This window comes from Paraburkholderia sp. BR10936 (assembly GCF_040965735.1).
Classification (GTDB): domain Bacteria; phylum Pseudomonadota; class Gammaproteobacteria; order Burkholderiales; family Burkholderiaceae; genus Paraburkholderia; species Paraburkholderia nodosa_A.
In genome coordinates, this window is the sequence record NZ_JBFRCM010000031.1 from 1 (window position 1) to 57,671 (window position 57,671).

Here is a 57,671-nt window from a genome sequence, read left to right on the forward strand (position 1 = left end):
GTCGGCCCTTGCGGTTCGATGGTCGCGCATTCCGTGTGTCCAAAGTAGTCCCCACCACTTGAAGTAACGGACATCACTTTGGACACCGGCTTCAACTCTGTCCATGCGGCCACGAAATGACGCTTACCGCCCAGCAAGCCGCCTCCCTGACGCGCCTGGTTTCGTAGATGGCCTGGTAGCCACCGTACGCGTCGGCTTGCAGCGTACCGTTGAACGACTCGAGGTGCTGCTGTGGATGGATGCCCTTGCGATCCGGCGTATAGGCGAACCACACCGCCGGCGGCGTCACGTCGGCCGATGCACGATCATCGCGCACGTACACCCACAGGCGACCGGTCTTCGTCTTGCCGTTCCCCGGTGCAAGCACTGGAACCGGCGTGTCGTCGGCGTGCAGTTTCGTCGCTGACATCACGTGACGACGCAGTGTTTCAACGAGCGGCTGCAGCAACGTCGCCGCGTGACCGACCCACTTCGCAAGCAGCGAGCGATCAAGCTCGACGCCTTCTCTCGCGTACATGACCGACTGCCGGTAAAGCGGCACGTGGTCTGCGAACTTCGAGACGAGCACGTGTGCCAGCAGCCCTGGGCCGGCGAGACCGCGTTCGATGGGACGACTCGGTGCAGGCGCCTGAGCGATGTGGTCGCAACACACGCACGCAAACTTCGGGCGCACATGACGGATGACCCGGAAGCTGGCCGGCACGTACTCAAGCTGTTCGGCGACGTCTTCGCCCAGCGGCTTCATCTCGCCGCCACACTCCGCGCACCTCCCGGCAGATTCGGGCAAGTGCGTCCGGATCTCGCGCGGCAGATGTTCAGGCAGTGGCTTGCGCGGCGCCTGTTCCACAGCGGTGCGCGGCGTCTTCTGGATTTCGACCGGCGCCGCGCCTTCGTCGGCCTCAAGCTCTTCGAGGCGCAGCTCGAGTTGCTCGATCTGATGGTCCAGTTTCTCCGACTTGCGACCGAACTGCATACGGCGCAGCTTGGCAATGAGCAGCTTCAGGTGTTCGACTTCGGCGACGCGCGAAGCCAGCGCGGCTTGTTGCGAGTCGACCAGTTCTTGAAGCTTGAGCATTTGCGCGTCGCGCTCGCGCAGCGCCGCCTCCTGGCTGAGCAGCATGGCCTTCAGCGTTTCGACATCGTCGGGAAGTGGGCTCGCGCGCGTCATGCAGGCAGTTTACGCGCCGGCAGCGACGTTTACAACGCTGAGGTCGGTCGAGCCGTTCTCGCCGGTTGCCGCCAGTCGATGCCTTCCAGCAGCATTGATAGTTGTGCCGGGCTCAGGCAAATGACGCCACCATCGGCTTGAGGCCATACGAAGCGCCCCTTCTCGAGTCGCTTCATCAGCAGGCACATGCCATCGCCGCTCCACCACAGCACCTTGAGCAGGTCGCCACGTTTGCCGCGAAACACGAAGAGGTGTCCGCAGAATGGATCGCGTTCAAGCACCGTCTGCACCTTGGCGGCGAGACTGTTGAATCCGGCCCGCATGTCGGTCACGCCGGCAGCCAGCCACACACGCGTGCCGACTGGAAGACCAATCACGTCTCGGCCTCGGCAGCGGCACGCAACGTACGTAACACGACACGCAGCGTGGCTGCGTCGGGCGTGCCCTCGATACGCACGCGTGCGATGCCGACGCAAATCTCAATCACTCCCGCGACGACCGGCTGTGCCTTGTTCTGCGACTGAACGGGCAATGCAGCCGCCGCGCTCTCAATCGTGCGTTCCTCGTGAGTCACTTCAACCGGCAACAGTGTCGGCGGCTCATACTGCCCAGCCTGATAGGCTCGGCGCCATTTGAACAAAAGATTCGTATTGAGCCCGTGTTCCAGAGCGAGTCGTGCGACCGAGACACCCGGTTCACATGCCAGCTTTGCGAGTTCTCGCCGAAACCCAATGGGGTGGTTGGGGGTGCCTTTACGCGTCCGTCTTGCCGCTGTCGCTATCTCAGGTGACAAAGTAGTCTCCACCACTCGTTTGGTGGGGCCTACTTTGTCCACTTTGGCGCCATCGGTCTAGACGGTGCTCAAGCAACGCTTACGTCGCACCACGCCGTTCTCCGTGCGCTTTCTCGGCCGTCGCGTCTACGTTGCCGCAATCATGGTCGTCGTCAGTGCCACGCGCGCCAGTGCCGGCACTGCTGCCGCGATGCATCAGCTCGGCGAGCTGGGCGTGCCGCGCGCAACGATCGCGCAATGGCGGCGCTGGTGGCAGACCGACTTCGTCAGCACGCCGTTCTGAACGCTTGGGCGGGCGGCGTTCGTGCCGCCCGTCGAGACCGTGCAGGCGCCGGCGAGCCTGCTCGAGCGCTTCGCTGCGGCGTTACAGCCTGACCCGATGCTGTGCTGGCTCTCGCCGCTCACCCGCAGCAGCGCCATGAGCACCGTGCATGAGGGACGGTAGCCGCCCGCAGAACTTCTCGCTCGCCCTCTCCGAACAGCGCTTGTAGTCTCGCCTCTCCCCTGAATCGCGGCGCGGTGCGCCGCATCTTTGGAGAACGCATGACTGAACTTCACGATCTACCCGTGCGGGATCGTTGGGCGCGCTTGCGCTTTGCGATCGTCGGCCCCTTGCTTGCAGCACCGCCCGAGTCGGGGCAGTTGCGCGAACTCATCACCGCGCTGGCCGCCAGACGCTGGCGTCATCCCGTCACTGGCGACGATATCCAGTTCGGCCGCTCGACCATCGAACGGTGGTTCTATCAGGCCCGCAAGGCGCCACACGACCCGGTGGCGAAACTGCGCAAGCGCAAGCGCCCAAGTGGCGCCGGCGCAAACCTGTCGCCTCAGACGGTACAGGCGATCCGCACGCAGTACCGCGACCATCCCGGCTGGACCTGCCAGTTGCACTTCGACAACCTCAAGGTCATGCTCGGTGCGGCGAACCTGCCGTCGTACACGACCGTGCGCCGTTACATGCGTGCGCAGGGCCTGTTCCGGGAACGCCAGCCCCGGCACACGGGCGCCGGCGCGATGCTCGCGCGCGATCGCCTCGAGAAGCTCGAGGTCCGCAGCTTCGAGGTCGAGCACGTCAACGCGCTCTGGCATCTCGACTTCCATCACGGATCGCGCAAGCTGCTCATCCATGACGGCCAGTGGATCACGCCGATGCTGCTGTGCGTGATCGATGACCGCTCGCGCGTCGTCTGTCACGCGCAATGGTTTCTCGATGAGACTGCGCGCAGGCCTGATCCACGGACTCGCCCAGGCGTTCCAGCGCCGTGGGCTGCCGCGCGCTGATGACCGACAACGGTGCGGCAATGCTGCCGAGGAGACGACTGCCGGGCTGCTCGCGCTCGGCGTGCTGCATCAGACGACGCTGCCATATTCTCCGTATCAGAACGCGAAGCAGGAGACGTTCTGGGCGCGTATCGAGGGGCGCGTGATGGCCATGCTCGAAGGCGAGACCAATCTCACGCTCGAACTGCTCAACCAGGCCATCCACGCCTGGATCGAGCGCGAGTACCATCACGCGCATCATTCCGAGATCGGCGGCACGCCGCTCAAGCGCTACCTGGCCGGTCCCGACGTGCGGCGCGAGTGTCCCTCCAGCGATGCACTACGGGCCGCGTTTCGCATTGACGTGACACGAACCCAGCGGCGTTCGGACGGCACCGTGAGCCTGGCCGGCACGCGCTTTGAGATCCCCTTGGCTTACCGGCACCTGCAGCGCGTACGCCTGCGTTACGCGGGCTGGGACCTGAGTCGCGTCGATCTCATCGACGCCAACAGCGACGTCGTGCTGTGCCCGCTGTGACCATTGGACAAGGTCGCCAATGCCGACGGCCAGCGCCGTCGCATTGATGCCGTCATTGTCGAGCTGCCACCGGCCACTGCGCCCGGCATCGCACCGCTGCTGCGCCAGATGCTGGCCGAACATGCGGCAACCGGGCTGCCGCCGGCCTGGATTCCCGCTGACTGGCAGGAGGGCGCATGAGCCAACGCCTGCAAGCCCTCTACGGCCTGAAGTGGAACCCGTTCTCGCCGGAGCCGCCGCTCGAAGCGCTGTACGTGCCGCCCCGCGTCGAGAACTTCTGCTGGCGCATCGAGAACGCGCTCGTGCGCGAAGGCGGCTTCGCGATGATCCACGGCGAGCCCGGCACCGGTAAGAGCGTCATCATGCGCGTGCTGGCCGAGAAGCTCGAGCGGCTCACCGAGCTGATGGTCGTCTCGATCAATCACCCGCAAAGCAGTCTCGCCGACTTCTATCGCGAGATGGGCGACATCTTCAATCTGGAGTTCAAGGCACACAACCGCTGGGGCGGATTCCGGTCGCTGCGCGAGCGGTGGCTATCACATCTGCAGAGCACGCGCCGACGTCCGATCCTGTTGATTGACGAGGCCCAGGAGATGAGCGCGGGCGTACTCAACGAACTGAGGCTCATGGCCAGCGCTCGCTTCGATTCGCAGCCGCTGCTGTGCGTGGTGATCGCCGGCGATACGCGCTTGACCGACAAGCTGCGGCGCGACGAACTGCTGCCGCTGGGCAGCCGCATCCGATCTCGCCTGGCGACCGAGAAGGCCACGGTGGATGACCTGCTGGCCTGCCTCGATCATCTGCTCGCGAGCGCTGGCGCCCCACAGCTGATGACGCCGCCGCTGCGCCACACACTGTGCGAACACGCGCTGGGCAACTACCGCGTGCTCACCACGCCTGCCAACGATCTGCTCGCCACCGCCGCGCAGCGGGAATTGACCGAACTCGACGAGAAGCTGTACTTCGAGGTCTTTGCCCCGTCACCGCCATCCTCGCGCCGAACGCCCGCACGTCAACCCAATGGAGCAAGATGACATGTCCCGTAAAACATCACCTCACAAACCCGATGCGGCCCGACGCCTGCCGTTGCCCGAACTCTCCGACGAGGCCGCCTACATGATGCAGTTCTTCATCGAAGACTTCTATCTCTGGTTCAGCCGCGCCTACGCTACCCAGATCCGGCGCTACCGCAAGCCTTGGTACCGCGGTCCGACGCAACCGCCGCATCAGGTCGTCGACGAGCCGTTCTGAAACAACAACGGGGGCTTCATCGCCCCCGTTTTACTTCGTCCCTTGGACATCACATTTAGCTTGCCCATTGCCCCATCGATTTACGTGCTTACGCTCACTGGTTCTGCGCAGTTTGTTGTTCGTAGGCTGACACGGCGGCGGCTATGCCAGCAGGTCAGCCCTTGGCGTTGCAGGCTGCGCGACGTACGCGCTCCGCGCGCGCCGGCTGGCCCTGGGCACGCAACTGCCGCACGATACGAGGACGACGGCAGCTGCCGCGACTCGCCGGGTAGATGGTGGCGACCGCGGCGTCCAGCGCTGCATTGGCCTGAGCGCGCCTGCTCGATCCGCGGCGACGCCACTGGCAATAGCCGCTGCGCGATACATCAAGCATTCGGCACGGGCGGCTGACGCGGTACTGGTCGCGGTGGGAATCGATCCATGCGTACTTCACCGCGACCCTTTCGCGAAGTACGCCGTCGCTTTTGAGAGATTTCGATGTCCAGCTTCGCACTGGCCAATTCCTTGCGCAACCGGCTGTTCTCCGCTTCCAGCGCACTGATCGGGCGAGTTGTTCGTGCCGTGACCGCTTCGCGACCACTCGCCGGGCCAACGCCCTCGAATCGGCAGCCACGCCGCATCCAGTTCCCTAGCGTCGCCACTGGCACCCCAAGCCTTCGTGCAGCCTCGTGCTGCCCGACTGATTCGGCAAGCCTGACGGCCTCGATCATGAATTCGTCTGTGTGTTGTCGTTTCGGCACTGACCTTTCTGACATGCAACCCCTCCGTACAGTAGGAAATTAACAAAATTCCTGCTGTACGCGAAATCGAGGCACGGTCAAACCCGCAATCACTTGAATCAATTCACAAGGTCAGCTACCTCGATCACAGCCATTCCGCAGAGATCCTGGTTTGCATTTCCCACAGCGGCGGCACGGCTAGCCGCTTGCGGCGGTAGCCAGCGAGCGAGCGCCTCCTTGACTTGCATCAAAGTGCAAGCGAGCACTTGTTGGCGGAAGGCTCGGCGCATCTCCTTCGTCACACCGCGACGCTCCGAACGATCGGCTGCACTGGCGAGAGTATATGGTGCCAGAGGTTTGTCGAGTCGCTTGATGACTGAGATGATGGCTCCTTCGAGGGTCTGTTGGCTAAAGTATGCGTCCTGGATCTCGCGCACCGAGCCCGCGAAATCCGCGTAGGTGCCCGCTAGCCGGGGATCGCGAAACGAACTCATCGTAAAAAGGCCATCCTCCGCGCTATAGCTGGCCCAGCCGCCGTAGGCTCCCCCCTCTTCGCGCAGCTTGCGGTGCAGCGCAAGATGGGTCAGGAGCTCGGCGGCAACAGCGAGCGGCGCAGCATCGGGATGCTCGACACTAGGCGCGGCCCATGCAATGTGGCAATGGTTCACCTGGCTTGCCACACGCAAGGCCACGTTGGCGACTTCATGAGCACGCGAGATCGCGTCAGATGCACCCAGCCTGCCAGCCCGAGAGGGGCGCAGGTCCAATGCCTTCGAGGCCTCGAGCGACGATCCGTTCAGGCCAACCCAAATGACGCGATTGGGCACCTCCAGCAACAGCTGGTGAATGCGCTTCAGGTGGTCGGCGATAGCTTGAACGCCCTCCGGCGACTCCAGCATCTTGCCTAGCGCGGCGACGAATGGCAGAGAGGCTAGGCCGTGCACGCGGTGGGCAAATTGCCGACGAATCGAGTAGGCCGCGGCCGCGGCCAGAGAAGCGTACTGGCCGGCCGCCGCTGCTAAGCCGTTGACTTTACGCGCGACGCGCGCTTTGGTCAAAAACGAGATGCGGTCGAGTTCATCGAATCGCGGCACCAAGGTCCACGCCGCGATGGCGGAGGGGATTCCGGCTTCGTCCTCAGTCAGCGCGGAGGCATGAACGTTCAGTTGCGGCGTCAGGCTCGTGCGACCGGCCTCCACCAAGGTGTCCAGCGTCATTGAGAACGAGGACACCTGACGCTGGCGCCATCGGCCCGCTTCTTCAAATCCCAAACTACCAGTCCCGAGGTCCGGCACGATGTCGGCGTACAGGGATAGCCAGGGCCAATCGTCCTTCGGGGCCGTGCTCAGATCGAAAAGCGTGGTCGCATAGGTGATGCCGTTGGTGGCGCCACCGACGACGCTAATCGAGCTGTGCTGATGTTGAATCTCTGGCAACGCGATGGGCTCACGCCTGAGTTCGCTCGGCTGAACGCAAGGCAGTACATCGATGTTGCTTCGAGCCTTGCGGTGTTCGGCCAGAGCGGCCTCCTCGGCGCCGATCTGGCGACGCTCGTCGTCGTTCAGCTCGCGCTCCTTCAGCGCGAGCGCCTTGGCTTCCTGCGCCTCGCGCAGAGTCGCGAAGTCGGCATCTGCAATCACGTGCGTGGCCAGAAGATTCGGGTGATTGATCAGCTCACGGACGGCATGCTTGAAGAAGGCCGGGTCCTCAATCTCTTTCCCGAGTTGCTGAAGCACGGGTTCGATATCGAATGCCGTTGCGACATCGCCTCCGTTCATCAGCAAGGGTACGGCGTCAAGCAACCGGCGCAGTGCGTCTGGGATGGTGTCCCCCTGAATCTCGCGCTTTGCAAAACGCATGTCGCGCAGTGCGGTTTTGAGGACATCCACCGGAACGCCGTCAGTTGCGGCGTCCTCGAGGGCGTGCTCGATACAGCTCTTTGCTCGCTCCACCTGTGTCTCGGTCAATCCTTCCATGCCAATATGCAGCACAAGCTGGCGCAGGCCGCTGTCGACGAAATTCATCTGGCTTGGTCGGCCGAAGCCTGCCGACTGCATCGCCTTCATCACCGGCGCGGAGGCGTCGCCAAGCAAGCCGTGGCTCAGTAGCCGAAGTCGTGCAGTGGCTAGCGGGTCGGTGGATTCACCGAAGCGCCAGCTGAGCTGCAGGCCATGTTCGTCAGGGCGCGCTTGAGCCGACGGTACTCTGACCTGAGCGCGGCGCGGTGCTATCCAGTCAGCAGCCAGCTCTGGCCGACGCGCCGGGCACCGTCCCGTGCGGCGCGAGAGCACGCGCTCAACGAGCTTGGCCTGAATCTCCTTTGCCTCGATTCGACCAGCGCTCATGAACATCGCCTGCGAAGGGTGGTAGTGGCTGGCGTGGAACTCCAGCAGCATTTCGTGTGAAAGCTCCGGGATGACGAGCGGGTCGCCGCCGTAGTTCTCGGCGTAGGACGTTCCGGGGAACAGAGCCTTGTTGAGGCCGGAGTACAGGATGCTCAGCGGATCGCCAAACGCGCCCTTCATCTCGTTGAGCACTACACCTTGACGGACCAGGCGATCGTCCTTGAAGGAATGGCGCCAGCCCTCCTGACGGAAGCTAAGGTAATCCAGCTTGGGGAAGAAGGTCGCGTCAAGATAGACGTCGAGCAGATTGAAGAAGTCGGTGCGATCGGTACTCGCGAACGGATAGACCGTGCGGTCGGGGTACGTCATCGCATTCATGAAAGTCGCCGTTGAGCGCCGCAGCATTGCGAAAAACGGGTCCGCCACCGGGAAACGCTCCGAGCCGCACAGTGCAAGATGCTCGAGGATATGGGCACGCCCGTCGCTAGCTTGCGGAACCGTCGGAAAGCCCACCAGGAAAGCGAACTCGTCCTGGTCGCTGGCCAAATGTACATGACGTGCTCCGGATGCGGGGTCTAGGTATTGCTCGAGCTGCGCGCGCAGATCCGGGATGGGGTGACTGGAGATGTGTTCGAAGGAGGTCATTGTGATTCAGTGTCGGGTTGGCTGATCGATGAGGTACGGCTAAGCGCAGCGGCGCGTGGCCTGTCCTTACGTTCCACTTATGCAACGCCCCTCATTGGTCAAAGAGTTTCAAGCTGTCTAATGATCCCTACTTCGTAGAGAAGGTGCGCGATATTGTCGGGCTGTACCTGAGCCCACCGACCAATGCTTTGGTGCTGTGCGTCGACGAAAAGAGCCAGTGCCAGGCGGGCAGGGCGCTACCCGCTGTTCGCCGCCCTCAATACGGCAACGGGTGAAGTCATTGCGCAATGTAAGCCGCGCCACCGTCATCAGGAATTCCTCGCGTTTCTCAGGCATGCGGATCAGGCGGTGCCCGCACAATCTCGATGTGCATCTGATCGTCGACAACGATGCGACGCACAAGCATCCGAAGGTCAGGGTGTGGCTGGCCAAGCATACGCTACCACATGCACTTCACGCCGACGTATTTTCGCGACATTCGTTAATGTTTAGTTTCGCACACGCTCCAATTTCGTTGTTCATGGCCTCCTACCCGTGTTGACCAATGTTTGACCTACCTCAAGGTCGCCGTTACAGCCGTAGATGAATGGACTCAATTTTGCCTCTGTTGAATTTCCAGTGGGGGGTATCGTCCCGACTTCTGCATAAACACGACGAGGGCAGGTCGTGCACAGCAAGCTGTTCGAAGCCGCATTGGGCGTGAGCAATGAAATGAACGCGTCCGTGCGCCGGTCAAACCCGGCAAGGCGTTGTGAATGAAAGAGTCATACGTTGAAGGTCTAGCCAACCACAACGGCCTCGAGTCATGCGTGTGCGTCCGTAAGGGCGTAGGCGAAGCGTTGGCAGAGGTACGCATCGGCCAGGTATCGAGCTGCGAAATCCATTCCCCGTTCCGAAAGGTGCGGGCTGATCGGGGTGCCGAGGCGCTGGACGCTTGCCGAAAGCCACACCGGGATTGCCGTATTGGCAAGGCAATCCCGGACCCCGCGCGGTCGGAGACCCTGAGCACGTGCGGAAACACCTTGCATGGGAACCGGGAGATCCCGCGCCCTACTGCGTCGCGCTGGGAAGCGTTGAACGAGCATCAACATTGCGAAAACGACGAAATGAAGCCCTGCAAGCGTCTGCGGAAGTCGCTCGTAATCTCGTGCGAGCCGCCGGAAGCGATTCAACCAGCCAAAGCTGGCTCGACCACCCAGCGACGCGGCAGGAGGACAAAGCCTTTTTTCGCCTCCGGCAGCTTGATGGCCTGCCGTTCAATGCCTTCATCACGCGCGGCCTGCGTCGCGTCCTCACCTGTATGGTCTTGGTCCGCGAATGCCACCTTCACTGTTTGACCCGATACCTCCTGAACCTGGCGGGCAAGCTCGGCGACCTGCGCTCGCCCCTGCTCGTTGGCCGGCGTAATGTGCACAGCCAGCAGATTGCCCAGCGTATCGAGCGCCATGTGTACCTTGCTGCCACGCTTGCGGTTATAGCCATCGTAGCCCGCACGCGGGCCGCTTTCGCACGTGGACTGCAACGTGCGTCCATCCAGGATAACCGCGCTGGGTTGCCCCCGGCGCTCCTGGGCGATACGCAGCACCGAACGCAATTCGCTGACCATCCCATCGAAACAACCCGCGTTCAGCCAACGTTTGTGTTTGCTGATAGACCAGTTCCGACGGCGCGAAGTTGGTCGGCAGCATACGCCACGAGGCACCGGCTCGCGCCATCCATTTGCGTGCTCCTTCGGAGAAAACGATGTGTGCAAGCTCCGTTTTACTCCAGTCGGGCTTACTTCCGCGGCCCCCCCACATAGCATCTAATGCGACACACAACCGTCACGGATCCCAACATCATTGTTGGCATGCGGTCAGGCGCCTGAGCGCGTTGCACGAGGCAGCACCGTTGCGGCATGTAGAACCTCCACCGAGATCGACCGCAGCGGCGCCTCGTCAATGAAACGGTCCAGCAGTTCGCGCACGTCGTGGTCGATGAAATCGGCGCGGGTTGTGTCGACGATGAGAGTCGCCCGATCCGGGATATGCGCAAGCATCTCCTTGAGCGCCACCTTGCCGAGAAACGACACATCCTTGCGAAACGAGAGCAGGAAATGGTCGTCGTGTCGCGCGAGGGCAATAGGCCGATGCAGATTCGCCCACAACGCGAGCGCGGCGCTGCACAGCACGCCGAGGACAATTCCGGTGAGCAGATCGGTGGCGAGCACCCCGGCAATCGTTACAATGAATGGCGTGAACGCTGCCGCTCCCTGTTTCGCGAGCATAATGAACAGCGACGGTCTGGCGAGCTTGATGCCGGTATGAATGAGAATGGCGGCGAGACTCGCGAGCGGAATCAGGTTGATCGCATCCGTGAGCGCGAACACGCTGACGAGGAGTAGCACGCCGTGCACGATTGCGGAGAGCCTGCTTCGCGCGCCGGCGTGGACGTTGGCCGAACTGCGGACGATGACGGATGTGATGGGCAATCCCCCGATGGCGCCTGCCACCATATTGCCGACGCCTTGCGCTTTGAGTTCGCGATTCGGTGGTGCGGCGCGACGCTGCGGGTCGATCTGCTCGACGGCTTCGAGGCTCAGGAGCGTTTCTAGGCTGGCGACAACGGCAAGCGTCAGGGCGACGATCCAGATTTCTGGATCCACAAGGCGCGCGAAGCTCAACCCGAACTCAGCGAAATGCAAGGCGTCGTGGAGCGCCGCCAACGATTTGATGGCCGGCAACGCTACGCGGAGCTCAGGTGGCAACGCGAGCGTGGCGCCTAACGCGCCGCAAACCAGCGTCGCGCTTACGCCCGCAACTACGACGACAAGCGGCGCGGGCACGAACCGCACTAGGGCGAAGCGTCGCAATGTATGCGTGTCCCAGGCCGCAAGGATGGCCAGCGAGATGGCGGCTACAGTACAGACTATGGGCGAGATGGATACAAGCGCGCCTGCCAACGATTCGGTGTTGCCGCCCGACGTCAGACCGACTGCGAGTGGAACCTGCTTGATGATCAGCAGCAGGCCGATTGCGGCGAGCATTCCCTTGATGACGGGTGTGGGGACATACGACGCGAGCTGCCCGGCTCGAAGCGTGCCGAAGCCGAACTGGATGGCGCCCGAGAGCAGCAATGCAATAAGGAATGCAGAGAAACTACCGAGACGCGCGATGCCGTCGACGACGATCACGACGAGGCCCGCGGCGGGGCCGCTCACACTGAGGGACGATCCGCTGAGCAAGGCGACGACGATGCCACCAACGATGCCAGACACCAACCCGGCTAGCGGCTCTGCGCCGGAGGCTTTTGCAATGCCGAGACACAACGGCAGCGCGACGAGAAAGACTACAGCGCCGGCTGCGAGGTCACGTAGAAGCGCAGAAGGGAAAGCTTTCGAAGTCATGACGGAAACGAAAAATAGTGAAGGGTGAATACCGCGACGGCGAAACTTGTGCGACTGCCATGTTCCGGTGAACGAGGTAAGCGGAGCGATCTGGAGCGGGTCAGACGGGGGCGATTGCCTTCCTTGTTTCACGCCCGTAGCCCGACACGAGTTCGCGCATCTGGCCGTCGTTCAGTGAAAAGATCCAGCCGTGCACAAGGGGAGAGGGTGCACGCCCACGCACGAGCGGATGCTCGCGCAGCAGGCGTACCTGTTCGAGTACATTAAGTTCGACGAGCCGGTTGATGCGTGCCTCTTCCGATGGCAGGCGAGCGAGCGCCGCGTGATGCGTGTGTGCGAGTGCGCAAAGCGGCCTGATGTGGCGGTTGAAGTGCGGCGAGGCATCGGCTGGCGGAAGTAGCGAGGCGCGCACGCCCCCGCATCCGTAATGCCCGCAGACAATGATGTGCGCGACCCGCAGCTCACACACCGCATATTCGAGCACGCTCATGGTGTTGTCGTCATCAACATGAAAAAGGTTAGCGATGTTGCGATGAACGAATAGATCCCCCGGCGCGCACTGGGTGATGGTTTCGACGGGTACGCGGCTATCTGAGCAGCCAATCCAGAGCACTTGCGGTTTCTGCCCCATGGCTAGCGCGCGAAACAAGTTTGGTTCGCGCCGTCCGATTTCCTGGGCCCACGCGACATTGGCGACGAGCATGCGTTTTGGAAGATTCACGAGTCGAGACTCCAATCAGGTCGTTGGCTTCGATCAATGCTTGCGAATAGCCTTCTATCAAAAAAATGGGTCGTTCCAAAATGACGCTGGACGACGCCAATACGTGGCGCGGACTTCGCGGTCACCCGTCAATCAACCAACCCAGTGCACTCGGCCGCCGCCGGGATACCCTAGCAGGCCGCTGGAATACAGCCCAACGGAGACGGCCTTGTTCCGCTTACGCGGTTTCTGCCGAAAATTTTTCTGATTGCGCAATCTCAACGCGAATTCAACGTTGTTTTGGCGGTTTGAGGCTACTTTTTTGGCCTCATTGCCGCTTTCCCGCCACTATGGACGCACCCGTGCCAGCGATCGCATGCGCACAAGGTTGTACGCCGCCATATTCAACACGAACATCTGGTCCACCTTCTTCAAGCCATGCACCATCACCTGGCGCATGCGCCCCACGGTCTTGGCCCTGCCGAAACCCTGTTCAATCAACTTGCGCTTTTGCTCGAAATGGCGTAGCCCACGCTCGAGGCAATCGCATCGTGCACTGCCGAACGCCGCCCCGAGGTGTTTTGCGCAACGTGCGGCGTGACCTTCATCTGCTGGCGCGCCTCGACGAATTCCTGTGCGTCGTAGCCCTTGTCTGCACCCAGCGTGATTTCCTCGCGCGGATCCTCTGCCGCCTGCCGTACGTCGTGGATCATGATCTTGGCCGCTTCACGCTCGGCATGACCGTCGGCGCGTGTCACACGTGCGTTGACCACCAGGCCGTGCCGGTTGTCCGTTAGCGTATGGCCCATGTAACTCAATTCGCTGGCCGTTTTGCCTTTTCGATAGAGCTTCGCATCGGGGTCGGTCTTCGACTGATGTGTCTCGTTGCTGCGTTTCTCGCTTTTTGCAGTCGCCCGCGCCGCCACCATCGTTGTCCTGATCGTCGCCGTTCTTGCGTACAAAACTCTTGTGTCCGACCCACGCCTGGATTAGGGTGCCGTCCACGCTGAAATGCCCGCCCGAGAGCAGACACTTCTTCCCGGCGATGGACACCCCTTCGTTGAAGAATTCGATCACGGCGTCGTGCTCGATCAGACGCTCGCGGTTTCTCGTAAAGACCGTGGGCACCCACACCTCGTCGTCCATCGCCAGGCCAATGAACCAACGAAACAGCAGGTTGTACTGCACCTGCTCCATCAGCTGGCGCTCTGAGCGGATGCTGAAAAGCGCCTGAATCAGCGTGGCTCGCAGCAACTTCTCTGGCGCGATGCTCGGCCTCCCGCCCTTTATGTCCGCTTCGTACATCTGGGCGAACAGTCGATCCATCTTCGCCAGCGCTTCATTCGCCATCACGCGGATCGAACGCAACGGATGCGACTTGGGGACGAAGTCGTCCAGCTTGCACATGGAAAACAGACTCTCGGTGAATGTGTCGGCGCTGACGCCATGCCGACTGCCATTTGCCATCGTCCCGGCAGAAGATTCTTCCATGATGGCGATCTCATACAGTTTTTGCGCCGACAGATGGTGTTGAGCTTGATGAGAATTGCGATGCATTTCATTCCAGTCATTAAGGTTTGCATAACAGAATTCAGTCTACCCGGTATTTTAGATGAGTCATCGTGTCGCAATTGTGTCGTCAAATACGTTAGGCTACCCCGTCCATTGTTTGAACGGAACCATGCGTTGCCTCAGTAGGCGCATAGATTTGCGCACATCTTTTATACCGACTGTGCTTCAGATGCATTGATAAAATGCAGCAAACAGACCTCAATAGGACCTACGCCATAGACATAAGTGCAGGCATAAATTAATTTGATGACGTACTTCTCAGTAGTCTCGCTTACCGCGTGGCATTATTTGCGCTCGGCTGGTTCCGATTATTGGGTGTGCGCAACAAAGTTCGGTGCATGTTGCGGTGGCAGTGCGATGAGTCCGCGTCGATAAAGGACTGCTAACCGGTTTGGTCGCGGATCGATCATATTGGCATTGTCGCGTTGCTGGGGTGGTCGAGTAAAATCGTGGGATGAAGGGTTCTGGTTCAAATAGGTAGGATAGCTTATTGATCGAACAGGACCGCATTCCATACGGTGGGCGCAGCGGCCTCCTTGAGGCCGAGCTTCGCGAGATCGGAGTGCTATCCAGCGAAACCGCGTCGATCCTGATGCGAACGATCTGTGCACGCTGCAATTCCGTGAACACGCGACGCAGCACGCCACTTCTGGACCAGCGGTTCATCCGCGTGTAAATCGTATGCCATCTACCGAAGCGCTTCGGCAGTCCACGCCACTTGCAGCCGTGCTCGGCGACATAAAGATCGCATTGCACTTGCAGGTTCGTCAGACTGACTGTTGCCACGCTGTCGTGGCAGACAATGCTCGATCCGTTGATAATTGGGCTTCGGTGATTTCCATCGCCAGAGTGGACGATCAAACGACATTAGCGTGAACACGCCATAGGACCACTTGTCCACCGGGGCCACGTCACCATCCTTGCCTGTTCGCAGATCTTGCTCCGATACAGCTGCGCAAACTTCCGCAGCTGCGCAAGTTCTTTTCGAGATTGGAACCGAGCCTGATCGGCATCGAACACCGTCACGGTTCGCACTTCTGGGCTCTGGAATTTATCTCGCAGGGGGGCACACGGTTCGACTGCTGCCGACACAATATGTGAAACCCTTTGTGGTCGGCGGCAAGAACGACGAGAATGATGCTTCCGCCATCTGTGCAGCTGTGCCACACCCGGCATTGATCCAGCACCGATCAAGTGCCGAACAGCAACCATTGCAGTCGGCTCATCGCATGAGTGAGCGGGCCGTTTGCGAGCGAACCGTGAAGTCAAATCAGATACATAGCATGTTTGCATGCAGAAGAGGGGTTCATCTTCCGGACGGCCCCTGTCCAGCTTCGGTAGGACTTCAATGGTTCAATGGACTGGGAGTCGGTGCCGTCGCAGACGGCTCTCGTGCAAACCTCCTTTGATCGCTATCCGGCGCTTTCGTGCTCGCTGTCTTGCACGTGACCATATTCATTGGACAGGCTTTGACGGATGGGCTTGCCGCATCGCAGATTCAGGTCCAGACGACAGAACGGGCTCGCGAGGATATCGTCGACGCGATTAGCGGGAAAGAGCGAGTGGAGCGTCAGCCTGATTGCTCGCCAGTCGGTAAAGGCACCGCTTTCGGCAAGTTCGAAGGCCCTCCTCCGGATAATCCCGCGGCACTCGATCGTGTCGGCGTCGGCCATATTTTTCATAGTCGCACCTCCTCCTGAGTAACAGTCATTCGTGCGTCATCCTGACGCGTAACTTCTGGGGAATTCCGGATCATGCGGCCTTGGCACGATGACGAGGAGCCCCCGGGCGACTACGTTGATGGTTTCTCTGCTGCGAACCACGATGCGCCACAAACTAAAAACCTGCCGCCGCCCGCTCGCGCACCTGCATTAGTGAAGATACGCGCGCGATTCACCCTCGATGTTGATATGCGTCAATGCTGCGAACGAGCCAACCAACACCGTGATGCGGTCGGAGTAGAACAGCGAATATAGTCCCTCAATCCCATCTCGTTGTACAGAAGTGTCGTACCCTTCGCGCAGGATCTGTAAAGTGGCTCCCGGATTTGAGACAGTAATTTAGTCGACCCTGAAAAACTCGAAGCGCCTTGCGCGGCAAGGGTTTGAAGCTGATAGTTGTTGATGCATTTGCAGGAACTTCCCGCTCGCGGTGATTTGACTGGTGTCAACCGCAACGATCCCATTCAACTTCTAGCGTTCGTCGAGGCAATTCCGCCCATCCGCGGCAAGCCTGGCAAACCACTATCAAAGCCTCGGGTCGTTGAGGGCGATAGAGGTTACGACCACGACAAATATCGATGTCCACTGCATGCGGTCATGCATTGCAGAAATCGCTCGACGTGGTCAGCCTCTGTTGAGCAGACCATCTCGTGGCTTCACAACTTCCGCCGACTGCGCATCCGCTTCGAACAGATCGCTTCCATCCACGGATGGCTTTCTTCAGAATTGCCTGCTGCATCCATATGCTGGCGACCACCTGAAAAAGTGATTCTGCAAACCCCTTACTGCCGCGGCTTTCCGACACAGCATCAACGTTGAGTGCAAAGTGAGCCACGTCACCCCCCCGAGCCGTGCGCGGGGCTTCTGCGAGAAGAATCAGCGAAGCATTATTCAGTCCCAGCTCGAACTCAAGAGCCGCGAGGAACCGGCTTTGCGCATGACGCTATCCGACGGCTAATGGGTCTACAGGCGGAGCCTTTTCCTCAGGCGTGACGTCAGCGCGCGGGCCGGCAGGCTCGCGAGCGAGGCAACGGCAAATACGGACAGGATCGTCACTGCATCTGCAGCGAGACCCAGCCACACATCATGCTGGCCGCCGGTTGTCCGGGCCAACACGGCATCGGCGCTCAGCGAAACTACGGTGCCGGCGACGAAGCACTGCAGGCTCCTACGGCCGATCGCTCCGACCCACGGTGCCCTCTCAGCAGCGTGTCGTATCCAGCCACGGCGGACGAGATCGGCGACCAGCCACGCCAGCGCGATGAAATTCACCGCGCGTGGCCATTCGAGGTCCCGCTTCATGATGCCAGGCGTTGAGGGCTCGATCCTCAGCTTGTAATAGGCACCAGAGGCGATGATCGCGAGCGCTGCAAGCCACGCGATCCTGCCGAAACGCGCGGAATCGATGTGTTGATAAACGGGCTGGCAGCGCGCGAGTGCGCCGAGCACAAATACCAGTTGCCAGGCGAACGGATTGAAATCCCATCGGTTGTTCAGTGCGGCGGGAAGATACCAATATAAGGTTCCCGCGACCGCCCAGAGCCCGAACGATAGCGCTACAAGTAGCCACGGGCGCTCGCGTGCGAGCGGTACCATCACCGGTGCTGCCAGCGCGAAGAGTACGTACATCGGCAGCACCGACGCAAGATATGGTTGACGGCGTAGCAGCACGATATCGCGCAGCACCGTTGCCGGCGACGCAATCAATTGCTGCAGATCACGTGCCGTGTGCGGCGTTTCGATGTGGAACGCGCGCAAGACGGCGCTCGCCAGCAGCAGTAAGCCAGCCGTGAAAAGAAATGCCCGATAGATCACCCACGCTCGTTTGATAAACCACCTACGCGCGGCCGCTTTGTCGCGGTACGCTGCCAGAGTAGTCCATGCGGTGGCTGTCGAGTAGCCCGCGAGAAACACAAACGCTTCAGCAGCGTCGCAAAGCGCATACGTGTGCAACGTAATGTGCGACACGACGCTGCCGCTGACGTGATCGACGACAACGATCAGCAATGCGAGACCGCGGAGAAAATCGAGTTCTGGCAGCCGGGAGGTCGATGAATGCATGGAGTATGGATGGTGTGAGGCTGGAGCACTCACGGGCAGGGCGCTCGGGTGCAAACAGAACGCATGAAGGAAATTTCATTACGGAAAGGATTCGCCATCAAGAAGAGAGAACGAGCTACCACACTGCTGCCGACGTAGTGTCTTGAAGGCTTAATTTTGCCCGCTAATATGCCCAATATCATTGGGCTTTGCGAACCGCATCGGCTGGCATCTGGCCGTCCCGGGCAGGGCTTCGCTCCTGCTAGCCGCGCAAAAATTCTTTCGACCGCGTAGACATGAAGTCTTCTATGCGCGTGTAATAGCGTGGAGCATCTGTTTGCGTCCAATCCAGAATCCGGGTTAGCTCTTCCCAATAGGCAACTGCAGATTAATTGGTTGTTGCATTCTGCTTCGTCGAACGCTTCGCTCTATAGCCATCACATGCCTTGCCGAACGCGCCTAGCATCTTCCGGCTCCTCGTCGCTTGAGGCGTGCCATTCAGGAGGCCACTGCAGCGCGAGTTAAAATGTGGATGCGTCCGTGTACAGTGCTTCCATGCCTCCGTCATCCGCGACTGCCTCCAACCGAACTCTTTGGCCAACCTGTGCGATTCCTTGCTTGTATAGCGAGTTGACGCGTAACTCGCTGCCGTCGACCGCAGTCCGCCAGACCCGACGACAATCAGACATGCTCGAAGCGGAGCGCGTATTCACGTCCCGTCAAAGCGATATTGCCACATTAGATCAGTTATTGAATATGAATTTTTATTATGGAAACCTAACGCATACTAATGCGTGTATGCGTGGAAGATGATCTTGATGTCAGGTTCGTCAGGTTAGTAGGTAGGGCTCAACCAGCATGAAGCCGCTCACCCTAGCGGCAACGCCCGATTTTCGTCCCATGATCGGTTGCAGCATTGTCATCTTTTCGTCACGGTGCTGCGTCGTTCGTAATACCGTAGATCACGTAGTTTCGCGGAGCTAAAGTCGAAAGTAATGGGATCGACGCCCCCACCCGAAGCGGCATCAATTTGCCAAATCTATGGTCCGCCACATTTTTGCAACCCTGATTTTCGATGGCGAGCTGGCTTGCCTAAATCTATTCGGCGTCGTTTTGGGGGGCGCACCCCGCGCCACGATGAGATTCGCGCCTGACGATCCTTAACAGTGGCTCGGCTTCGAAAGCCTGTTTGGCACGCAGGTTCTTCGTCAGGCCGGTATGCCGTTCACGTCATCAATTTTCGGTCGTCGCAAAACCAGTTGGGTGAGTGTGGTCAATAAAGATGAAGCCATGTTCGTTCAGGTCGGGCGGGTTGTGAAGCCCGCGTCGAATGTGGTGTGGCGCGCAACAATTGCTCAGCCGGTTCGCGCCAGCTTGTTGGCCAGTGCAGACGCCACCAGGCTTGAATGCCGCTGCACGAGCATTGCGCGAACCCAGTCCGTCAGGCGGCCGGTTCGTTTCTCTAGGCCTCGCATGTAGGCTCGGGCGCACAGGACGAGCAGGCGCCTGACATTTTTGGCGCCGCGCCGGCTGATCCCGAGAAGATTGGTCTTGCCGCCCGTACTGTATTGCCGGGGGACGAGCCCAATCGATGCCGCAAAATCGCGGCTGCATCCGTACTGTTTTGCATCGCCCATTTTCGCGGCCAACGCGCTTGCGGTGACCGGGCCAACTCCCGAGATGCTCATGAGGCGCTGTCCCATCTCGTCCTCAGCGAGCTGGCGGCCCAGCTCCTGGTCAATCTCACCGATCTGTTCCTCGAGGTACTTGACGTGCTGGTGGTGGCGCTCCAGAATCGCAACCAGCCGGAGCGGCAGTTCCTGCATGGCGAGCACGGACGGCAGACGTGCGACAGCGGCCTTGCCCACCGGCAGACTGATGCCAAACTCGAGGAGAAAGCCATGCATCTGGTTTACGGTTCTGGTGCGCTCGCGCACCCATCGATTCACGCACACGATGCAGCACCGAAAACGTCTGTTGCGATTCCGTCTTCGGGGTTACAAATCTCCATCGCCGGGCGCGAGGCTGTTTCGCAGATCGCCTCGGCGTCGACGAAATCATTCTTGTTTGACTTGACGAATGGCCTGACGAACTGAGGCGAGATAAAGCGCACCGTGTGCCCGAATTCGGCCAGCTTGCGGGCCATATGATGCGAACCGGCACAGGCCTCCATAACGACGGTACAAGCATGGAACGTCGCGAAGAATTCGACCAGTTGTTTGCGCTCATCTTTTTACGGAACACAGCGTTGCCTTTTGCGTCCTGCCCATGCAGGTGAAATGTGTGTTTGCCCAGATCGATACCAACGAGCGTGACTCCGTCCATGATGGCCTCCAGTTCGGTATGAACACTGCCAGCCTATCCTATCCGCCAGGGCGGGGACCATCCCATTAGTGGAAGTGTCACCGCAACCACCTGACCGAGGGGTGCGCCCATCATGAAGATTACGACGATTGGCATCGATCTGGCGAAGAACATTTTTTCCGTGCATGGTGTAAATGAACATGGCCGAACCGTGCTGAAGAAAGTGCTCAAGCGAAATCACGTTGCGGAGTTCCTTCGCCAACCTCTCCACCTGCGTAATCGGGATCGAGGCGTGCGCCAGCGCGCACTGTTGGGCCCGCAAGCTGCTGGCAATGGGCCATACCGTAAGATTAATCGCACCCCAGTTTGTCAAGCCGTACGTCAAGACGAACAAAAACGACGCGGCGGATGCCGAGGCGATCTGCGAGGCAGTCGCGCGACCTAACATGCGTTTCGTACCGGTCAAGACCATCGAGCAGCAATCGGTGTTGTCGCTGCATCGCGTACGTCAGGGTTTTGTCCGGCCCCGAACCCCACAGGCCAACCAGATTCGCGGACTGCCGCCGAATTCGGGATCGTTGTTCCCCAAGGCATCGGGCATCTCGAGCGCCAGGTGCCCGAACTAATCGAAGATGCAGAGAGCGATCTCACTGGCTCGTCTCGATTGCTGATCCAGCGGCTCATTGACCATCTGAAGGACCTTGGCAGGCGGGTCCGGGAGCTCGAGAAGCAGATTCAGTCCTGGCACCGCAGCGACGAAACGAGTCAACGCCTCGCACGTGTCCCCGGCATCGGGCCACTTACCGCGAGCGCGCTCGTCGCGTCTGTCGGTGACGCAATGAGCTTCAGGAATGCCAGGCAACTTGCGGCGTGGGTCGGTCTGGTACCCCGACAGAACTCCAGCGGCGGCAAGAACGTGCTGCTGGGCATCAGCAAGTCAGTATGACTTCCATTCGGCAAGGCTGGCCGCCGTGCGGTTGTAGACGCGGGTTTGAGCAAGCTTGATGAACAGATTGCCACGATCGAGCGACGTTTGCAGGCGTGGATGAAAGAGGACAAGGCGAGCAAGAGCATTGCCGCCATACCGGGTGTAGGCCTGCTCACGGCGACCGCCGCGGTTGCGACCATGGGAGACTCAAAGTCATTCAGATCAGGCCGCGAATTCGCGGCGTGGCTCGGCTTGGTACCCCGACAAACGGGCTCCGGCGGCAAGGTGGTCCTGCTGGGAATCAGCAAGTCAGTATGACTCCCCGTGAGGCGAGGCTAGCCGCCGTGCGGATGTAAGCGCGGGTTAGCATGGCTGCCAGAGCCGCATTGAGTGGGGACGGATCCGCCGCTCAACGGTCTGTTTCCGACACGGAGGCTAGCATGCACGACGATAGCACGTTGTACGTAGGGCTCGACGTTCACAAGGATTCGATCATGGTTGCCTACTCGGTCGATATGGGCGACGTAGAGTTGCTCGGCAAGATCGGTACGACACAGATCGAAGTTGATCGCCTATGCAAACGGCTGCGGTGCAAAGCACGACACATTTGCGTGGTCTACGAAGCAGGCCCATGCGGTTATGGCCTCTATCGACGGCTGATCGACAAAGGCTTCGACTGCATGGTGTGCGCACCATCGCTCATCCCACGCAAGCCGGGTGAGCGCGTCAAGACAGACCGCCGCGACGCAATCAAGCTGGTGCGCTCACTGCGAGCCGGTGACCTGTCCGCCGTGCATGTGCCAACGATGGAAGATGAAGCGTTTCGCGATCTGGCCCGTGCCTGGTCATCAGCCAGAGAAGACCTCAAGCAGGCGCGATGCCGGCTGAAATCGTTCCTGCTCCAGCATGGTGTGAATTACTTTGGACGAGCGGACTGGGGGCCTGCTCACCGCCGCTGGCTTAGCACATTCTCGTTCGATAGTGGCTGGCAACAACTGGCATTCAACGAGCACCGCCGCACGATCGAGGATCGCTTGGCGCAATGCGAACGACTGGAAACCGCGCTGCGTGAAGCCGTTGCAGATTGGCGTTTCTATCCCGCTGTGCTTGCGCTGCAGTCGATGCGGGGCATTAACTTCACGTCGGCTGTCGGCCTTGTGTCCGAACTGGCCGATCTGTCGCGCTTCGAGCATCCACGCCAACTGATGGCGTGGCTTGGCGTGACGCCGTCGGAACATTCGTCAGGTGGCAAACGGCGACAAGGCAGCATCACAAAGACAGGAAACAGTTACGCAAGAAAGCTGCTGGTCGAATCCGCGTGGAGCTACCGTCATCCGGCACGCGTGAGCATTGATATCCAGCGGCGACACGAAGGAATTCCAAAGGCGATCATCGATCGAGCCTGGGACGCGCAACTGCGGCTGTGCCGGAGATACAGGAACCCCCAACCAACATAACCCGAGCGATCGCCAGGCCGATAACTGGTCCGTCCTGTGAACAGGGTGATCTTCATGCGGCAGTCCGACAGAGATATAGTCATGCGACGTTCTCCACGTCCAGAATAACCGCACCTGTGCGCTGTCCGCTCTCGACCAGCTCGTGCGCGCGTGCGCAATCCCGAAGCGGCAGTACCTCATGGATTGGTACGTCGAGCGTCCCCAGCTCCAGAAGATGATTGATGCGCATAGCTGCGTCGGCTCGTTCCCCGGGTGTGAGCAAATAAACCAGCACGAACTGAAGCTCGATGCCCTTGAACAGAAACTTGTAGAACGGTATCTCCGGCCGCATCACCCTGGCTGAGCCATAGGTCACCACTGTCGCGCGATCCGAGAGCAGATCGGCCAGAGACTCCACATTGGCGCCGAATTCGACTTCAACGGCGTGATCGATTAGTCGCCCATTTGTCGCATCGAGCACGTCCGCAACGAAGGTGGGGCTCGTGTAGTCAACGAAGGCATCGGCACCAGCGCTGGTGATGCGTTTTTCATCAGCTGAGCCATGTCCGGATGCGACCACGAACGCGCCTGCCTGCCTGGCGAACTGCACGGCCAGCCGTCCGACTGTGCCGGCTCCGCCACTGATCAGGACGGTGCGCCCGGCCACGTCGCCGAAAGCTGTCGTGACGTGGCACGCCGTGAGGGTTGGAATGCCCAGTGCTGCGCCAACCAGGTAGGAGGCGTTGTCCGGGAGCGGGAAGACCAGCTTCTCGTCAATCGCAATGTACTGGGCAGCGGTGCCGGAAGCCCGTCGCCACTGCCCATTGCTTACCCAGACGCGGCTTCCAGGGGTGAGCCGGTTGCATCCAGGGCCACACTCGATAACGATCCCGGCACCGTCGCTGTGTGGAATGACGAACGCAAAGGCAAGGTCGCTCTTCCCGCCGCGAGTCCCCGCCCTCGCCTTGACGTCCGAGGGGTTGACGCCCGACGCATGGAGTTGCACAAGGACTTCCCCATGACCGGGGGACGGCATTGGACGCTCCCCGTTCACTAGCACCTCGCGTGCGGGTCCGACCCGCTCATACCAGACAGCTTGCATCGCGTTCTCCATTCATTTTCGTAACGAGGAAATCGTATCGCGGAGCCATCAAGCTGAAGAACGCATAATACCGATCGCAGCTATCGTTATTGGAGATTGATGTGCGAGACCTTGACATAGACCTCGTCCGCTGCTTCGTTGCTGTCTCGGATGCGCGGAGCTTCACCGGTGCATCGAAACGCCTTTGCAGATCGCAGTCCGCGATCAGCACGCGGGTTCAGCGGCTTGAAGATTTACTCGGGGTCGAGCTTTTTTCCCGCAACAGTCGCCAGGTCGAGCTAACTACTGCCGGGGAACAGTTCCTCAACTACGCTGTCGGTCTGCTGCGTCTGAACGATGAGGCTGTCGGTATGGTTGGCCGCAGGAACCTCGAAGGGCGCCTGCGCCTGGGCATCGTCGAGTATCTTGTTCCTCACCGGCTGCCGGAACTGTTAGGCCGGATTCGTCGACTGCTCCCGCGGGTTGAGCTGAGCGTCAGGGTAGCGCTTAGTGAGGAGTTGCTACGTGCGTTCGATGCCGGTGACCTTGATGTCGTTCTCGTAAAGGAGCAGGAGGGTCGCGGCTCACCTCACCTGTTTCGCGAGGAAAAGATGCACTGGGTCGCGGCTCAAGATCTGGACGTCCCACCACCCTTGGTTGACCTGTGCCTGCTGCCCGCTCCCTGCGCGTTCAGAGCTGCTGCCATCTCGGCGCTCAATTCGGGCACGATCCAATGGCGAGAAGCGCTGACTTTGAGTGGCGTCGTCGGTGTCCAGTCCCGCATCAAGGAGGGCCTTGGCATTTCGGTCCTTTGCGAATCCGCGCTGGACGACGGACTTGTTACCTTGCCGCAAGGCAATGGTGCCTGGCCCGAATTGCCGGGGATAAGGCTGGTGACCTATGAGCGAAGTCCTGATCCACTTGGTCGTGCGCTGATTGACCTTCTGAAGGAGTGAGTGCGGCTACCCGTGCGGGAGTGGCGGCAATTTCCGGGCGCCTTCGTTAAAATGCTCGGTGCTGCGCGCGCCCAGCACCGACGCAATGCTTGACCGCTATCGTGCGCGCCGAGCCGGGGCCAAAAAAAAATCGGCGCAGGCCCCGGCAAGAAGTTGTCTGTTGCATATGCGAATGCAACCGCGACTGTATGGCGTTCCTCCTTGAGGCCGAGCTTCGCGAGATCGAACTGCCCATTGCAAATGCGATGCGTCAACTCGATTCCTGAAATCGTGGTCGCGGCGCTCCCGAATCGCTTGAAACCAGGCATCACGTTCGTTCTGGACTTGATGTGGCGATGGCCTTGCTCGATCCCGTTGTTCGGATATTTTGAGGAGCGGACCTTCGTGTCTTCAGCCAGCAGACCATCGGTCTTCATTTCGCGTACCGCGCGGTGTGAGGCGGCATAGCCGTCGAGCGTGATGGTCTGCAGCGGCTGGCCCTGACGCTTGATGGCCTTGCTGAAAAGAGCTTTGGCCGCAGCCACGTCGCGTCGGACTCTGAGCATGAAGTCCACCGTCTGCCCAGCCCGATCCACTGCCCGGTACAGGTAGACCCACCTGCCGCGAATCTTCAGGTAGGTCTCATCGGTACGCCACGAGCGAGCCGCAGGTGTAGCAAAGCGGTTCCAGCGTTTGACGAACTCGGGTGTATAACGCCTCACCCAGCGCAGAATCGTCGTGTGAGCCAGCGACAATGCCCGTTCGACCATTACTCGACCAGATCGCGAAAGCTGAGCTTGTAGCGTAGGTACCAGCGAACGCACACAATGATGATCTCCCGATCAAAATGGCGTCCGCCGAACAACTTCTCCGGACTCTTCAGCTTGTTCGTCGCGGCTCGTCGGTTTGTTTTGTTCCGACAACTCTAACCCATTCGCCGGCCCTATTTGCACCAGAGCCCCACTGAGATGCCTCGATGCGCCATCATTCTTCCAGGTTTCTCAGACTGAGCGGATAGGCCACATACCAGCGCACGCAAGTCAGGATCACATCAAGCGGGTAATGCAGGCGTTTGAGCACGCGGGCCACGGTCGGATTCAGCGTCTTCATCCAGCTTTCAGTCGTTCGTCTTGTTACGAACATCATAGCCGACTCGACCTATTGCAACAAAACACAGCAACATCACGTCTAGCGGGTGATGCAACTGTTTGAGTACTTTTGCCACAGCTCGGATTGAGCTTCTCGGTCATCGATCAAGTCACACATTAAGGGCCGTCAGCATAGCAGACCGCCGTATTGCGACAGATCACCGCAGAGCAGAATTTTATGCGGTCGAGGTTTTGTACCTTCCGGATTTTCTCCTATGATCAATGCGGGCGCGGTACCTCACGCCGACGAGCCTGGAGTGTCAGTGTACGCGTCGTTTGCTCAACGCGTATTCGGCGGTCTGATTCACGAACGGAAGAGATTTAGGATTCCCGTTGCATTGAAAATCCCTGTGGCTGCTCGATGCCACCCGCAATTCGCGGGGCGACACGTAAACGCTGCGCCGCAATCGCACGTGTTATCGGATCGCCACAATTTGACCGGATTCACTCCGGGGACGAAGGAGCATTCAATGGGGCAAGCGAACCGATCCATTTTTGCGCGCGCATGGCCGGTAGTGGTTGCGCGCCTCATCGGGCTGTCGTCCGGTCGGCGTCGCCATAGTGTGATACGTAGCGCATCAGAGGACGTCGCGCAGGCGGAGCCTGTTTCCACACACTCGTCCCGGACGTGTCCTGAGGCGAATGCCACGTATCCCGATCTTGACGGGCACGCGAGCTGGCTCGACGAGCGCTCGTTCTGCCTTTACGTACCGATCGTCGCAGGCAGTGGGGAAAGGGGGCTCGCCGTATGGGCGGACCGGTTGCGTACGCTCGGTCTCGCTTCGGTCGTGACGACGGTCGGTGAATCGTTGCGTGACAGCGTGGACGTCCTCCATGCTGGTTGCGATGCGGGTTTGGCCGAACCCGAACCTTATCTCGAAGTCCTCGTCGGCGGCGAGACGGGCGCTTTTCTCTACTATCGCGGCGACGAGATCGAAGACGAACTCTCCGCCTTACACGACGCGCTCGATCGTCGCAGTCATGCCAGCCGTCCACCATCCTGACAGGGCTTGTCGCCCGTATTTCACAGCGATGCACGCCGGCATCTGCGGTGCCGCGTGCGCGCTTGTTTTCGATAGGGGGTTACACGATGTTGAATGCAGTCATTCCGAGTCAGGCGACCGTCTATCAGCAATGGGTACAGGGCCTGAGCGACTCGAACGAGGCGTTCCGCAGGCTCGCTGACGCGCAGTTGCGCATCAGCGCTCTTGCGATCGACGTTGGCGTCGCGTCGCTTGTGTCGTACCAGTCGGTGCTGCGCGTGGTGATCGACGAGAACGTCGTTGGCAGGCTGTTCGGCCAGCCGCTACGGCAGGCGATGACGGCTGCGGTCAAAATGGCAGCGTGCGGATCGGCGAGCGACGGCGCCGTCGTCTCTCACGCGTCGAGGTAGGCTCGCGATGACGACCTTTCTGCAGCAGCGCATTCGTTCTTTCGGTCCGCGTCCGTGTCTCGTGTCGGCAGGCGAGACCGTCACCTATGATGCATTCGGCAAGCGGATCGATTTCTGGCACGGCGAACTCGACCGTTGGTGCGTGAGGCGCGGTGACACGGTGGCCGTGTGCGGTGACTATGCGCCTGATGTCTGCGCATTGCTGCTCGCACTCGCGTTTGCCGGAGCGATCATCGTGCCCATTGCGTCTGCCGGCGTGAAGCGCGACGAGTTTCTTGAGATTGCGGAGGTCGGCCTCGTCATCATGTTCGACGTGGCAGGTGCTCCCCGAGTTGAACGCCGGTCGATGCCCGTTACCGCGCATCCGCTGATCCGGCAGTTGCGCGCGGAAGGTGCCGCTGGCCTGATTCTCTTCAGTTCCGGCTCCACAGGCCGAAGCAAGGCTTCCCTGCTTGACTTTGACCGGATGGCAGCGAGGCTCGAACGGGCGAAGGGCCGCGCGTACATCACGCTTGTCTTTCTGATGCTCGATCACATCGGCGGCATCAACACGCTGCTGAACGTGCTGTGCCAGGGTGGGACGATTGTGACGCCGGCTACGCGGACACCCGATGCGGTGTGCGAAGCGATCGCGCGCTACCGTGTCGAGTTGCTGCCGACCAGTCCGACGTTCATTAACATGATGCTGATTGGCGGTGTTGCGGCGCGCTACGACCTGTCGTCGCTGAGGCTCATTACATACGGCACTGAACCCATGCCCGAAACGACCCTTGCCGCGCTGCACGGCGCACTGCCCGGTGTGAAGCTGAAACAGACGTACGGACTGTCCGAGCTTGGCATCCTGCCAACGCAATCGAAAGGCGCGGGTTCGTTGTGGATGAAGCTCGGCACGGACGGGTTCGAACACAAGATCGTTGACGGCGTACTGTGGGTACGTTCCGCAACGGCGATGCTCGGCTACCTGAATGCCTCGTCGCCCTTCGATGAGCAAGGGTGGTTCAACACCCAGGATGTCGTCGAGACTGACGGCGAGTATGTGCGCGTGCTCGGGCGCCGCTCGGAGATCATCAATGTTGGCGGCGAAAAGGTTTACCCGGGCGAAGTTGAGAGCACGCTGCTCGCTGCCGGTAACGTCCGCGACGTGACGGTGTCGGGCCGGCCCAATCCGGTGACCGGACACGTCGTCGTCGCGCGCGTATCCTTGATCGAGCCGGAGGCGCCGGCGATGCTTGCCGCCCGGCTCCGGGATTTCTGCGCGGGCCGCCTCGAACGTTTCAAGGTGCCGGTCCATATCGATGTCGATGACGGCGTGCATCATAACGACAGGTTCAAGAAAGCCAGAATGTCACGACCGACGGAGCAGCCCGTATGAGCGATGCAGACGACGTAGTTATCATCAGTGGAGGAAGCAGGGGCCTGGGGCTTGCGCTGGTGCGCACGTGTCTGAGCGCTGGCCGGCGGGTCGCGACCTTCAGCCGTGCGCGCACCGGCGACATCGACGATCTGATCGAACGCGACACGCACGCCGCGCGGTTTCACTGGCAAGCAGTTGACAGTACCGACAGCGCGGCGGTCTCGCAGTTCGTTGCGGGCGTGGCGGACCGCTGGGGTGGCGTCAGCTCGCTTGTGAACAATGCAGGCGTGAGTCACGACGGGCTCCTGGCGCTGATGCGCGAGGATGCGATCGAACAGATGATCGCGGTCAATCTGACTGGCACGATCCTGCTCACGCAAAGCTGCACGAAGTGGATGCTCCGAGCGAACCGCGGCGCGATTGTGAACATTGCGTCGGTGAACGCGATTCGTGGCCACGCGGGGGTCGCCGTCTACAGCGCAACGAAGGCGGCGCTCGATGGCCTGACGCGCAGCCTTGCGCGCGAACTCGGTGCGTGCAACGTTCGTGTCAATTCGGTCGCGCCCGGTTACTTCGAAAGCGATATGGTGCAGCACCTCGACGAGAAGGCGCGTGCGCGGATTGCGCGACGCACCCCGCTCGGCCGGCTCGCCGATACGACCGACATCACAAACGTCGTCGAATTTCTGATATCCGATCGCGCCTCGTTCGTCACGGGGCAGACGGTCGCCGTGGACGGAGGCATCACATGCTGAATCAACGATTTGAGCGCCACGAGACCGAGCGGCTCGTCCATGGTGCCGTGAGCAAGATCATGAGCCAGCGCGGGCTGCCGGCGCGAGAACTGCGTGAGGACGACAGGCTGAATGCGACGCTCGGCCTGAGTTCGCTCGATCTCGCCCAGCTTGTGTTCGATCTGGAACTGACGTTCGGCGCCGATCCGTTCCAGACCCTCGTGCCGATCACGTCGGTCCAGACTGTCGGGCAGCTCGTTGGCGCCTATCTGCGGCTCTTCGACGACACGGGGCTGGCCGACCCGAATGACGAACTGGCCGATGCGCAGGCGGCAAGCGAGCGTCGCCGACAACGGCGGGGGGCGCGAGGATGACGGACGCGACCACGCACACGCCCAACGACGGAGCGAATACTTCTCCGTCGTCCTCCAGTCGTGGCATCGCGATCGTCGGGATCGGCTGCCGGTTGCCGGGGGCGAGCGACTGGAAAGCGTACTGGCAGAATCTCATCGATGGTGTCGAGTCCATTCGTTTCTTCGATGATGCCGCGCTGCTGCGCGCGGGGGTCGACCCCGCGCAGCTCGCATCGCCCGGTTACGTGAAAGCGTCGCCCGTCATTGACGACTTTGACCGCTTCGACGCGGGCCTGTTCGAATATTCGCCACGCGAAGCACGCGTGATCGACCCGCAGCACCGCGTCTTTCTCGAAGTTGTCCACGATGCGCTCGAGGATGCCGGATACTGGCCAGATACGTATGACGGTTCGATAGGGGTGTTCGCTGGCGCGGGCGGCGTGGTCAGCAGCTACTTCGCGTCGAACCCTGCGTTGCGCGGCTCGACGGGCGGTGTCGAGCACATCGGCAACGACAAGGATTTTCTCGCGACGCGTGTGTCGTACAAGCTGAACCTGACGGGGCCGAGTGTCACGGTGCAGACTGCATGCTCGACGTCACTCGTCGCGATCCATCTCGCATGCAGCAGCATCCTGAACGGTGAATGCGACATGGCGATCGCCGGGGCGTCGACCGTACGCGTGCCGCACATCGCCGGGTACACGGCGCGCCAGGGCGATATCCTGTCTCCGGATGGGCATTGCCGCGCGTTCGACGCGCGTGCGCAAGGCACGGTGTTTGGCAGCGGCGCGGGCGCGATCGTGCTCAAGCACGTCGAAGACGCGCGTGCGGATGGCGATCACATCTATGCGGTGATCCGCGGCACGGCGATCAACAACGACGGTGCGTCGAAAGTGAGTTACACGGCGTCGAGCGTGAGCGGGCAGGCGAAGGCGATGCTCGACGCTTTCGCCTGCGCGGGCGTTGCGCCACGGGCAGTGGGCTACGTCGAGACGCACGGCACCGGCACGGTAGTCGGCGATCCGCTCGAAATCGATGCGCTGACAAAGGCGTTCCGGCGCCACACACAGGACAGCGCGTTCTGTGCGGTCGGTTCGGTGAAGACGAATATCGGACATCTCGAACAGGCGTCGGGGATCGCAAGCGTGATCAAGGTCGCGCTTGCACTCGATCGCGGGCAGATTCCACCGAGCCTGAACTTCGATACACCGAATCCCAGGATTGCGTTCCCGCAGACCCCGTTCTTCGTGAACACCGCGTTGCGCGACTGGCCGCGCGGCGCTGCGCCGCGGTTCGCGGCCGTCAATTCGCTCGGTCTTGGCGGCACAAATGCGTTCGCCGTGCTTGAGGAGGCACCCGTTCGGGCGCCGACGACCGTTGAGGACGACCGTCCGCTGCACGTGCTCACGCTGTCTGCCCGCTCCGGGCGCGCGCTCGGAGCGCTCGCGGACCGATGGCGCCAGTCTCTTGCGACGACAGACAAGCCGGTTGCCGACCTCTGCCATACCGCGAATACCGGGCGCCAGCCGTTCAACTGGCGGCTGACGGCGATCGGCGGCACAGCGAGCGAACTGGCGGCGCAACTCGCTGCGCCCCCGTCGGTGGAGCGCCTTGGCAAGCGCCCGCTTGCGTTCCTGTTTGCCGGGCAGGGCGCGCAGTACGCCGGGATGGCGGCCGCGCTGCATCGAACGCAGCCGGTATTCCGCGCTGCGCTTGACCGCTGCGACACATTGTTGCGCCCGCATCTCGGCAAGCCGCTGCTGTCGGTCCTGTATGGGGACGCGCGCTCAAAAGCGCGCATTGACCAGACCGCGTATGCGCAGCCAGCGCTCTTTGCAGTCGAATGGGCGCTTGCCGAACTCTGGCGGTCGTGGGGCATCATGCCGGACGCAGTGCTTGGGCACAGCGTTGGCGAATACGTGGCGGCCTGTGTGGCCGGCTGCTATGACCTCGAGACAGGCATTGCGCTGATCGCGGCCCGCGGCCGGCTGATGCAGGCGTTGCCGAAGGGCGGTGCGATGGCCGCGCTCTTCGCAGGGGGAGAGACGGTCGCGCAACTGCTTGACATTTGCGACCCGCAGGCAATTGGCATCGCTGCGTACAACGGGCCCGAGAACACGGTCGTGTCGGGTCGCGCAGAGGCCGTCGCCGAAGTGCTCGCGCGTGCGCAGCAGGCGGGCATCGGCGGGCGGGAGCTGAGCGTCTCGCATGCATTCCATTCGCCTTTGATGGCGCCTGCTGCGACTGGGCTCGAAGCGCTTGCGGGCAACTATTGCGCGGCCGCGCCGACGATCCCGCTCGTTGCGAACCTGACTGGCGCCTTCGCGGACGCTCCGCCGACACCCCGGTACTGGAGCGATCACGCGCTGCAGCCGGTGAGTTTCATTCGCGGTGTGCGCACGCTCGCACAGGCTGGCATTGTCGATTTCGTTGAGGTTGGCCCCGGCACGACGCTCGTGTCGCTCGCGCAGCAGATTCTGGGCGATGGCGAAGCAGGCGAGCGGCGCTTCCTCGCCTCGATCGGACCCGACCGTGAATGGAGCGAGCTGACGGCGTCGCTTGCCGCGCTGTGGCGCAGCGGCACGCCAGTCGACTGGCGTGCGTTCGACGCACCGTACTCGCGGTGCCGCGTGTCCGCCCCGACCTGTGTGTTCGAGCGCGAGCGTTACTGGCTCGACGCGGGCCGCGGCGTGCCGGCGGGAAACATTGGTTTTGCGGTCGGTACCGCAACGGGACCCGGAGGCGATATTCCGGGCAGGCGTCTGCTCTCGCCGCTCGCCGCGTGGCAGTTCGCCGCGACCTACGACCTCGACACGGTACCGTGGCTCACCGATCACCGGATTTTCGGGATGGCAGTGCTACCGGTGACAGCGGGGCTGGTTGCCCTCGCGGTGGCCGGGAACGAGCGTTTTGCAGGCGCGCCCGTGTCGGTTGAATCTTTGACGTACGACGATGCGCTCGTTGTCCCCGATGACGGCGCGCGCGCCGTTCAGGTCGTTCTGCAAGGCGATGGGAGTGACATTGATGCCGAACTCGTCAGCCGCAGTGCGACTGACGACGCGTGGCGGCGCCACCTTCGCGCGCGGGTGTGTGCGCGTGCCGCACCACGCCTCGCGTCGATCACGATGCCGTTACCCGCATCGGCAGACCTCGAAAGGATGGTGCCGATCGAGCCGTTGCGATACTACGAGGTGATCGCACCGCTCGGATTCGGCTACGGCCCGGGCTTTCGCGGCATCGTCGCATTGTGGCAGGGCGATGAGGAAGCGCTGGGCCGGGTGGAACTGCCCGCGCATCTCGAAGTGGCCGCGTATCCGCTGCATCCCGCTCTGCTTGACGCGTGCCTGCATATCTATCCCGCGCTCGTACCCGAGTACCGTAGCCTTACCGGCCTAGAACCGAAACCGGAAGGCACATGGTTGCCGATTTCAGTCGAACGGTTCGAGATCGAGCGCACGGGTGCCGGGCACGTATGGGTACGGGCGAAACGGCGCCCGGCGCAGGCGGACGTCGTCACACTGGATATTGAGATCTACGGCGATGACGGCGCTCCCGTCGCACTGCTCGGTGGACTGACGGTGAAACCGATCACGCGCACGCAGATTTCGCCGCAGGTCAACTCACGCAATCGCGCGCTGCATCGGCTCGAATGGATCGAGCGGCCCATGCAGCCGCTGCAGGACGCGCCTGCGGCCGGACCGTCGAACTGGCTGATCGTCACCAGTTCCGATCTCGGCATCGCCGACGCGCTCGACGCACGGCTACGTGCACTCGGACACCATACGTCCGTGCTGCCGCTTCCGGAAAGCGGCACGGACGGCGACGTGCAGGCGTCGCTCGGCACCGCGCTGTCCGCGCACCCCGACGGGACCGGCTCCGTTGGTGTGGTGCTCCTGCATGGGCTCGGCGAGCGCGTGGACGAGGCCACCTCAGTCGACGCACTCGCCGCGGCCGAGCGCCGCTTCAGTGGCGGTACGCTTGCGCTCGTGCGTGCGCTCGCCGAAGCGAACATCGAGGCCGCGCCACGCGTCTGGCTCGTCACGCGCGGCGCGCACGCCCCTGTGGCGCGCGCGCCCGGCGGCGACCCGCTGCAGTCGTCAGTCTGGGGCATCGGACGTGTTGCCGCGCTCGAATATCCCGAACTATGGGCCGGGATGATTGACATCGGCGGGAAAGAAGACGCCGCAGCACTGGCAGCGGAGTTGTTCGCCGTTGACGGCGAAAATGAGGTCGCGTTGCGCGCGGGTCGCCGCTATGCCGTGCGCCTCGATCAGGATGACGAACCGGCGCCCGAACGGATTGTTCCGCCGTTCGATCCGGCCGCGACCTATCTCCTTACCGGAGGGCTGGGGGCGCTCGGTCTGAAGGTCGCGGACTGGCTCATCACCGCGCAGGGCGTCCGGCATCTGGTGTTGACGGCGCGTCGCGCCCCAGGCGAACAGGCCAGGGCGGTTCTCGAGCGTTGGGAAAAGCAGGGGGCGAGTGTGGTCGTCAGGCAGGCCGACATCACGCGCGAGGCGGACACGCATGTGCTGATCCGGCAGATCGGGGCCGAGCTACCGGCACTGAAGGGCGTGTTCCACTGTGCAGGCAATCTTGACGATGGCGTGCTAGCACAGATGGACTGGGACAGGTTCGCGGGAACGACCGGTCCCAAGGTGCTCGGTGGCTGGGCGCTGCACGTCGCGACGCGTGACCTGCCGCTCGATCATTTTGTGTTGTTCTCCTCCGTGCTGAGCCTGACGGGGGCGATGGGGCAGGCGAATTATGTTGCCGGTAATGCATTTCTCGACGGTCTGACCGAATATCGGCGCCGGCTCGGTCTGCCGGCGCAGGCGATCAACTGGGGGCCGTGGGGCGGTGAGGGTCTTGCGACTGAGTCAGGAGAACGGGGCGCGGCAATCTGGCGCGCGCGCGGCACAGTGTACATTGAAACAGAAGAAGGGATCGCGCTGCTGCACGCGATTCTCGCGCGCGGGGTCCAGCAGAGCATCGTTTCGATCACTGAATGGCCGCAATGGGCCGCGCAGTACCCCAGGCGCCCGCTCCTGCTTGAGCGGCTCGTGCGTGGTGCGCCAGCGCCTGCTGCCAGCGCCCTCTTCACGCGCGCCCAGGTGAATACGCGGCTGGGATCGGTGCCGGACCACGAACGGCGTGACGTGCTGCGCGACATCGTCGGTCAGATGGTCCGCGCCATCCTTGAAGTCAAGGGCGCTTTCGATTCGACACAGCCGCTTCGCGAGCTAGGTCTCGATTCGCTGATGGCGATCACACTGATCAACCAGCTCGATGCGGCCATTGGCGTGAGATTGCCAGCCGCAGCAATGCTCAAGGGGCCAAGTCTCGATCAGCTTGTCGACGAACTGCTACCGAAGGTCAAGGTTGAGAGCGACGACGCCGTACCCGAACAGATGGGGGCAGCGATGCCTGCGCTTGTACAGACCACCTTGAGCACGGCGGCTTCGGCGACTGTGCCGGCCGAACGATGGCTTGTCCGGATCCGGCCGAATCCCGAGGCGCGTTACCGGTTGATCTGCTTTCCGTTCGCAGGTGGCGGTTCAGCCGTCTACCGCGCGTGGGCAGATGCGACAGGCCTGGATGCGGAGATCCTTGCGGTCGAGCCGCCCGGCCGGCTCTCGAGGATTAGCGAGCCGCCCGTGAACCGGATCGACGCGTTCGTCGATGGTCTGCTCGCCGAGCTGCGTCCGCTGCTGGACCGGCCGGTCGCATTCTTCGGGCACTGTGTCGGCGGTCTGACCATGTACGAAACGACGCGTGCACTGATCGAGCGCGAGGGCGTTACACCCGCGCACCTGTTCGCATCGGGTGCGCGTCCGCCGCACCGCCTCGTTGCCGATGCCGCGTTCGAGCGCAGGCTCGCGGCGACGCTTGTCGAACTGCGTGAATTCGATATTATCGCACCGCTCTACCGGCAACCGGATGACGTCCTCGCGGAAGCGCTGCGTCACTTCCAGATCGAGGCGACCGAGCGGATGCTCGCGATTCCGGAGTTGCGCGAGCTCGTGCTGCCTGTCGTGCGGGCGGAGTTCGAGATGGCAAGCCGCTACGTGTTTGTGCCGCGTTCGCCGTGGTCCGTGCCGATCACCAGCTTTCGGGGCAAGGACGACATCTATGTGACGCACGAGGACGCGCTCGCGTGGCGCGATTTCACAACAGGTGAGTTCAGCCTGTTTACACGCGACGGGGCGCATTTCGGCGTCGTCGACGATCGCGCGTTCATTCTGGATGCGATTTCGGACGCGCTTGCCGGGTGAACACCGATGACAATGATGCCCGTAATGACGACGCGGTGGTTCCCCTCGGCGACCCCGACGACGACAGCGCGGCTGTCGCTGTTCTGTTTTGCGCATGCCGGCGGTGGCGCGTCGGCATTTCGCGGCTGGCGTCGCCTCCTCGAACCTGCGATCGATGTGTTCGCTGTCCAGTTGCCGGGGCGCGAGAGCCGGCTCGACGAGGTTCCGCATACTCGCATGGACCAGGCTGCAGACGAGGTCGCAGCGGCGATGCAGCCCTATCTTTGCCGACCGTTTGCGTTGTTCGGACACAGTATGGGGGCGGCGATCGCGTTCGAGGTGGCGATGCGGCTCACGTGCGCGCCCGTGCATCTGTTCGTGTCGTCGTGGCTGCTGCCTAAACCTGCGCCGCATCCGGGACGTTTCGTGAACCAGGTGACGGACACGGAGTTGCTCCAGACGGTTTCGCGATACGGCGGCCTGCCCGACGGGCTGTTGCGCGACGCCGAATTCGCACAGGAATTCGTGCGCGTGTTGCGCGCCGACATGACGCTGCTCGATGCTTACCGGCCCGCCGTGGTGCAGCTACGCTGTCCGGTGACCGTACTCGGCGGTGCAGACGACCCTGTTGTGCGTGCCGCCGAACTTGAGCGCTGGAGGGGGGTCGAGCGCGTCGCGGCAGTGCGTGTCTTTCCGGGCGGCCACTTCTATCTGCGCGATTCGCAGTCGGCATTGCTCGATACGATTTCGCGGCAAATGCTTGGCTTGCCCGCCGACCTGCAATGAGCGGAGCTTCATGGTGACGCGGGAGGGGGCGCAAATGGACGACGATCTACAGTACCTAAAGGAAATGAAGCACCGGCTCCGGCGCATTCGCGAATATACACGGGAGGGCCGTCGCGCATTCATGGCGTCGAACATGATGCAGGACGCTGTCGTGCGCAACATTGAAATGATCGGCTACACATGGACCTGTCTCAGTCCAGAGTACCGGTTGAGGTTACCGGACTTTCCGTGGCGGCTGATCGGCGCGCGCGTCGACTACCTGATGCACCAGCGCAACCCGGAACGGTTGAGGAAGCTCGTCTGGCTCGCAGTGCGGCGTAGTGTGCCAGAACTAGAGCGGGCGATGCGCAAGCATGTTCCAGAGATCGATGGAATGCCCGTGGACCGCGGTGCATTGCCCGGCCCGCGTCCGGACCTGAAAGCCGTAGCGCAACGGGATGAACGGGCCGCATGACGGATCATTCGCATCACCGTACCCTGTGTAGCACGATGTCCAACACGGACGCAGACGTAGGCGAAAGGAGCAGTCATGAACCTTGCCGGAAAAACGTTGTTTATGTCGGGGGGTAGTCGCGGCATCGGTCTCGCGATCGCGGTGCGCGCAGCCCGCGACGGTGCCAATGTTGCGCTCGCCGCGAAGACCGCGACGCGACATCCCCATCTCGAAGGGACGATCTACACGGCTGCGAAAGTAATTGAGGACGCAGGTGGCCATGCGTTGCCGCTCGTCGCCGATATCCGCGACGAAGCGCGGGTGCAGGCAGTTGTCGATGAGACAGTTGCAGCGTTCGGCGGGATCGACATCGTGGTCAACAACGCGAGCGCGATTCGCCTGACCGGCACACTCGACACGCCTGTCAGTCGCTACGACCTGATGCATGGCGTGAACGGACGCGGCACGTTTGTCTGCGTACAGGCGTGCGTGCCGCACCTACGCAGGTCGTCAAATCCCCATATCCTCACACTGTCGCCACCGTTGTCGACGAACCCAAGGTGGTTTCGTGACTACCCGCCGTACCTGATCGCAAAGTACACGATGAGCCTGTTCACGCTCGCATTTGCGGCAGAATTCGCGGACCTTGGAATTGCCGTCAACTCGCTGTGGCCCAGAACGACGATTGCGACTGCGGCGGTGCGCAACGTGCTCGGTGGCGAGGACATGATCGCGGCGTCGCGCACGCCTGAAATCGTTGCCGACGCCGCGTACGCGATTCTCACGCAGCCGGCAGCCACATGCACTGGCAGGTTTTTCATCGACGACGAGGTACTGCTTGCCGCAGGCGTGCGCGATTTCGCCCATTATGACATGCAGGCGGGCGCGCCCTTGCAGGCGGACTTCTTCGTCGATGCGTTGCCGGGCATGCGCTCTGCCGACATGTTCGCCAAACAGATCGCGTCGCCGTGACGTTTCACGGCGCGAACCACAATGACAATGAGCACATCCCGACTCAAGGCACTGATGCTGAAGGAAACGGACAATGGCGTCCTACCGTCAATCGAATGGCTGAACGTCGACAATCTGCCGGACGGCGATGTCGTCGTCGACGTCCATTACTCAAGCGTCAACTAAAAGGACGCGATGGCGATTGCCAATCGCGGGATTATTCGTACGTTTCCAGCGATACGGGCATCGATCTCGCCGGCGTTGTCGCGACGTCGGCCAGCCCCGGGCTCCAGCCGGGCGACGCAGTCGTGCTGACAGGCTGGGGGATAGGCGAGCGTCACTGGGGCGGTTTGACACAGGTCGTCCAGTCGGACTGGCTCGTCCCGTTGTCGCCTGGTCTCACGCCAAGGCGGGCGATGGGGATCGGCACCGCCGGGTTCACGTCAATGCTTTGCGCATTCGCTCTGGAACCGCACGACGTCCGTCCCGCGGGCCGGAGAGATTCTCGTGACAGGCGCGAGTGGGGGCGTCGGTAGTTTCGCGATCGTGATCCTCTCACAACTCGGCTATCGCGTCGTCGCAATGACCGGGCGGCCCGAGCACGAAAGCTATCTGAGGTCGCTCGGCGCGGCCCGGACCATCGGCCGCGGAGATTACGCGGTGGCGTGCAAGCCCGGGCGTCACGGCATGATGTTCGAACTGTTCGCGAGTGTCATCGATACCGTTGGCGGCCCCGTGCTGTCGTCAGCGATTGCACGGCTCGCATCCGGCGGCTATGTGGCGGTCTGTGGACTCGTGGTGGGACCGAACTTGAAACCACTGTGTTTCCCTTTCTGCTGCGCGCGATCAACGTCGTTGGCATCGATTCGGTGCGCTGTCCCACGCCGCGACGCGTCGAAGCGTGGGAGCGGCTTTCGGAATGCGTGCCAGGCTCACAGCTCGACAGCATGATTCGCGAGATATCGCTCGAACAGCTCGTCGATGCTGCGGACGAGCTGGCAAAAGGGCGGGGGCATGGCAGGACGGTAGTCAATCTGAAGGCGGACCCCAGATCGGGGTGATGTGTCGGGTCGATGTCCCATGCCTTTGGGAAGCGTTCGGTGTTGACCGGGCTTGGCGAGAGATGTCGCCGGGAGACATGACGGACGGGACGTCGCGAGGTCGTAGTCCCGCAGCGATGCGCGTCCGGCTGGTTGCTTCCCCCGCAGGATTCAGCTTGTGCAACAAGCTCGCGAAACGGGACAGGCCACCGGGTATCCGCGAAAACGCGGCGAGTCCCGGCATGTCCGTTACGGACGGCTTCGCGATGTGCAGGCCGCATTGCTGCTCGAAAGAGGTTCGAAGCGACCAATGGGATGCGTGAGATGTTCTGGCCTGGAGTGACACGCCCATGTATCAACAGTTTCTTTGCCGGCGCGAAACAGGCGTAGGTGTGCCCGACGATGTTCGCGTACTGCTTGCCGGTCTCGAATTCGAAAAATCCCCGAGAACGTTGACTTTTCCGGCGCTATCGCGCGACGAAATTCGGTCTGCGCGTCGCTTCTGCGATGAGCGCGACGCAGTGCGGTTCGCCGCTACGCGTTCCATGCTCCGGGCGCATCTTGCGCGAGAGGTTGGTTTCAGTGATAGCGATCTTGACTTCTCCCGGTCAGCCATGGGTCGGCCATTTCTCAGCAACTGTCCCGGCTCGACGATCGATTTCAACGTTTCTCATAGCGGTGCTTTTGCGCTCGTTGCCTGGTCGCATTGCCGCCGGGTCGGCGTCGACATCGAGCAATGTTCGGCGTCGCTGAATTGGGAAACCCTGCAGGATAGGGTGCTGGGTGAGTCGGATCGCGCTGCGTTTTCAGCGCTGCCGCACCAGAAGCGACGCGACCAGTTCTTTGACGTCTGGGTCGCGAACGAGGCATTTCTCAAGGCGCACGGGAGTGTCGGAGCCGGGCTCGCCGATTTTTCTGTGCTGTGGCCAGGGGTTCTGTCGCGGTAAGACGATTTGGGCGAACGATAACGATATGATGAGGATTGCTTACATCGCCAGCGAGTAGAATTGCCGGGCGGCCGATGGCTTGAGTTCGCCTGCGTCTTCCATCTGCCCCTTGGCGATCATATGCATGAGTTCAATGCCGCTCAACAAGATGCGGGCACAATGAAATTCCTTGAATCCCAAGATGGGTCGGGTACGGCGCTTGATCGCCCGATGGTCTTGTTCCACGATATTGTTGAGATACTTGGCCTGGCGGATCTTGATGGGCGTCTCACGCTCGGCGTTCACGGCGCGCAGCCCGGCCAGATTGGCACTACTCTTGTCGATGGTTACCGTTTCGGGCGCGCCATTCTGATCGACGGCCTTCTCGAAGTACCGTCGGGCCGCCTCCTTGTCCGCTTGGCTCGCAGCAGGAAGTCAACCGTGTTGCCGGCCTTGTCGACGGCGCGGTAGAGATACTTCCATGTACCCCGGTACCTTCACATAGGTTTCGTCCATCCGCCAGTTCTTGCCGACCGGGCGCTTGCAGCGGCGGAACGCCTTTTCAAGCACCGGCAAAAGCTTGATGGCCCGCCGGTGCACGGTCGAATGATCGACCGCGATCTCGCGTTCCGACATCATCTCCTCGAGATTGCGCAGGCTCAGCGGGTAGGCCACGTACCAACGCACGTACACCAACATTATCTCGAGCGGATAGTGCAACCGCTTCAGCACTTTGGCTAGCGCTGGACTCAGCGCTTTCATTGTCGTTCACATCATCCTGTAAGGTCCCGCAGCATACCAGCCTCCGCTATTGCAACAGAACCGTGTAATGTTCCTGGATGCGCAGATCCGACTCGTGATACAGCAGTCCATCGAGTACATAGGTCGAATCGCGCACACCGACGTTCACGAGGTTCGGATAGAACGGCGCGTACTGGTCGGAGATGTGCGTGTAGAACATGCGTCCGGGCTCGGCGCCGTATTTCGGATTCACGTGTCCCGTGCTCTCGGCCTTGTTGCCCGCACGGAAGCGCTGCCCATCGGATGACGAGGTGGTGCCATCGCCCCAGTGGGCGGCGAACGGAAGGGCGAACTGTGCGTTGACGAGTTCAGCGAGCGCCTGTGAGTAGGTCTCATCCCGGATGTGCCACGCCTGCAGCCACGACAGTTTCGCGTAGGGTATCCGACGGTTGATCATTCTGATATGCGTGGGTTGGTTACCGCATGACAAACAAAACGTCGGGGAGCTGCCTCAATCTAGATTTGAGGGTTGTGCTGTTTCCAGTTACCTCCTAGTGTTGCCAAGAGGGTTCTCTCACCGTTGCCTGGTCCTAGCCCAAACATCCTGTTGCGTGCTCAACTAACCTCTCATGCTGGCTAAGCCCAACTGAGGGGGGCGACGTGTTGCCCGGTTGCCCAGATAAAGCCTACGAGTTCGCGCGCAATGGCGGTACAGATTGGTTCTTGAGCTTGCCGCGTGCCATCAGGTTTCGAAAGCGCTGACACAGCCGCTTTTGCGCCGCGATCTCCTGGACCTCCGGCGGTGTACGCTCTGCGCGCCGCTGCAGGATTGCGGTCTTTCGTGCGGGATGTCGGTAGGCCCACGCTGCTTCAACCAGCATGCGTCGCACATGGCTGTTGCCCGTCCGCTTGCGTCCACCTCGAGCGGCCCATGTAGCGATAGCCATGGCGCGACAGAAACGACGGCAGCCATTGCTTGGCCTGGCGTTGCAGATGCTTCATGTCCTCCCGCGCACGGGGCAGATCGCGCAGCGCCTCCTGTGCCTCATCCGGAATCCACACGGGGCTCAACTCGCCGGCTCGGTGCAGGCGCGCCAGGCTTAGGGCCTCGCGCCGGTCGGTCTTCACACGTTCGCCCGGCTTCTTCGGAATCAGCGACGGCGCCACGACCTGACAGTCCTGCTTGAGCTCACGCAGCTGTCGGCAAATTGTGTAGCCGCAGGGGCCGGCTTCGTAGCAGAACGACAACCTTCCCGTGCCGCGCCTGACCTGTGCCACCAGTTTCGCGATGGCCTCGGGCGTGATCACGATCTCGCCCATATACCGCAGCTCGCCGGCCGTGTCGGCGACCGCCACGGCAACCGTTTCCTGATGTACATCCAGGCCCACGTACTTGCTAAACTTGTTCATGACCTGCCCCCTCAATGCGGCTCTGAGCCGCGGTGTAGCCCGCCTCAAGCTTAATCCGCGTACCTTGAGGTGCGGCAGGTCCATACATGATGTCTAGGGGTCAGATTTCAATCGGCGTTGACACCGTCGCGGGAGTCGTCCATCACATCAGACCATCACGGGCGACCGCCCCTCTGGCTCTGACACCGTTTGTCCGCAACCCCACATTGCCTACATCCGTCGGCCCGATTGGAAGAAATTCGACACTTCACGTCGAGATGGCCAGACTCCGTTGGCTGTGTCGTGCTCGCATTCAGCGCCAGCGACCTTCAGCCGTACGCCTACCACGTGCATATGCTCACCGGATGGCCACCGCGCGAACCGGTTGCGATCTGGCTGCGCGTTTACCGCGTCACCTCGCAAGGCTCAAACCATTGCAGAGCATTGGGTTTGGACTGCGGCCGCGCTTGAAACCATTAGCAACCGATGCACATGTGATGGCGTTGGCCCAAGTTTTGCGTTTGCTTTTCGCGGACCATTATGAGTGGATTGAATTAGGACTTACGCAGCGTCGAGTGTTGCGCCTTTATGTCTCGACCAACTGCACGCTGACCAACTTCGCCGACCACGTTGACAACATGAGCCACGATGCCATCAACCGTTTTTTGCGACGGGAGCACATGACGCTGCGCCTGGTGTGGGACAACGTGCGTGGGCAGCTCGTCGCGCATGAAGACGGCTGCATCGTATTCGACGATTCCGTGACCGACAAGGACTTCTCGCACAAGATCGAACTCGTGCGGCGGCAATACAGCGGCAACGCCCACGGCCTCATCAAGGGCATCGGTGTGGTGAACTGTGTGTACGTGAATCCGCAGAGCGGCGAATACTGGATTATCGATTACCGTATTTACGATCCGGACGGCGACGGCAGGTCCAAACTCGATCACGTGCTGGACATGCTGACCAACGTGGTTCATCACAAAAACCTGCCGTTTCGCCGCGTGCTCATGGATATGATGCTGTTCATCGAATCGCTTTGGAGGACGTACTACTGCCCGCTGCGCAGTAACCGGCTGGTCGACGACTCCGAAGGTGAATTGCCATACCGGCATGTTGATTCGCTGCAATGGGACGCCCATTCTCTCGCGCACGAAGACGATCAAGATCAGGGGCTTTCCGAAACATCACAAGGTGAAACTGTTCCGGGTAGAGGTGTCGACACACCGCACGGACTGGGTCGTGACCAACGAGCTCACCCAGGATTCTTTGCCGGCGACACAAGACGCGTGTGGCCTGCGATGGAAGGTCGAGCAGTTAAACCGCGAACTCAAGCAGCTCACGGGTCTTCAGCGTTGCCAGTGCCGAAAGGCCGGCATCCAGCGCAACCATATCGCGAGCGCGGTACTCGTATGGGTCCGTCTGGCCGATATCGCGCGCAAGACCGGGCGCACGCTCTACCAAGTCAAGCAGAACTGCTCGATGATTTCCTCCGCCGCGAACTCAGAAATCCGTCCGTAACCATGCGTTTTGCGTAAGTCCTATGAATGACGATTGAACACGAAATCAAATCTCAACGGCGCTGCAGTTACAGCCGGCGTTTTTGCGCGAGCACCCAACACGGTTGCGGAGCGTGTGCCTGCCACGAACCCGCGACCCTTGTCTGGACGGATCACGGGGACTGCGTACACGCACAAGGAATGCGGCTAACACTGGCACGCAAACCACGACAACGGCAAGGATTGCGGCAATGCAATAGGGGAGTGTTCAAAAGTGTCAAAGCCACCATGCCGAATGTCTACTGACATTACAAGATGACAAAATTAGACGCTTCTTTGCACGCCGTGCCGTCCGGCCAAGACTCTGGGCTTTCTTGCCTCATCATGATGGCGATGTTGCACGGCCTTCCGGTTGATGAATCTCAGCTGCGCCACCAATTTGGGAACAACGTCTTTGGCAACCAGTTGCTGCTGTTGGCGGCCAAGGAAATCGGCATGACAGCAAAGCTGGTGCATCAGTCCGTGGACCGAATTGATCGCGCTCCGTTGCCAGCCATCGGTATCGACAACGACGGGCAGTATTTCATCGCAGGAAAATACGATACTAGTGGGGAAGAGCCGCGAATGGTCATGCAACGGCCGGGTAGCACACCAGTTATCCTCCCATTGAATGAATTCATCGGGTTATGGTCCGGGAAGCTAATTTTTTGCACCAGCAAAGCTAGTTTTACCGGAAACCTGGCCAAGTTCGACTTCACGTGGTTTATCCCTGCGATCGTAAAATATCGGAGTCTGCTGCGCGAAATTTTATTGATATCCCTAGTATTGCAAATCATCGGCCTTGTCACGCCGATGTTCTTTCAGGCCGTAATGGATAAGGTTCTTGTCAGTAATGCGATGCAGACGTTGAATGTGATCGCGATTGGGCTCATTTCTGCGATCTTCTTTGAAGTGACCTTGACTGCAATTCGAAACTGGGTATTTGCTCATACCAGCAGCAAGATCGACGTTGAACTCGGAGCTCGGCTATTCCGCCACCTGTTAGGCTTGCCGCTAACGTATTTTCATACTCGCAGGGTTGGTGATTCAGTGGCGCGCGTACGGGAGTTGGAAAATATCCGAAGTTTTTTGACCGGCAACGCCATGACATTAGTGCTGGATCTGATTTTTTCGATCGTATTCTTTGCTGTAATGATGGTTTACAGCGGAGCGCTAACGTTAATTGTGACTGTCTCGATTCCGCTCTATGCACTGCTATCAATGGTGTGCACGCCTATCATTCGCAACCGACTTGATGCCAAGTTCAATCGCAGCGCCGAAAACCAATCGTTTCTGGTTGAGACGATCAGTGGGATTGATACCGTCAAGGCGATGGCCGTCGAACCCCGCTGGACTCAGAAGTGGGACAAACAGCTAGCTGCCTATGTAGCCGCGGGGCTGTCTGTCAATAACGTCGCGGCCATCGCCAATAGCGGGGTCACACTGATAAGTAAGCTAGTCAACGTAGCCATCATGTGGTGGGGCGCGAAGCTCGTGATAGACCAAAAGATGACAGTAGGTGAATTGGTTGCTTTCAATATGCTGGCAGGGCAGGTCTCCAACCCAATCTTGCGCCTAGCGCAACTATGGAATGATTTCCAGCAGGTAGGCGTCTCAATGGGAAGATTAGGCGACATCCTCAACGCTCGCACGGAGGTCGTCGGCCGCAAGTCGCGCTTGCCGAAGCTGACCGGTGCGGTGGAATTCGACCGTGTTGTGTTCCGCTATCGGCCCGATGCACCGGAAGTCATTCGCGGAGTTTCATTGTCCATCAGGCCGGGCGAGGTGATTGGAATTGTTGGTCGTTCGGGTTCGGGAAAAAGCACGCTTACGAAGCTGGCACAAAGGCTCTACATCCCGGAAAGCGGGCGTGTACTAATTGACGGTCACGATATTGCTACGATTGAAACCGCTTCATTGCGCCAGCAAATCGGAGTGGTGCTGCAAGAAAACATGCTATTCAATCGATCGATACGAGACAACATCGCGTTGTCAATGCCGAACGCCTCTCTGGATGCGATCATCGCAGCGGCTAGCCTTTCCGGTGCGCATGAGTTTATTTGCCAGTTGCCAGAAGGATACGACACGATGGTAGGCGAGCACGGCACCGGTCTGTCGGGCGGGCAAAGGCAACGCGTTGCGATTGCCCGTGCGCTCCTTCCCAATCCGCGAATCCTGATTTTTGACGAGGCCACGAGCGCATTGGACTATGAATCGGAGAAGATCATTCACAAAAACATGCGAAGCATCTGCCGTGGGCGCACTGTGCTGATCATCGCGCACCGACTATCAACCGTCCGTGGGGCGAATCGCATCGTGACAATGGAGCGCGGCCAGATAGCGGAGGTCGGCAGTCACGAAGAGCTCCTCAAGATCCCGCAGGGAATGTACGCTCACTTGTACAGCCTGCAGCAGGGGGGCATGGCGTGAATCTGCGTCACCAATGGCAGGCATGGGGTGAACTGTGGCGCAGGTACCGCGATCATTTCGCGTACGCGTGGCGGGAGAGACGCGCACTTACACCACGTGACCTGAACTCCGAGGAGGCGGAGTTTTCGCCTGCAGCTCTATCGTTGCAGGAAAAACCGGTCTCGCCAACTGGCCGCTGGGTGGCAAAGATCTTAATTCTGTGGATTGTAGTCGCAATCACGTGGTCAATTCTGGGGCATGTCGACATAGTTGTGAATGCCGTCGGCAAGGTGATTCCATCAGGATACAGCAAGGCTCTTGCGTCAGTTGAGGTCGCTCGCGTGCGAGCATTGCACGTCACGGAAGGTCAGACGGTTCACGCTGGCGACGTTCTCGTTGAACTCGATTCGCGCACTGTGGACAGCGACCTAGAAAAGGCTCGCGGCGGTGCAGCGATAGCTGCATCGCACGCTGCCGGTGCACGCGCTTTGATTGCGGCGGTTGACAGCGATCGGCCGCCTGTTCTGGCGCCGAATTCGGGCGTTCCGCGTGAGCGCTGGCATGAAACCGAACAGAACTTGAACGGGCAGTGGCATGACTATGTCGCCAAGCGGCGCCGATTGGAGGGAGAGATCAGCCACGCTGAAGCGGCGCTTCCGTTGGCAGTAGAGCGCGAGCGGGACTACGCGCAGCTGTCGAAAGAAGACGACGTGTCACGCGATGCATATCTCAAGAAGAAGCAGGAGCGTATCGACCTCCAGGCTCAACTTATTGACGCGCGAAACCAGAGAGCGGTTTTGATTGCGGAAACGCGCAAGACGGCACTCGATGCGCTGGACGACGCGGAGCGGGTGCTCAATGATGCTACGAAGGATGCTGCACGCGCCGAAGCGCACGGCGACCTTCTCAAACTGGTTGCGCCTGTGGACGGTACTGTGCAGCAACTGGCTGTACATACTATCGGAGGAGTGGTCCCGGCGGCTGTGCCTTTGATGAAGCTAGTTCCCACCAAGAGCAAGGTAGAGGTCGAAGCCTTTATCGAAAGTAAGGATGTCGGTTTCGTCAGGGAGGGACAAAGCGCGGCTGTCAAGATCGATGCCTTCGAATACATAAAATACGGCACTGTTGCTGCGCGTGTGACCCATGTTTCACACGACGCTATCAAGGATGAGAAGCGGGGGCTGATTTATTCCGTAAAGGTGATGCTGGATCGACCGACGATGGAAATTGATGGCCGATCCGTTGCCCTGACGCCTGGTATGGGCGTAAGTGTCGAAATCAAAACTGGAACGCGACGAGTCATTGAATATGTTTTGTCACCGCTTATTGAGGAATCCCGCGAGAGTTTGCATGAACGGTAAGAGAGCGAGCAGCCGGCTGCGCGGAATAGTGATTCTGCTTGGCTTATTCGTCGGCGCACGCGCCCATAGCTCTGGCGTACCGGACCTTCTGGAAGACCCGCTCCTGACCCGACCGCCCCTGCTCAGTCATGGTGCCATTTTACAAAGTGGAACGCCGGCGGTTACATGTCCCGCCGCCATCGATCTCGCACGGCCGCTGACCTTGGCCGGCGCAGTCGACATCGGTTTATGCAACAACCCACAGATCGGTGCTTCGTTTGCCGCAATCAAAGCGCAAGCCGCGGCGGTCGGCGAAGCACGGGCGTCCTATCTTCCAACGCTGTCGGCAGATGTATCACCCTTACGTACCCGGACACAGTACCCTGACTCGCCTATTTCTAGCTCAACCGCAAATGGGCATACCCTGAGTGCGGGCGTGGCTTGGCGAATGTTCGACTTTGGCGCGCGCGCTGCGAGCAGCGAAGCTGCAAACCGTTCATTGCAGGCCGCTTTGGCTAGCCACGACGCGTCGATTCAAAAGGTGATGTCGGACATTGTGGAGGCTTACTTCAACGCACAGATGGCTCAGGCGACGCTAGCGGCGCGCGCCGAATCTACCTCGATGGCTCAACAAACCTATGAGGCCGTTGAACGCCGGCAGCGAATGGGCGTGGCTGAGCAAAGCGATAGCTTGCAAGCCGCCACGGCCCTTGCCAAGGCGAAACTCGCCGAACAGCAGGCTGCCGCGGACGATCGCGTATCGAATGGAGCTTTGCTCTATTTTCTCGGGGTAGCTCCTTCAACCGAACTGAGGCTCGCAGGATTGGAAGACGCGGCGACATCTCATGTTGTGGAAGACCTGAATTACTGGCTCGAGGAGACTGCCACGCGGCATCCAGCGATTATCGCGGCCCGCGAGCAGTGGAAAGCCGCGCGGGCGGAGGTGAAGGTCGCACGGTCCGAAGGCCTACCGACTATTGACCTCGTGGGCAACTTTTATCAGAACGGTTACCAGAACCAAGGGATGCAGGCGATTCACAGTAATACAACAACTGTGGGTATCACTGTGACGATTCCGTTCTTTGATGGGTTCTCAAGCACATACAAGGTGAGAAGAGCGCAAGCGCAGGCAGAACAAAGCGAGTCCCAGCTCCATGATACTGAGCAGCAAGTTTTAACGGACGTGATTAAGGCTCAGGCGGAGGCTGTCGCCGCGGCAGGAAAATTGCAAGCCGCGAAAGAGCTGCTTCGAGCGGCCCGCTCTGCGGTTGCGTCTTCGCGGCGGCGCTACGACAAGGGCGTTGCCAACATCCTTGAGTTGCTATCGGTGCAGTCGGCACTTGCGGACGCTCAGCAGGAGCGAGTTCGCAGCGTTGTCGAATGGGAGTCGGACCGCGTGAAGCTGCGGGCGGCAGCCGGCGCACTTGATCGGAGTGCGATAGGAGATCATGTGTTCTAGCGGGGAATCCAGTTTGCCGCAAGCATCGGACTGGCGGTGGTTATGGAGCAGCTGCCATCCGTAATGGGCATTCCCTTTGAAGACGGAGTCCCGGTGATTGAAAGCGCACCGGTTCCTCAAGCGCTGGCCGCCTAATCATGCGACCGACCCGCATACACCACTCTTGACGATTTCTCCGGCATATCAGCGCAAGATGAAACTCAATCTCCACGATCTCTCTTCTATGCGCGTTCATGTGTTTGAAGGGGCCCGGAATAGTTGGTAGGCAGTTTGAAAGGCGTGCCTGCTTGTTCCTCAAGTGTTGTGATTTGTGATCTTTTCAGGGGGTGACATGGCGTCAATTACGCGAAGCAGAAGGGAACTGGTCGTTACGGAAAGACAGGGATTTTTGACGAAATCATCAAAAACGGGCGAGACGATCGAGGGTAGAGTAGATAACAATATCGATGTGTTACGTAATTCACTTGGGAGCCCATTAATCAGCGCAGGATCTGGAAATTTTAACGATATGATCGGCGGTCAAGCCAACTCAGTGGGGCTCGCTCGTAACGATTTCGACTCTATGTCAATTGATTGCGGGCTTCCAAAATCAACTCGTATGTACAGGACCGATGATATCGCCCAAACCGGTGTCAATGGCTTGAGAACCCATCTTTCAGAGCTTACGGATAGAGTCGATATATACCGAAACTGCGTCGCCGCATATCTATCTGATACGATCGATAGCTTTGAAATGCGCAGATATAACGACAAGATCGCCTGCGTTCATCCGCAGCCACAATCACAGCAAAAATACACATACAGCTCGATACTTTCAGATTTACAAAGCGTTGCTAGCGCCATTGGAAGCGGTGGATTAACAGACGCACAATTGAATAGTCTTAAGACTTACGCGTCAGAAGTATCGGCGCAACTTGGAAAATCGTCATGCCTTGCCTATGTGACCAATGCATTGGTCAACGGCAACGCCGCTAACGTTGACTGGACGGGCGGACAGAACACCTCATCCAAGCTGGGCGATCTTGCCCCTGGCAGTAGTCAGCTCCAGTTCAACGAGCTGATTGATAAATGGTTCCTAGGTTCCGACAACCCATCGTTGTCGGGCCTTGGCGGTAGCTATGCGAACGTTACGCACCCGTTGTTCGGCACGAGCGGCGCGCCAACTGCAAACGATGTCAACCAAGGCCGCGTAGGCGACTGTTATCTGATGGCGGCACTCGCATGTGTGGCACAGGATGAGCCGAGCAAAATTGCGTCGATGTTTACGAGTGATGGCAACGGGGTTTACGGGGTTAGGTTCTTTGATGGCCCAGGAAATCCCGTTTACGTTACTGTGAATGATGCAGTTGCTCAAAATGCTGCGGAAAATTCCTGTGATAGCTGGGTTCAAATTCTCGAGAAGGCCTTTGTAGAATACCAGCACATGAACGGCCTCGCGAATCAATATAAAGCAATTGACGGTGGCTGTGACATTGGCCTCACGGCTGTGACTGGAAGGCAAGCGGAGTCCTATGAGTGTTCCTCTTTTTCACAGACATCGTGGGATGACACGGTGAAGCAATCCATCATCAGTGGTTTGAATAATAAAACCGAGGTGATGTACGGTTGCTCTCAGAACACTACGGATCCTTCAGGCCAGATAGAGCTGGTGAACGAACACATGTTCTCTGTTCTTGGGTATGACCAATCAACCGGGGATTTTATTCTCCGGAATCCGTGGGGAAACCATAATGGCAACAATCGATACGACACTCAGTTTGAAGTGTCTGCCGATCAACTTTGGAACAAGGGTGGGGGCGGCGAAGTAATCATTTCAGATCCCGAATCTAATTGCGTTGCCAAATCCACATCCGGTGGCACGCTTGGTAGTCAGGTTAATAGCCTGGTCGCCAGTATGAGCGCGCTGCATTTTCAATCATCCGAATGGGGTGCGGCGTATACGAGGCTGCATTCGGTCGATCAGCAAATCAACACAACACAACACATATAGCGTAGGCCAAAACGCAAGGTGGATCGAAGGTGTGAAGGTCTACCACCCGGGACTGCGGCGAGGCGTCACGCGCGGATGGCGGGCGATGATCAGACGCCGCAGTGCGATTGAGCCAGCCATCGGCCACATGAAAACAGATGGCAAACTCGATCGGAACTGGCCGAAGGGAGCGCTCGGTGACGCGCTGCATGCGACACCCGTCCAACAATTTGGGGTGTTTTTTCATGAGCAAGTACAGCGTGCGGTTCAAGCGCTCGGTTGTCCTTGAACTCAACAGAATACGTTTGTTTCGTCTTCAACTCGTACCTCTGACTCTTCTCGATAAGAAAGTTCAGAGGCGACAACTACTATGACGCCGGGGGCTCATTGAGCCGATCCTCGATCCACTATTCCATGCGGATTCGTATGGTTATCGTCCCAAGCGTACCACGCATGAAGCGGTGCATCGGGTGGCGACGGCGATTGTTCAGTGGAAGACCCGAGTCATAGATCTGAATTTGCGTGCGTACTTTGACACCGTGCGGCATCACCTACTGCTCGAAAAAGTGGCGCGTCGGGTCAATGACCGGGACGCCATGCATTTGCTGAAGCTGATGCTGACGGCATCGGGTAAGCAAGGTGTTCCGCAAGGCGGGGTGATTTCGCCACTGCTCAGTAACGTCTACCTCACTGAGGTGGATCGGATGCTGGGGCGGGCGAAAGAAGCCACGCGCAATGGGAAGTATACCTACGTCGAGTATGCCCGCTTCGCTGATGATCTCGTCGTGCTGATCGATGCACACCCGCGCCATGACTGGCTGCTGGGGGCGGTAAGCAGACGACTACGGGAGGAGTTTGACAGGCTACAGGTCGAGGTGAACGAGGAGAAGAGCCGCACCGTGGATCTGAGATGCAAGGAGAGCTTCGGCTTTCTGGGGTTTGACTTCCGTCAATTCCGCAGCTTCGGGACAGGGCGTGGCGAGCGCACTACACGCCGAAGCTGAAGAAGCGTACGGCGTTACTGCGCAAGCTCAAGGAGGTGTTCCGGCGATACCAGTCACAGCCGGTAAATCCAGTAGTCTAACTGATTAATCCGGTGCTGCGGGGCTGGGTGCATTACTTCGCTATCGGGGACTCCAACGAGTGCTTCAACTTCATCAGGGACTGGGTGGAAAAGAAGATCCGGCGCCACATGGGGCGATCCCGGAACCGACGGGGCTTCGGCTGGAAGCGGTGGAGTAGGCGTTGGCTGTATGAGGAACTGGGGCTGTTCAATGGCTACAGGGTCCGCCGTACCGTCGCACCGAAAGCGCGCCCGGCATGATAGGCCCCATAAACCTTGACGTGAAGCAAACAGGAGAGCGTAGTGCGGGAAAACCGCAAGCTGCGTTCGACGTGGCGGGAGCTGGAAACGTGACTATGGCAGCCGGACTGAGGGCCACCGCGAAAGCGGTGGAAAGACCACCGGAGCCTACCGTGCGCGCGCCAGTTCTCGACCCTACCTGAGAGGGCCTGCGGGTGCGATTCCCGCGGGCTACTCACCCACGGTGTACGGGGGATCTGAGGCGGGGAATTGAAGGCGGTGGACTTGGTCTGGACGAATTGGTTCGTCACGGGGCGCAGCAAGTGATTCAATAAGCGATCGAAGCGGAGCTGGCAGAACTGATGGAGCGGTTCGCGAACGTCAAGACTTTGCACGGGCAGCGCGCCGTCGTGCGCAACGGCTGCTTGCCAGAGCGCGAGGTGTTGACAGCCGCCGGCCCGATTGCTGTGAAGGTGCCAAAAGGTGCGCGACCGATCGGGATCGGGCGTGAAGTTCAATTCGACGATTGGCCGCCGTACGTGAGGAGTCGCCTCGCGTGAGCGCAGCGCTGCCCTGGCTGTATCTGAAGGGTATCTCGACGGGCGATATGAGCGAAGCGTTGAGCGTGCTGCCAGGCGATGACGCCAAGGGCTTGTCGGCCAACGTGGTAAGCCGGCTTAAGGCGCAATGGGCCGACGAGCATGTGGCCTGGAGCCGGCGTGATCTGTCGGAGTCGCACTATGTCTATTGGTGGGTCGACGGCATTCACACGGGGCTGCGCAGCGAGAACTCCGATGGGCAATGCTTGCTCGTGATCATCGGCGTGAAACCGGACGGGAGCAAAGAGCGTGTGGCGATCGGCGATGGGTATCGCGAGACGAAAGCGTCGTGGCTGGAGCTTCTGCTCGACCTGAAAAAGCGCGGTCTGAAGGCAGGACCTCTGGCTGGCGGTCGGCGACGGCGCAATGGGCTTCTGGGCGGCGACTCGGTGCAAGACGATCGACCGGTTCAGCAGAAACTCGCCGCTTGATATCGACCGTCACGATGCTGCCCATACACCACTCTTGACGTTAGCTCTGTTTCGTGTTGCGTGAAGACAAAGAGATCGTGGATTCCGCTCATTGTGAGTGAATGAGGGCGAATGAATGAGGGGGGTGTGACTGCGGCCGCGCTCCGATGTCCCGGACCAAGATTCCCGGTTGAAACTTGCATGTAGAACAGTCATCTCATCCATCGCTTGGCTTCATGACGCCAACCCGGTTCGTGTAAGCCTGGCTGGCGGCGCAGCGGGAAGGGGATTCTGCTGCATAACCCGGGGGTGTCCGGAAGGGGAGATTTGGGGGGCCATATGCGGTTAAAGAGCGCGACGCGCGGCAATGGTCTGTATTTGGACAAGGTAGGTCGACGCAAATCAATTTGCGAGTTTGGTGCGTCGGCTACTTTTCTTTAAGCATATCCTATATTGATAGAAAACGTCGATAAGGAAATGAAAATGGCAACGGGTAAGGTTAAATGGTTCAACGATGAAAGAGGGTACGGATTCATTCAGCCAGACGACGGAAGCTGCGATCTGTTTGTGCATTACTCTGATATCCAGATAGAGGGATTCAAGACGCTACAGGATAATCAAAGGGTAACCTTCGAAGCAAAAAACGGGCCCAAGGGCAGGCAGGCGATAAGCATCCAGCCGCACTGACCATGCGCTTTCTGGTAATGCCGCGGCAGCAAGGAAGACATCGGCGCAATGCGGCATCAGGTGGCCGCCGGCAGGTGGCGTTTAATCTGGGCGAGGAGAGCTGGAACCTAACACTGGTTGATAGCCGAGGTGACACAGCGGCGGAATGGTCGCTGCGCGTGATACGGCAGCTGTCCTCATCGCGAACGCAAGGGTGCGATGCAATCCCGGCAATGCGCACGGTTCTAGAGTCCAATTCGCAGCTTGGCATGTCAATGTCATAGAGCCAGCGTGTATGGCGCCCGGATCGAAGGTTGGGCCTGGGCTGCTTTCTGTGTAGGCCTATCACCTCATGCCGGATATGATGCCACCCCTGTTATTGACGTGCTCGTTCGATACACGGCTAGCTGTTTCGTGCATGCGGATATCGCGGGTTGTGTTATTGCAACATGCAGCGAACGGGAAGGTGTTTCGGTCCACAAACGAAGTTTGACTCCATGTATTCGATCTCACCCACTAGCTCAGCGCGTTGCAATCTCGGAATCAGCTCATCGAACAGAATCCGCATCTCCATGTGCGCGAGATGTCGACCAAGGCATACGTGGCCGCCGACACCGAACGCGATATGTGGGTTGGGTCTGCGATCAATATTGAATGTGAATGGCGAAGGGAAGACTTCTTCGTCGCGATTCGCCGAGCCATAGCACAACATCAGCCAATCTCCTTTGCGAATTTTGCGGCCCCGGATATTAGTGTCGGCAGTCGCTGTACGCATGAAATGATGAACCGGCGATGCGAATCTAAGGCATTCATCGATAAAATGTGGAATGAGCGATCGATTTGCCTGAAGCTGTGGTAGCAACTCCATAAAGCGGCACAATGCCCACATTGCGACCGACGTGGACGACGACACTGTATGATGCCCTGCGGCAGCGATAATTACGTAATAGCCGAGGCGGGTTACGTCATCGATAGGCTGCCCATTGATGACCGCGTTGGCTAGCAAAGTCGCGACATCATTGCGCGGGTCCTTCCGGCGCGCTTCGTTTAAGCTTTCGAAGTACTCCCTGAAGTCGTCAACTACAGACAGGAGCGCATTGCCCGTCGCACTGCTCGCGTCGCCTTGGCGCACCGTATCGCGTGTGTATTCCTCGTCTTCACTCCCGAACATCTCGTAAGTTAGTGCAAGTATGCGAGGAAAATCCTCCTGAGGGACACCGAGAATATCCATGATTACGTGCAGTGGGTACTGCGACGCGAATGCGCCTGAAAAATCGATCACCTTTCCGTTGTGTTGCTGCAGCTTCGCGACCATCGCACGGGCTAGCGATCTAATACGGTCTTCAAGCTTGAGAATACTGTTCGGCATGAACCAGGATTGAGTCAGCGCGCGTAAACTTTTGTGTTCTTCGCCATCGATGTGCACGAGCGACCGAACAATGTTCGGTGAACCGGTCGTGGACATAATATGCTCTATCGATGCTCTAGGGCGACACACGACAGAATAATCTCCATTATGGAATAGAGAATTATTCCGTGAGATCATAGAGACGTCGGCGTGTTTTGTAATCACCCAAAACGGGTCATGCCCGGCAGCCGTCGCTCTCCCGACAGGGTTGTTTGCGCGTGCCCAAGTGTAAATTTCGTGGAGGCCATCGATGTCCGTGTGGGACTTCGGATCGACGATGCGGTTCGCTATTTCTCTTGGTAGGTCATATTTTTGCATTCTGTTTGAGTCCAGGGGAGGTTCGTGTTAGTGGACGCGCGACACGAACGAGCGTCGACGCGCGCGATGATCCAGTCTGCTAACGTAGAGAGCTCATTTCAGTTGGTGCTTGCCGATCGATTTAACTTTATCGCAGGCGGGTGCTCCCCGCGGGTGGTGGTTGGTGTGGTGGCTGTCAATTTTCGTCCGGGGTATCTAATTATCATATTATGATTTCTCATTTCATCCTTAATCCATATCAACATTGTTCTTTGATATCGACGATATTGAGAATACGCGGCGGAACGTATGCAAATTAGTGCGCGGACTGTAGTCTCCTGTTGAAGTTAAGATAATTAATTGGTGTGATGGTTTCGCCAGTTTAACCAATAAGACGCAACGCCGATCAGGAATGTCAGGAAGGTCAGAAAATTTAGTCATGCATCGAAAGTGGGGGCGTGACTCGCCAACGCTGGCAGCGTCAGTCGCGTCATTTGGGAGGATCGATCGGTGCTGTGAGTCGTTGCATTCCAGCATGTTTAGCTCTATTCAGAACTTTTGACGGATCGCGGCGCGAGCAAGGATCTGGCGATTGCTGGATGAGTCACCCACATTCGCGACGCTCGCAACAGCGGGAACCCCAAGAGACGATGTCCCAGATGCTTGTTGCCAACCGATTTCGAAATAGACGTCGGTTCGCTTGGATAAAAAGTAGTCTGTTGAAATCGTTACTTGGTTGAAGTGCTGGTTTCCGAGTATGTGTCCCGAAACGTCTTGAATGCCATTCGATTGCAAGTAGTCGTATGATGCTGCGACTGTCCACGCTTGGCTGAAACGATACATTATTCCGACATCGTAGTTGTTGAATATGACTGTTCCGTCCAGCTGAGGCAGGGCGAGATTCGCGTATTGAACATTAGAGAACGATGCTGCCACGATGACGGGGCCGATTGTGAAGTTGGATGCTACGACTACAGACTGATACGCTTGGGCGGAGGCATATCCACGGTTGATAGCACCTTGAAGAGGAGAGATTCCATTCAAATAAGCAGTAAAAAATCCTGTGCCTGGCGCTGCGGTGGGGTTCTTAAAGTACTCGAATGATGCCCCCAGTTTCAATGGCCCGTTCACGTAACCTGCACCTACCGAATAACCACTGGTAGATGTGAAGTTACCGGCAATACCACCAAAGCTGTACTCAATTCCGAAGCTCGCGCCGTAGATGTCAGGGCTCATGTATCGGACAGAATTATTCGGTCGAACCGTGTTGGACGCATTGTCCAGATCCCCTGGGTGTCCCGCCGGCGCGCCTCCGACCAGTGCTTCGGCAGTCAGCGGCTCGGGAAAGTAGAAGATCATGTCGTATTGACGTCCAAATGTCAGGCCGCCGCAGTTGTCGCTTTTGATACCGATGAAGGCTTGACGACCAAATAGCAGGCCGCCCTGACCAGCCTGACCTTGATTTAGGTTTACGCCTGACTCAAGGGTGAACGTTGCATGTAAACCGCCACTGAGGTCCTCGCTTCCGGTCAGGCCCCATCGACTTCCCATGAGGCCGCTAAGCGAGTCAAGCGAAATTCTCTTGCTATCAGCAACGTTGCTTTGGTACATAATGCCTTCGTCGAGTACACCGTAGAGATTCACAGTCCCTTGTGCTTGAGCCAAGGATGACGCACCAAATAAAGCCAGAAATATCGACCTTTCCCAACCACGCATAATTAGATTTCCAGGAGCGTGTGAGTGAGAAGCTCTGTTTCGCTCGACGACATCTGTCTGTACAGCGCTGCGACGTGCTGCCACGATTGCGCCGATGTTGGTGTGCTCCAAAATAGAGCGCTACAGCGGAAGAAAGCCACTGTATCGTTGATATGTGCAGTTGCCTCTTTGCATTTTTTGGAGATCATATCTGTGCGACTTAGGCTTTACTGTATGGCGTCCAAGGTGTCAAAC

The 57,671-nt window shown here is 59.7% G+C and carries 34 protein-coding genes and 21 pseudogenes; 33 read left to right on the top strand and 22 right to left on the bottom strand.

Annotation, left to right across the window (positions count from 1 at the left end):
- Nucleotides 1-127 precede the first annotated feature (127 nt).
- From AB4Y36_RS37255 to AB4Y36_RS37265, 3 genes and pseudogenes are all read right to left on the bottom strand, one after another.
- Nucleotides 128-1,168 (bottom strand): annotated as a pseudogene (locus tag AB4Y36_RS37255) (IS66 family transposase); the annotation flags it as partial.
- 29 nt (nucleotides 1,169-1,197) lie between these two features.
- Nucleotides 1,198-1,518, bottom strand: coding sequence for an IS66 family insertion sequence element accessory protein TnpB (tnpB, locus tag AB4Y36_RS37260; RefSeq protein WP_368685613.1), 321 nt, complete (start codon nucleotides 1,516-1,518; stop codon nucleotides 1,198-1,200).
- A 23-nt stretch (nucleotides 1,519-1,541) separates the two neighbouring features.
- A complete protein-coding gene (locus AB4Y36_RS37265; RefSeq protein WP_368685614.1) occupies nucleotides 1,542-2,003 on the bottom strand; it encodes a transposase in 462 nt (153 codons plus the stop codon).
- A gap of 22 nt (nucleotides 2,004-2,025) precedes the next feature.
- Here AB4Y36_RS37265 and AB4Y36_RS37270 point away from each other — a divergent pair, with 22 nt between their 5' ends.
- From AB4Y36_RS37270 to AB4Y36_RS37285, 4 genes and pseudogenes are all read left to right on the top strand, one after another.
- Nucleotides 2,026-2,244, top strand: coding sequence for a hypothetical protein (locus tag AB4Y36_RS37270; protein WP_368661795.1), 219 nt, complete (start codon nucleotides 2,026-2,028; stop codon nucleotides 2,242-2,244).
- Nucleotides 2,245-2,504: 260 nt separating this feature from the next.
- Nucleotides 2,505-3,939, top strand: a pseudogene (locus tag AB4Y36_RS37275) (DDE-type integrase/transposase/recombinase).
- Nucleotides 3,936-4,793, top strand: a complete 858-nt coding sequence (locus AB4Y36_RS37280; protein ID WP_368661796.1) for an ExeA family protein — start codon at nucleotides 3,936-3,938, stop codon at nucleotides 4,791-4,793. The pseudogene AB4Y36_RS37275 and the gene AB4Y36_RS37280 overlap by 4 nt, the downstream one beginning before the upstream one ends.
- Nucleotide 4,794: 1 nt before the next feature.
- Nucleotides 4,795-5,010 (top strand): hypothetical protein, encoded by a 216-nt coding sequence (locus AB4Y36_RS37285; protein WP_069269390.1) that lies wholly within the window; start codon nucleotides 4,795-4,797, stop codon nucleotides 5,008-5,010.
- Between the two features lie 155 nt (nucleotides 5,011-5,165).
- Here the strand turns inward: AB4Y36_RS37285 and AB4Y36_RS37290 are convergent.
- Nucleotides 5,166-5,765: pseudogene (locus tag AB4Y36_RS37290) on the bottom strand (transposase); the annotation flags it as partial.
- A gap of 83 nt (nucleotides 5,766-5,848) precedes the next feature.
- A complete protein-coding gene (locus AB4Y36_RS37295; protein WP_368661797.1) occupies nucleotides 5,849-8,719 on the bottom strand; it encodes an insulinase family protein in 2,871 nt (956 codons plus the stop codon).
- A gap of 89 nt (nucleotides 8,720-8,808) precedes the next feature.
- Here AB4Y36_RS37295 and AB4Y36_RS37300 point away from each other — a divergent pair.
- Nucleotides 8,809-9,183 (top strand): annotated as a pseudogene (locus AB4Y36_RS37300) (transposase); the annotation flags it as partial.
- A gap of 615 nt (nucleotides 9,184-9,798) precedes the next feature.
- On the opposite strand, the pseudogene AB4Y36_RS37305 reads toward AB4Y36_RS37300, so the two are convergent.
- From AB4Y36_RS37305 to AB4Y36_RS37330, 6 genes and pseudogenes are all read right to left on the bottom strand, one after another.
- Nucleotides 9,799-10,461 (bottom strand): annotated as a pseudogene (locus AB4Y36_RS37305) (IS5 family transposase); the annotation flags it as partial.
- A 113-nt stretch (nucleotides 10,462-10,574) separates the two neighbouring features.
- Complete coding sequence (locus AB4Y36_RS37310) at nucleotides 10,575-12,104, bottom strand: SulP family inorganic anion transporter (protein WP_368661807.1); 1,530 nt, start codon at nucleotides 12,102-12,104, stop codon at nucleotides 10,575-10,577.
- A gap of 100 nt (nucleotides 12,105-12,204) precedes the next feature.
- Nucleotides 12,205-12,825, bottom strand: a complete 621-nt coding sequence (locus tag AB4Y36_RS37315; RefSeq protein WP_368661798.1) for a carbonic anhydrase — start codon at nucleotides 12,823-12,825, stop codon at nucleotides 12,205-12,207.
- Between the two features lie 327 nt (nucleotides 12,826-13,152).
- Nucleotides 13,153-14,271: pseudogene (locus tag AB4Y36_RS37320) on the bottom strand (IS5 family transposase).
- Nucleotides 14,272-14,931: 660 nt separating this feature from the next.
- A pseudogene (locus AB4Y36_RS37325) lies at nucleotides 14,932-15,244 on the bottom strand (transposase); the annotation flags it as partial.
- Between the two features lie 544 nt (nucleotides 15,245-15,788).
- Nucleotides 15,789-16,058, bottom strand: coding sequence for a hypothetical protein (locus tag AB4Y36_RS37330; protein ID WP_342922778.1), 270 nt, complete (start codon nucleotides 16,056-16,058; stop codon nucleotides 15,789-15,791).
- Between the two features lie 474 nt (nucleotides 16,059-16,532).
- Between AB4Y36_RS37330 and AB4Y36_RS37335 the strand changes: the two are divergent.
- A pseudogene (locus AB4Y36_RS37335) lies at nucleotides 16,533-16,916 on the top strand (hypothetical protein); the annotation flags it as partial.
- Nucleotides 16,917-17,060: 144 nt separating this feature from the next.
- Here AB4Y36_RS37335 and AB4Y36_RS37340 read toward each other — a convergent pair.
- The 3 genes and pseudogenes from AB4Y36_RS37340 to AB4Y36_RS37350 form a co-directional block, all read right to left on the bottom strand.
- On the bottom strand, nucleotides 17,061-18,158 hold the full coding sequence (locus AB4Y36_RS37340; RefSeq protein WP_069269243.1) for an OpgC domain-containing protein: 1,098 nt from the start codon (nucleotides 18,156-18,158) through the stop codon (nucleotides 17,061-17,063).
- Between the two features lie 500 nt (nucleotides 18,159-18,658).
- Entirely contained in the window at nucleotides 18,659-18,826 is a 168-nt protein-coding gene (locus tag AB4Y36_RS37345) for a gamma-glutamyl-gamma-aminobutyrate hydrolase family protein (protein ID WP_368661808.1), read from the bottom strand.
- A gap of 666 nt (nucleotides 18,827-19,492) precedes the next feature.
- A pseudogene (locus tag AB4Y36_RS37350) lies at nucleotides 19,493-20,462 on the bottom strand (IS110 family transposase).
- Between the two features lie 112 nt (nucleotides 20,463-20,574).
- Between AB4Y36_RS37350 and AB4Y36_RS37355 the strand changes: the two are divergent.
- From AB4Y36_RS37355 to AB4Y36_RS37365, 3 pseudogenes are all read left to right on the top strand, one after another.
- Nucleotides 20,575-21,378 (top strand): annotated as a pseudogene (locus AB4Y36_RS37355) (IS110 family transposase); the annotation flags it as partial.
- A 54-nt stretch (nucleotides 21,379-21,432) separates the two neighbouring features.
- A pseudogene (locus AB4Y36_RS37360) lies at nucleotides 21,433-21,678 on the top strand (transposase); the annotation flags it as partial.
- Between the two features lie 131 nt (nucleotides 21,679-21,809).
- Nucleotides 21,810-22,808 (top strand): annotated as a pseudogene (locus AB4Y36_RS37365) (IS110 family transposase); the annotation flags it as partial.
- Nucleotides 22,809-22,905: 97 nt separating this feature from the next.
- Here AB4Y36_RS37365 and AB4Y36_RS37370 read toward each other — a convergent pair.
- Nucleotides 22,906-23,919 (bottom strand): NADPH:quinone reductase, encoded by a 1,014-nt coding sequence (locus AB4Y36_RS37370; protein ID WP_368685615.1) that lies wholly within the window; start codon nucleotides 23,917-23,919, stop codon nucleotides 22,906-22,908.
- An 89-nt stretch (nucleotides 23,920-24,008) separates the two neighbouring features.
- Between AB4Y36_RS37370 and AB4Y36_RS37375 the strand changes: the two genes are divergently transcribed.
- Complete coding sequence (locus AB4Y36_RS37375) at nucleotides 24,009-24,842, top strand: LysR substrate-binding domain-containing protein (protein ID WP_069269255.1); 834 nt, start codon at nucleotides 24,009-24,011, stop codon at nucleotides 24,840-24,842.
- 197 nt (nucleotides 24,843-25,039) lie between these two features.
- Here AB4Y36_RS37375 and AB4Y36_RS37380 read toward each other — a convergent pair.
- A pseudogene (locus AB4Y36_RS37380) lies at nucleotides 25,040-25,704 on the bottom strand (IS6 family transposase); the annotation flags it as partial.
- A gap of 104 nt (nucleotides 25,705-25,808) precedes the next feature.
- Nucleotides 25,809-25,931 (bottom strand): annotated as a pseudogene (locus tag AB4Y36_RS37385) (IS6 family transposase); the annotation flags it as partial.
- Nucleotides 25,932-26,439: 508 nt separating this feature from the next.
- On the opposite strand from AB4Y36_RS37385, the gene AB4Y36_RS37390 reads away from it, so the two are divergent.
- The 13 genes and pseudogenes from AB4Y36_RS37390 to AB4Y36_RS37450 all read left to right on the top strand — a co-directional run bounded on the left by AB4Y36_RS37390 (nucleotide 26,440) and on the right by AB4Y36_RS37450 (nucleotide 40,214).
- The gene (locus AB4Y36_RS37390; RefSeq protein WP_368685616.1) at nucleotides 26,440-26,973 is read left to right on the top strand and encodes a hypothetical protein; all 534 of its coding nucleotides are present in this window, start codon (nucleotides 26,440-26,442) and stop codon (nucleotides 26,971-26,973) included.
- An 86-nt stretch (nucleotides 26,974-27,059) separates the two neighbouring features.
- Nucleotides 27,060-27,362 carry a hypothetical protein gene (locus AB4Y36_RS37395; protein WP_069269246.1) on the top strand — a complete coding sequence of 101 codons (303 nt, stop codon included), beginning with the start codon at nucleotides 27,060-27,062 and terminating at the stop codon, nucleotides 27,360-27,362.
- Between the two features lie 7 nt (nucleotides 27,363-27,369).
- Nucleotides 27,370-28,734: a fatty acid--CoA ligase family protein gene (locus AB4Y36_RS37400; RefSeq protein WP_368685617.1), complete on the top strand. Its 1,365-nt coding sequence runs from the start codon at nucleotides 27,370-27,372 to the stop codon at nucleotides 28,732-28,734.
- On the top strand, nucleotides 28,731-29,471 hold the full coding sequence (locus AB4Y36_RS37405) for an SDR family NAD(P)-dependent oxidoreductase (RefSeq protein ID WP_069269248.1): 741 nt from the start codon (nucleotides 28,731-28,733) through the stop codon (nucleotides 29,469-29,471). The genes AB4Y36_RS37400 and AB4Y36_RS37405 overlap by 4 nt, the downstream gene beginning before the upstream one ends.
- A complete protein-coding gene (locus AB4Y36_RS37410) occupies nucleotides 29,465-29,824 on the top strand; it encodes an acyl carrier protein (RefSeq protein WP_069269249.1) in 360 nt (119 codons plus the stop codon). Before AB4Y36_RS37405 ends, AB4Y36_RS37410 begins: the two co-directional genes overlap by 7 nt.
- A complete protein-coding gene (locus AB4Y36_RS37415; RefSeq protein ID WP_368685618.1) occupies nucleotides 29,821-36,078 on the top strand; it encodes a type I polyketide synthase in 6,258 nt (2,085 codons plus the stop codon). The genes AB4Y36_RS37410 and AB4Y36_RS37415 overlap by 4 nt, the downstream gene beginning before the upstream one ends.
- A gap of 24 nt (nucleotides 36,079-36,102) precedes the next feature.
- A complete protein-coding gene (locus tag AB4Y36_RS37420; RefSeq protein WP_368661801.1) occupies nucleotides 36,103-36,843 on the top strand; it encodes a thioesterase II family protein in 741 nt (246 codons plus the stop codon).
- 34 nt (nucleotides 36,844-36,877) lie between these two features.
- Nucleotides 36,878-37,297 carry a DUF86 domain-containing protein gene (locus AB4Y36_RS37425; RefSeq protein ID WP_141710950.1) on the top strand — a complete coding sequence of 140 codons (420 nt, stop codon included), beginning with the start codon at nucleotides 36,878-36,880 and terminating at the stop codon, nucleotides 37,295-37,297.
- A gap of 75 nt (nucleotides 37,298-37,372) precedes the next feature.
- A complete protein-coding gene (locus AB4Y36_RS37430) occupies nucleotides 37,373-38,248 on the top strand; it encodes an NAD(P)-dependent oxidoreductase (RefSeq protein ID WP_069269252.1) in 876 nt (291 codons plus the stop codon).
- A gap of 27 nt (nucleotides 38,249-38,275) precedes the next feature.
- Nucleotides 38,276-38,413: a hypothetical protein gene (locus AB4Y36_RS37435; RefSeq protein WP_256095096.1), complete on the top strand. Its 138-nt coding sequence runs from the start codon at nucleotides 38,276-38,278 to the stop codon at nucleotides 38,411-38,413.
- Nucleotides 38,414-38,809: 396 nt separating this feature from the next.
- Nucleotides 38,810-38,983, top strand: a pseudogene (locus AB4Y36_RS37440) (oxidoreductase); the annotation flags it as partial.
- A gap of 65 nt (nucleotides 38,984-39,048) precedes the next feature.
- Entirely contained in the window at nucleotides 39,049-39,288 is a 240-nt protein-coding gene (locus AB4Y36_RS37445) for a hypothetical protein (protein ID WP_368661811.1), read from the top strand.
- Nucleotides 39,289-39,617: 329 nt separating this feature from the next.
- Nucleotides 39,618-40,214, top strand: coding sequence for a 4'-phosphopantetheinyl transferase superfamily protein (locus AB4Y36_RS37450; protein ID WP_368661802.1), 597 nt, complete (start codon nucleotides 39,618-39,620; stop codon nucleotides 40,212-40,214).
- Between the two features lie 39 nt (nucleotides 40,215-40,253).
- On the opposite strand, the pseudogene AB4Y36_RS37455 reads toward AB4Y36_RS37450, so the two are convergent.
- The 3 pseudogenes from AB4Y36_RS37455 to AB4Y36_RS37465 form a co-directional block, all read right to left on the bottom strand.
- A pseudogene (locus tag AB4Y36_RS37455) lies at nucleotides 40,254-40,955 on the bottom strand (IS6 family transposase).
- A 61-nt stretch (nucleotides 40,956-41,016) separates the two neighbouring features.
- Nucleotides 41,017-41,409 (bottom strand): annotated as a pseudogene (locus AB4Y36_RS37460) (Tn3 family transposase); the annotation flags it as partial.
- 161 nt (nucleotides 41,410-41,570) lie between these two features.
- Nucleotides 41,571-42,344: pseudogene (locus AB4Y36_RS37465) on the bottom strand (transposase).
- Between the two features lie 554 nt (nucleotides 42,345-42,898).
- Between AB4Y36_RS37465 and AB4Y36_RS37470 the strand changes: the two are divergent.
- The 10 genes and pseudogenes from AB4Y36_RS37470 to AB4Y36_RS37515 all read left to right on the top strand — a co-directional run bounded on the left by AB4Y36_RS37470 (nucleotide 42,899) and on the right by AB4Y36_RS37515 (nucleotide 54,037).
- A pseudogene (locus tag AB4Y36_RS37470) lies at nucleotides 42,899-43,861 on the top strand (transposase).
- 276 nt (nucleotides 43,862-44,137) lie between these two features.
- Nucleotides 44,138-46,291, top strand: coding sequence for a type I secretion system permease/ATPase (locus AB4Y36_RS37475; protein ID WP_069268851.1), 2,154 nt, complete (start codon nucleotides 44,138-44,140; stop codon nucleotides 46,289-46,291).
- Nucleotides 46,288-47,631 (top strand): HlyD family type I secretion periplasmic adaptor subunit, encoded by a 1,344-nt coding sequence (locus tag AB4Y36_RS37480; RefSeq protein ID WP_368661803.1) that lies wholly within the window; start codon nucleotides 46,288-46,290, stop codon nucleotides 47,629-47,631. The genes AB4Y36_RS37475 and AB4Y36_RS37480 overlap by 4 nt, the downstream gene beginning before the upstream one ends.
- Nucleotides 47,621-49,069 (top strand): TolC family protein, encoded by a 1,449-nt coding sequence (locus AB4Y36_RS37485; RefSeq protein ID WP_069268849.1) that lies wholly within the window; start codon nucleotides 47,621-47,623, stop codon nucleotides 49,067-49,069. Before AB4Y36_RS37480 ends, AB4Y36_RS37485 begins: the two co-directional genes overlap by 11 nt.
- A gap of 331 nt (nucleotides 49,070-49,400) precedes the next feature.
- Entirely contained in the window at nucleotides 49,401-51,059 is a 1,659-nt protein-coding gene (locus AB4Y36_RS37490; RefSeq protein WP_368661804.1) for a C2 family cysteine protease, read from the top strand.
- A gap of 22 nt (nucleotides 51,060-51,081) precedes the next feature.
- Nucleotides 51,082-51,252, top strand: a pseudogene (locus tag AB4Y36_RS37495) (IS5/IS1182 family transposase); the annotation flags it as partial.
- 181 nt (nucleotides 51,253-51,433) lie between these two features.
- The gene (locus tag AB4Y36_RS37500; RefSeq protein WP_368661809.1) at nucleotides 51,434-52,042 is read left to right on the top strand and encodes a reverse transcriptase domain-containing protein; all 609 of its coding nucleotides are present in this window, start codon (nucleotides 51,434-51,436) and stop codon (nucleotides 52,040-52,042) included.
- Nucleotides 52,043-52,149: 107 nt separating this feature from the next.
- The gene (locus AB4Y36_RS37505; protein ID WP_368661805.1) at nucleotides 52,150-52,362 is read left to right on the top strand and encodes a hypothetical protein; all 213 of its coding nucleotides are present in this window, start codon (nucleotides 52,150-52,152) and stop codon (nucleotides 52,360-52,362) included.
- Nucleotides 52,363-52,598: 236 nt separating this feature from the next.
- Nucleotides 52,599-53,324, top strand: a pseudogene (locus tag AB4Y36_RS37510) (transposase); the annotation flags it as partial.
- A gap of 509 nt (nucleotides 53,325-53,833) precedes the next feature.
- A complete protein-coding gene (locus AB4Y36_RS37515) occupies nucleotides 53,834-54,037 on the top strand; it encodes a cold-shock protein (protein WP_069268847.1) in 204 nt (67 codons plus the stop codon).
- Nucleotides 54,038-54,455: 418 nt separating this feature from the next.
- Here AB4Y36_RS37515 and AB4Y36_RS37520 read toward each other — a convergent pair whose 3' ends face one another.
- Together AB4Y36_RS37520 and AB4Y36_RS37525 are read right to left on the bottom strand one after the other, a co-directional pair.
- Entirely contained in the window at nucleotides 54,456-55,742 is a 1,287-nt protein-coding gene (locus tag AB4Y36_RS37520) for a cytochrome P450 (protein ID WP_069268846.1), read from the bottom strand.
- 528 nt (nucleotides 55,743-56,270) lie between these two features.
- Nucleotides 56,271-57,437: a porin gene (locus AB4Y36_RS37525; protein ID WP_368661806.1), complete on the bottom strand. Its 1,167-nt coding sequence runs from the start codon at nucleotides 57,435-57,437 to the stop codon at nucleotides 56,271-56,273.
- Between the last annotated feature and the right edge of the window lie 234 nt (nucleotides 57,438-57,671).

Excerpts from the sequence above, each read along its gene's own strand:
- AB4Y36_RS37280 (WP_368661796.1), top strand. The coding sequence starts at position 3,936 with ATGAGCCAACGCCTGCAAGCCCTCTACGGCCTGAAGTGGAACCCGTTC.
- AB4Y36_RS37285 (WP_069269390.1), top strand. The coding sequence starts at position 4,795 with ATGTCCCGTAAAACATCACCTCACAAACCCGATGCGGCCCGACGCCTG.
- AB4Y36_RS37295 (WP_368661797.1), bottom strand. The coding sequence starts at position 8,719 with ATGACCTCCTTCGAACACATCTCCAGTCACCCCATCCCGGATCTGCGC.
- AB4Y36_RS37310 (WP_368661807.1), bottom strand. The coding sequence starts at position 12,104 with ATGACTTCGAAAGCTTTCCCTTCTGCGCTTCTACGTGACCTCGCAGCC.
- AB4Y36_RS37330 (WP_342922778.1), bottom strand. The coding sequence starts at position 16,058 with ATGAAAAATATGGCCGACGCCGACACGATCGAGTGCCGCGGGATTATC.
- AB4Y36_RS37340 (WP_069269243.1), bottom strand. The coding sequence starts at position 18,158 with ATGCATTCATCGACCTCCCGGCTGCCAGAACTCGATTTTCTCCGCGGT.
- AB4Y36_RS37345 (WP_368661808.1), bottom strand. The coding sequence starts at position 18,826 with ATGTCTGATTGTCGTCGGGTCTGGCGGACTGCGGTCGACGGCAGCGAG.
- AB4Y36_RS37370 (WP_368685615.1), bottom strand. The coding sequence starts at position 23,919 with ATGGAGAACGCGATGCAAGCTGTCTGGTATGAGCGGGTCGGACCCGCA.
- AB4Y36_RS37390 (WP_368685616.1), top strand. The coding sequence starts at position 26,440 with ATGGGGCAAGCGAACCGATCCATTTTTGCGCGCGCATGGCCGGTAGTG.
- AB4Y36_RS37395 (WP_069269246.1), top strand. The coding sequence starts at position 27,060 with ATGTTGAATGCAGTCATTCCGAGTCAGGCGACCGTCTATCAGCAATGG.
- AB4Y36_RS37400 (WP_368685617.1), top strand. The coding sequence starts at position 27,370 with ATGACGACCTTTCTGCAGCAGCGCATTCGTTCTTTCGGTCCGCGTCCG.
- AB4Y36_RS37405 (WP_069269248.1), top strand. The coding sequence starts at position 28,731 with ATGAGCGATGCAGACGACGTAGTTATCATCAGTGGAGGAAGCAGGGGC.
- AB4Y36_RS37410 (WP_069269249.1), top strand. The coding sequence starts at position 29,465 with ATGCTGAATCAACGATTTGAGCGCCACGAGACCGAGCGGCTCGTCCAT.
- AB4Y36_RS37415 (WP_368685618.1), top strand. The coding sequence starts at position 29,821 with ATGACGGACGCGACCACGCACACGCCCAACGACGGAGCGAATACTTCT.
- AB4Y36_RS37420 (WP_368661801.1), top strand. The coding sequence starts at position 36,103 with ATGACGACGCGGTGGTTCCCCTCGGCGACCCCGACGACGACAGCGCGG.
- AB4Y36_RS37425 (WP_141710950.1), top strand. The coding sequence starts at position 36,878 with ATGGACGACGATCTACAGTACCTAAAGGAAATGAAGCACCGGCTCCGG.
- AB4Y36_RS37430 (WP_069269252.1), top strand. The coding sequence starts at position 37,373 with ATGAACCTTGCCGGAAAAACGTTGTTTATGTCGGGGGGTAGTCGCGGC.
- AB4Y36_RS37435 (WP_256095096.1), top strand. The coding sequence starts at position 38,276 with ATGAGCACATCCCGACTCAAGGCACTGATGCTGAAGGAAACGGACAAT.
- AB4Y36_RS37450 (WP_368661802.1), top strand. The coding sequence starts at position 39,618 with ATGTATCAACAGTTTCTTTGCCGGCGCGAAACAGGCGTAGGTGTGCCC.
- AB4Y36_RS37475 (WP_069268851.1), top strand. The coding sequence starts at position 44,138 with ATGACAAAATTAGACGCTTCTTTGCACGCCGTGCCGTCCGGCCAAGAC.
- AB4Y36_RS37485 (WP_069268849.1), top strand. The coding sequence starts at position 47,621 with ATGAACGGTAAGAGAGCGAGCAGCCGGCTGCGCGGAATAGTGATTCTG.
- AB4Y36_RS37490 (WP_368661804.1), top strand. The coding sequence starts at position 49,401 with ATGGCGTCAATTACGCGAAGCAGAAGGGAACTGGTCGTTACGGAAAGA.
- AB4Y36_RS37515 (WP_069268847.1), top strand. The coding sequence starts at position 53,834 with ATGGCAACGGGTAAGGTTAAATGGTTCAACGATGAAAGAGGGTACGGA.
- AB4Y36_RS37520 (WP_069268846.1), bottom strand. The coding sequence starts at position 55,742 with ATGCAAAAATATGACCTACCAAGAGAAATAGCGAACCGCATCGTCGAT.
- AB4Y36_RS37525 (WP_368661806.1), bottom strand. The coding sequence starts at position 57,437 with ATGCGTGGTTGGGAAAGGTCGATATTTCTGGCTTTATTTGGTGCGTCA.